General features: G+C 72.9%; 51 protein-coding genes and 1 riboswitch (1 of these 52 running past the window's edge). Of the genes, 21 read left to right on the top strand and 30 right to left on the bottom strand.

The features are described 5' to 3' along the window. Positions 1–160: 160 nt before the first annotated feature. Positions 161–1666: a hypothetical protein gene (locus tag AC07DU_RS30305; protein WP_479114902.1), complete on the bottom strand. Its 1506-nt coding sequence runs from the start codon at positions 1664–1666 to the stop codon at positions 161–163. A gap of 87 nt (positions 1667–1753) precedes the next feature. On the opposite strand from AC07DU_RS30305, the gene AC07DU_RS30310 reads away from it, so the two are divergent. Genes AC07DU_RS30310 through AC07DU_RS30320 form a run of 3 tightly spaced genes read left to right on the top strand, consistent with a single transcriptional unit; the run spans position 1754 to position 4025 of the window. Further along, on the top strand, positions 1754–2548 hold the full coding sequence (locus AC07DU_RS30310) for a LamB/YcsF family protein (RefSeq protein WP_479031266.1): 795 nt from the start codon (positions 1754–1756) through the stop codon (positions 2546–2548). After that, entirely contained in the window at positions 2545–3162 is a 618-nt protein-coding gene (locus AC07DU_RS30315; protein WP_360900970.1) for a 5-oxoprolinase subunit B family protein, read from the top strand. Before AC07DU_RS30310 ends, AC07DU_RS30315 begins: the two co-directional genes overlap by 4 nt. After that, entirely contained in the window at positions 3159–4025 is an 867-nt protein-coding gene (locus AC07DU_RS30320; RefSeq protein WP_479114905.1) for a 5-oxoprolinase subunit C family protein, read from the top strand. The genes AC07DU_RS30315 and AC07DU_RS30320 overlap by 4 nt, the downstream gene beginning before the upstream one ends. A gap of 200 nt (positions 4026–4225) precedes the next feature. Here the strand turns inward: AC07DU_RS30320 and AC07DU_RS30325 are convergent, their stop codons facing one another. Beyond that, complete coding sequence (locus AC07DU_RS30325; protein ID WP_360900976.1) at positions 4226–5623, bottom strand: HEAT repeat domain-containing protein; 1398 nt, start codon at positions 5621–5623, stop codon at positions 4226–4228. A gap of 332 nt (positions 5624–5955) precedes the next feature. Then, positions 5956–6372: an ankyrin repeat domain-containing protein gene (locus tag AC07DU_RS30330; protein WP_360900979.1), complete on the bottom strand. Its 417-nt coding sequence runs from the start codon at positions 6370–6372 to the stop codon at positions 5956–5958. A 303-nt stretch (positions 6373–6675) separates the two neighbouring features. On the opposite strand from AC07DU_RS30330, the gene AC07DU_RS30335 reads away from it, so the two are divergent. Then, entirely contained in the window at positions 6676–6870 is a 195-nt protein-coding gene (locus AC07DU_RS30335) for a hypothetical protein (protein WP_215020655.1), read from the top strand. Between the two features lie 71 nt (positions 6871–6941). Beyond that, positions 6942–8588 carry a P-loop NTPase family protein gene (locus AC07DU_RS30340; RefSeq protein WP_479114907.1) on the top strand — a complete coding sequence of 549 codons (1647 nt, stop codon included), beginning with the start codon at positions 6942–6944 and terminating at the stop codon, positions 8586–8588. Between the two features lie 81 nt (positions 8589–8669). Here AC07DU_RS30340 and AC07DU_RS30345 read toward each other — a convergent pair whose 3' ends face one another. Further along, entirely contained in the window at positions 8670–10172 is a 1503-nt protein-coding gene (locus tag AC07DU_RS30345; RefSeq protein ID WP_360900985.1) for an SCO1417 family PLP biosynthesis transcription factor, read from the bottom strand. Between the two features lie 246 nt (positions 10173–10418). Here AC07DU_RS30345 and AC07DU_RS30350 point away from each other — a divergent pair, with 246 nt between their 5' ends. From AC07DU_RS30350 to AC07DU_RS30360, 3 genes are all read left to right on the top strand, one after another. After that, complete coding sequence (locus tag AC07DU_RS30350; RefSeq protein ID WP_479114909.1) at positions 10419–11189, top strand: glycerophosphodiester phosphodiesterase family protein; 771 nt, start codon at positions 10419–10421, stop codon at positions 11187–11189. 69 nt (positions 11190–11258) lie between these two features. Further along, complete coding sequence (locus AC07DU_RS30355) at positions 11259–12674, top strand: MFS transporter (protein WP_479114911.1); 1416 nt, start codon at positions 11259–11261, stop codon at positions 12672–12674. A 313-nt stretch (positions 12675–12987) separates the two neighbouring features. Beyond that, positions 12988–13362: an RNA polymerase-binding protein RbpA gene (locus AC07DU_RS30360; RefSeq protein WP_007262928.1), complete on the top strand. Its 375-nt coding sequence runs from the start codon at positions 12988–12990 to the stop codon at positions 13360–13362. 99 nt (positions 13363–13461) lie between these two features. On the opposite strand, the gene fxsA is transcribed toward AC07DU_RS30360, so the two are convergent. The 4 genes from fxsA to AC07DU_RS30380 all read right to left on the bottom strand — a co-directional run bounded on the left by fxsA (position 13462) and on the right by AC07DU_RS30380 (position 17405). Beyond that, positions 13462–14040 (bottom strand): FxsA family membrane protein, encoded by a 579-nt coding sequence (gene fxsA, locus AC07DU_RS30365; RefSeq protein WP_479114944.1) that lies wholly within the window; start codon positions 14038–14040, stop codon positions 13462–13464. Positions 14041–14165: 125 nt separating this feature from the next. Continuing rightward, positions 14166–14939, bottom strand: a complete 774-nt coding sequence (locus AC07DU_RS30370) for a polyprenol monophosphomannose synthase (RefSeq protein ID WP_360900994.1) — start codon at positions 14937–14939, stop codon at positions 14166–14168. 328 nt (positions 14940–15267) lie between these two features. Next, positions 15268–16896, bottom strand: coding sequence for an amidohydrolase (locus AC07DU_RS30375; protein WP_453375136.1), 1629 nt, complete (start codon positions 16894–16896; stop codon positions 15268–15270). 68 nt (positions 16897–16964) lie between these two features. Next, complete coding sequence (locus AC07DU_RS30380) at positions 16965–17405, bottom strand: Lrp/AsnC family transcriptional regulator (RefSeq protein ID WP_030011705.1); 441 nt, start codon at positions 17403–17405, stop codon at positions 16965–16967. A gap of 218 nt (positions 17406–17623) precedes the next feature. Here AC07DU_RS30380 and AC07DU_RS30385 point away from each other — a divergent pair, with 218 nt between their 5' ends. Beyond that, complete coding sequence (locus AC07DU_RS30385; protein ID WP_479031284.1) at positions 17624–18085, top strand: hypothetical protein; 462 nt, start codon at positions 17624–17626, stop codon at positions 18083–18085. 76 nt (positions 18086–18161) lie between these two features. Here AC07DU_RS30385 and AC07DU_RS30390 read toward each other — a convergent pair whose 3' ends face one another. Next, positions 18162–19253, bottom strand: coding sequence for a phosphotransferase family protein (locus AC07DU_RS30390; RefSeq protein ID WP_479114914.1), 1092 nt, complete (start codon positions 19251–19253; stop codon positions 18162–18164). Between the two features lie 33 nt (positions 19254–19286). Further along, positions 19287–20420, bottom strand: coding sequence for an Rv3169 family protein (locus AC07DU_RS30395; protein WP_360901006.1), 1134 nt, complete (start codon positions 20418–20420; stop codon positions 19287–19289). A gap of 1738 nt (positions 20421–22158) precedes the next feature. Between AC07DU_RS30395 and AC07DU_RS30400 the strand changes: the two genes are divergently transcribed. Further along, complete coding sequence (locus tag AC07DU_RS30400; RefSeq protein ID WP_360902229.1) at positions 22159–22422, top strand: hypothetical protein; 264 nt, start codon at positions 22159–22161, stop codon at positions 22420–22422. Between the two features lie 19 nt (positions 22423–22441). On the opposite strand, the gene AC07DU_RS30405 is transcribed toward AC07DU_RS30400, so the two are convergent. The 4 genes from AC07DU_RS30405 to AC07DU_RS30420 all read right to left on the bottom strand — a co-directional run bounded on the left by AC07DU_RS30405 (position 22442) and on the right by AC07DU_RS30420 (position 26248). Further along, positions 22442–23614, bottom strand: a complete 1173-nt coding sequence (locus tag AC07DU_RS30405; RefSeq protein ID WP_479114916.1) for an acyl-CoA dehydrogenase family protein — start codon at positions 23612–23614, stop codon at positions 22442–22444. 298 nt (positions 23615–23912) lie between these two features. Then, entirely contained in the window at positions 23913–24080 is a 168-nt protein-coding gene (locus AC07DU_RS30410) for an SCO1431 family membrane protein (protein WP_360902235.1), read from the bottom strand. 186 nt (positions 24081–24266) lie between these two features. Further along, a complete protein-coding gene (locus AC07DU_RS30415) occupies positions 24267–24722 on the bottom strand; it encodes an SPW repeat protein (RefSeq protein ID WP_479031292.1) in 456 nt (151 codons plus the stop codon). A 101-nt stretch (positions 24723–24823) separates the two neighbouring features. Next, a complete protein-coding gene (locus tag AC07DU_RS30420; RefSeq protein ID WP_479114918.1) occupies positions 24824–26248 on the bottom strand; it encodes a peptidase C39 family protein in 1425 nt (474 codons plus the stop codon). 109 nt (positions 26249–26357) lie between these two features. Here AC07DU_RS30420 and AC07DU_RS30425 point away from each other — a divergent pair, with 109 nt between their 5' ends. Both AC07DU_RS30425 and AC07DU_RS30430 read left to right on the top strand, forming a co-directional pair. Beyond that, on the top strand, positions 26358–26990 hold the full coding sequence (locus tag AC07DU_RS30425) for a uridine kinase family protein (RefSeq protein WP_479114920.1): 633 nt from the start codon (positions 26358–26360) through the stop codon (positions 26988–26990). Positions 26991–27378: 388 nt separating this feature from the next. Next, positions 27379–29301, top strand: a complete 1923-nt coding sequence (locus tag AC07DU_RS30430) for an AAA family ATPase (RefSeq protein WP_479031299.1) — start codon at positions 27379–27381, stop codon at positions 29299–29301. A gap of 52 nt (positions 29302–29353) precedes the next feature. Here AC07DU_RS30430 and AC07DU_RS30435 read toward each other — a convergent pair whose 3' ends face one another. The 10 genes from AC07DU_RS30435 to ribD all read right to left on the bottom strand — a co-directional run bounded on the left by AC07DU_RS30435 (position 29354) and on the right by ribD (position 37994). Beyond that, positions 29354–30397 (bottom strand): hemolysin family protein, encoded by a 1044-nt coding sequence (locus AC07DU_RS30435; protein WP_479114922.1) that lies wholly within the window; start codon positions 30395–30397, stop codon positions 29354–29356. Further along, the gene (locus tag AC07DU_RS30440) at positions 30394–31824 is read right to left on the bottom strand and encodes a hemolysin family protein (protein WP_479114924.1); all 1431 of its coding nucleotides are present in this window, start codon (positions 31822–31824) and stop codon (positions 30394–30396) included. The genes AC07DU_RS30435 and AC07DU_RS30440 overlap by 4 nt, the downstream gene beginning before the upstream one ends. A 200-nt stretch (positions 31825–32024) precedes the next feature. After that, a complete protein-coding gene (locus AC07DU_RS30445; protein WP_360902256.1) occupies positions 32025–32489 on the bottom strand; it encodes a PH domain-containing protein in 465 nt (154 codons plus the stop codon). Between the two features lie 44 nt (positions 32490–32533). Beyond that, positions 32534–33382: an ATP phosphoribosyltransferase gene (gene hisG / locus AC07DU_RS30450; protein WP_479114927.1), complete on the bottom strand. Its 849-nt coding sequence runs from the start codon at positions 33380–33382 to the stop codon at positions 32534–32536. Positions 33383–33436: 54 nt separating this feature from the next. Next, positions 33437–33718, bottom strand: a complete 282-nt coding sequence (locus tag AC07DU_RS30455; RefSeq protein ID WP_243631636.1) for a phosphoribosyl-ATP diphosphatase — start codon at positions 33716–33718, stop codon at positions 33437–33439. A 35-nt stretch (positions 33719–33753) separates the two neighbouring features. Then, complete coding sequence (gene ribH, locus AC07DU_RS30460; RefSeq protein ID WP_215031692.1) at positions 33754–34239, bottom strand: 6,7-dimethyl-8-ribityllumazine synthase; 486 nt, start codon at positions 34237–34239, stop codon at positions 33754–33756. Between the two features lie 72 nt (positions 34240–34311). Then, on the bottom strand, positions 34312–35607 hold the full coding sequence (locus AC07DU_RS30465) for a bifunctional 3,4-dihydroxy-2-butanone-4-phosphate synthase/GTP cyclohydrolase II (RefSeq protein ID WP_453373500.1): 1296 nt from the start codon (positions 35605–35607) through the stop codon (positions 34312–34314). Next, the gene (locus tag AC07DU_RS30470) at positions 35604–36248 is read right to left on the bottom strand and encodes a nicotinamide mononucleotide transporter family protein (protein WP_479031876.1); all 645 of its coding nucleotides are present in this window, start codon (positions 36246–36248) and stop codon (positions 35604–35606) included. Before AC07DU_RS30470 ends, AC07DU_RS30465 begins: the two co-directional genes overlap by 4 nt. Positions 36249–36253: 5 nt before the next feature. Then, complete coding sequence (locus AC07DU_RS30475) at positions 36254–36856, bottom strand: riboflavin synthase (protein ID WP_360902269.1); 603 nt, start codon at positions 36854–36856, stop codon at positions 36254–36256. 1 nt (position 36857) lies between these two features. Beyond that, complete coding sequence (ribD, locus tag AC07DU_RS30480) at positions 36858–37994, bottom strand: bifunctional diaminohydroxyphosphoribosylaminopyrimidine deaminase/5-amino-6-(5-phosphoribosylamino)uracil reductase RibD (RefSeq protein ID WP_479114929.1); 1137 nt, start codon at positions 37992–37994, stop codon at positions 36858–36860. 151 nt (positions 37995–38145) lie between these two features. Continuing rightward, a riboswitch (FMN riboswitch) is annotated at positions 38146–38276 on the bottom strand. A gap of 288 nt (positions 38277–38564) precedes the next feature. On the opposite strand from ribD, the gene AC07DU_RS30485 reads away from it, so the two are divergent. The 3 genes from AC07DU_RS30485 (at position 38565) to AC07DU_RS30495 (ending at position 42663) form a co-directional block, all read left to right on the top strand. Continuing rightward, the gene (locus AC07DU_RS30485) at positions 38565–40883 is read left to right on the top strand and encodes a chitinase C-terminal domain-containing protein (RefSeq protein ID WP_479114931.1); all 2319 of its coding nucleotides are present in this window, start codon (positions 38565–38567) and stop codon (positions 40881–40883) included. Between the two features lie 83 nt (positions 40884–40966). Next, on the top strand, positions 40967–41866 hold the full coding sequence (locus AC07DU_RS30490; protein ID WP_479031318.1) for an RNA polymerase sigma-70 factor: 900 nt from the start codon (positions 40967–40969) through the stop codon (positions 41864–41866). A gap of 53 nt (positions 41867–41919) precedes the next feature. Further along, positions 41920–42663, top strand: a complete 744-nt coding sequence (locus tag AC07DU_RS30495) for an SDR family oxidoreductase (protein WP_479114933.1) — start codon at positions 41920–41922, stop codon at positions 42661–42663. Positions 42664–43230: 567 nt separating this feature from the next. On the opposite strand, the gene AC07DU_RS30500 is transcribed toward AC07DU_RS30495, so the two are convergent. Next, the gene (locus tag AC07DU_RS30500) at positions 43231–44394 is read right to left on the bottom strand and encodes an ROK family transcriptional regulator (protein WP_479031879.1); all 1164 of its coding nucleotides are present in this window, start codon (positions 44392–44394) and stop codon (positions 43231–43233) included. 134 nt (positions 44395–44528) lie between these two features. Between AC07DU_RS30500 and AC07DU_RS30505 the strand changes: the two genes are divergently transcribed. From AC07DU_RS30505 to AC07DU_RS30515, 3 genes are all read left to right on the top strand, one after another. Then, a complete protein-coding gene (locus AC07DU_RS30505) occupies positions 44529–45764 on the top strand; it encodes an MFS transporter (RefSeq protein ID WP_479114936.1) in 1236 nt (411 codons plus the stop codon). Positions 45765–45854: 90 nt separating this feature from the next. Further along, positions 45855–47249, top strand: coding sequence for a uracil-xanthine permease family protein (locus tag AC07DU_RS30510; protein ID WP_479031327.1), 1395 nt, complete (start codon positions 45855–45857; stop codon positions 47247–47249). Between the two features lie 75 nt (positions 47250–47324). Continuing rightward, the gene (locus AC07DU_RS30515) at positions 47325–47990 is read left to right on the top strand and encodes a DUF5995 family protein (protein WP_479114938.1); all 666 of its coding nucleotides are present in this window, start codon (positions 47325–47327) and stop codon (positions 47988–47990) included. 81 nt (positions 47991–48071) lie between these two features. Here the strand turns inward: AC07DU_RS30515 and AC07DU_RS30520 are convergent, their stop codons facing one another. From AC07DU_RS30520 to AC07DU_RS30530, 3 genes are all read right to left on the bottom strand, one after another. Beyond that, positions 48072–49769 carry a flavin monoamine oxidase family protein gene (locus AC07DU_RS30520; RefSeq protein ID WP_479114940.1) on the bottom strand — a complete coding sequence of 566 codons (1698 nt, stop codon included), beginning with the start codon at positions 49767–49769 and terminating at the stop codon, positions 48072–48074. Positions 49770–49820: 51 nt separating this feature from the next. After that, entirely contained in the window at positions 49821–50657 is an 837-nt protein-coding gene (locus AC07DU_RS30525) for a carbon-nitrogen hydrolase family protein (RefSeq protein WP_479114942.1), read from the bottom strand. A 144-nt stretch (positions 50658–50801) separates the two neighbouring features. Then, positions 50802–51218 (bottom strand): hypothetical protein, encoded by a 417-nt coding sequence (locus AC07DU_RS30530; protein ID WP_479114943.1) that lies wholly within the window; start codon positions 51216–51218, stop codon positions 50802–50804. Between the two features lie 487 nt (positions 51219–51705). On the opposite strand from AC07DU_RS30530, the gene AC07DU_RS30535 reads away from it, so the two are divergent. Then, on the top strand, positions 51706–52005 hold the full coding sequence (locus AC07DU_RS30535; protein WP_360902302.1) for a WhiB family transcriptional regulator: 300 nt from the start codon (positions 51706–51708) through the stop codon (positions 52003–52005). Positions 52006–52035: 30 nt separating this feature from the next. Here AC07DU_RS30535 and AC07DU_RS30540 read toward each other — a convergent pair whose 3' ends face one another. Together AC07DU_RS30540 and AC07DU_RS30545 are read right to left on the bottom strand one after the other, a co-directional pair. Beyond that, positions 52036–52491, bottom strand: a complete 456-nt coding sequence (locus AC07DU_RS30540; RefSeq protein WP_030027017.1) for an Lrp/AsnC family transcriptional regulator — start codon at positions 52489–52491, stop codon at positions 52036–52038. Between the two features lie 10 nt (positions 52492–52501). Next, positions 52502–53992: an amino acid permease gene (locus AC07DU_RS30545; RefSeq protein WP_479031340.1), complete on the bottom strand. Its 1491-nt coding sequence runs from the start codon at positions 53990–53992 to the stop codon at positions 52502–52504. A 529-nt stretch (positions 53993–54521) separates the two neighbouring features. Between AC07DU_RS30545 and AC07DU_RS30550 the strand changes: the two genes are divergently transcribed. Further along, positions 54522–55496, top strand: a complete 975-nt coding sequence (locus AC07DU_RS30550) for a GDSL-type esterase/lipase family protein (RefSeq protein WP_479031882.1) — start codon at positions 54522–54524, stop codon at positions 55494–55496. A 119-nt stretch (positions 55497–55615) separates the two neighbouring features. Then, on the top strand, positions 55616–56329 hold the 5' portion of the coding sequence (locus AC07DU_RS30555; RefSeq protein WP_479114945.1) for an SCO0930 family lipoprotein. It continues 261 nt past the right edge of the window; only the first 714 of its 975 coding nucleotides appear in the window; it begins with the start codon at positions 55616–55618; its stop codon lies beyond the right edge, outside the window.

Below are 56329 nucleotides of genomic sequence, written 5' to 3' on the forward strand. Positions count from 1 at the left end.
GGGGGTGGGTGGAGGGATGTAAGGCCTTCCGGTGCCCTCTCGTTACGGGCTCGCTCCCCCCCCCCCCCCCCCCCCCCCTGCCCGGCGGAGCCGGGTTTCCTGGGGCTCCGCCCCAGACCCCGCGCCTCCAACGCCGGCGGGGCTGAATCGGCGGCGCCGCTCACGACGCCTCCGCGCGGTCGGCGGCCATGCCCGCCGCGTCGAGGAGTGCGGTGCCGACGATGAGGTCCGCGCCGCCGAACTCGTGGTCGTCGAGCTGCGTGCCGTCGTCCACGGCGAAGAGCAGGCGCTCCTCCCCCTGGCGGTAGGCCGTTCCGACGGCCGGGCTCGCCGCGTGGACGGCCAGCAGGGCCACCAGGTACGGCAGGTCCGGGTCCCTGCGGCGGGCCTCGGCGAGGAGTCCGGACAGGCGGCGGGGCGCGTCGTGCGGGAGGTCCAGGAGCTCCATCGCGGCCGCGAGCTGCTCCTCGCTGAAGCGGCTGTCGTCCGGGGTGGCGATCAGGTCCGGCTCGGGCATCTGCGCGCCGAGGTGCTCCCGTTCCACGGGCGGGGTGAGCAGGATCTCGACCAGGTCGGCCACCCGCACCGACACCGGCGTGCGCAGTCCCGCGCCGGAGGCGAAGAATGCGTCGGTGACCCGGCTCGCCTGCTCCAGGGGAAGCGGCAGCAGCGGGGCCACGAGCTGGCCGTACAGGTCGATGCCGGCGCGCTGCGCCGGGGCGGCGAAGGCCTGGCGGTCCTGCTCGGCACGGAACAGCGGGCCCGCGTCCAGCAGCCGGGACTGGAGCTGGGTGTGCCGGCGGATGCAGTCCTTGACGATGTCGACGAGCTCGGCGGCCCGCCGCTTGTTCTCCGGCTCCTCCGCCTCGTCGCGCGCCTTGCGGATGTTCGTCAGGATCGCGTTCTCGTGCCGGTAGCGGTCGGCGACGTGGTCGAGGGCCTCGGCGATCATGTCCGGGACGGCCTGGAGCCAGTCCACCGCCCGGACGTTGCGCCGCGTCGCGTCCAGCGTGCGGCGCAGGGTCTCGGCGTACTGGACGGTGCGGTAGCGGGCCTGTTCGGCCGCGAGCTGGGCGTCGGCCAGCCGCCCGCGGCTGATCAGCACCTCCAGCTTGACCTCGGCGGCGATCTGGGCGCTGGTCACGTCGGTGTCGAGGGCGCCGACGAGGACGTTGACGGCCTCGTCGGTGGTGCGCAGGTAGACCGCGCCGCCGTAGCCGGGGACCTCTTCGATCAGCTTGAAGTCGTAGTCCCGGCGGACGTAGACCCCGTCCGGGCCGAACGTGCCGTAGATCGCGCGGAAGCCCCGGTCGACGCTGCCGACGTTGATCAGGTTCTCCAGCACCCAGCGGGCCACCCGCTCGTGCTCGGCCGCCGGCCGCGCGGGGGCCTGCGCGGCGACGCGCGGCAGCAGCCGGGCCACTATCTGCTCGTGATCGGCGCCCGTGTCGAAGTCCATGTTGAGGGTGACCAGGTCGATCGCGGCCAGCGCGACCTCCGCCATCGCGTAGACCCCGTACTCGCCGGCCAGATTGGCCTTGCGGACGTCGAGGTCGTGCAGCGGGGCGGTGCAGGCGAGGGCGCGCAGCCGCCGGGCCAGGCCCTCGTCGGCGGCCGGGCCCGGCGCCGGGGACGGAAGGGTCTTCGCCGGGGCGGGGAGAGTCACGGACAAAGACTAGGCGCTGACCCTGACAACATCCCAAACGCCGGGGTTCGGCCGGATCGTCCCGGGCCCCTGCTCTACGCTCGGCGCATGGATTCCATGATCGCATCCGCACCCGTGATCGACCTCAACGCCGACCTCGGCGAGGGCTTCGGGCGCTGGACGCTCACCGATGACGAGGCCCTGCTGTCCGTCGTGACGAGCGCCAATGTGGCCTGCGGCTTCCACGCCGGGGACCCGTCCATCATGCGCCGGGTCTGCGAGCTCGCCGTCGAGCGGGGCGTGCGGATCGGCGCCCAGGTGTCCTACCGCGACCTCGCCGGCTTCGGCCGGCGCTCCATGGACGTGCCGGCCGGTGAGCTGGCGGACGAGGTGGCCTACCAGATCGGGGCGCTGGAGGTGTTCGCGCGGGCCGCCGGCTCCCGGGTGTCGTACGTGAAACCGCACGGCGCGCTGTACAACCGCACCGTGCACGACGCCGACCAGGCGGCCGCCGTGGTCGCGGGGGTCCGGATGGCGGCGGGCGCCGGGGCCACGGGCGGGCTGCCGGTGCTGGGGCTGCCCGGCTCCGTCCTGCTCGCCGCCGCCGGGGCGGCCGGGCTGACCCCCGTACCGGAGGCCTTCGCCGACCGCGCCTACACCCCGGCCGGGACCCTGGTGCCGCGCGGCGAGCCGGGGGCGGTGCTGCACGAGCCCGACGCCGTGGTCGCGCGGGCGGTCGCGATGGCCGCTCAGGGCGTGGTGACGGCCTCCGACGGCTCGCGGGTGGACGTGGCCGCGCGCTCGCTGTGCCTGCACGGGGACACCCCGGGGGCCGCCGGCCTCGCGCTGCGGGTCCGCGAGGCCCTGGGCGCCGCCGGGGTGCGGGTGGAGGCCTTCGCGTGAGGACCCTGGTGGTCGGCGACGAGGCGCTGCTCGTCGAGCTGGACTCCGCCGAGCAGGTGGCCGCGCTCCACGCGGAGCTGCTGCGCCGCCGGGACGCGGGCGAGCTGGGGCCCGTACGGGACCTGGTGCCCGCGGCCCGGACCGTGTTGCTGGACGGCGTACGTGATCCGGCCGCGCTCGGCCACCGGATCGCGCGGTGGCACGTACCCCCGCTGTCGCCGACGCAGGGGCCGCTGGTCACCGTCCCGGTGCGCTACGACGGACCGGACCTGGCGGAGGTGGCCCGGCTGTGGGGGGTGGCCCCGCGGGAGGTGGCCGACATTGTCGGCGGCACGGACTTCCGGGTGGCCTTCTGCGGTTTCGCCCCCGGCTTCGGCTATCTGACGGGGCTCGCGGAGCGCTGGCACCTGCCCCGCCGGGCCACGCCCCGTACGTCGGTCCCGGCGGGCTCGCTGGCCCTCGCCGGGGAGTACGCGGGGGTGTATCCGCGCTCCTCCCCCGGTGGCTGGCAGCTGATCGGCTCCACGGACGCGGTGCTCTGGGACCCGCAGCGGGAACCGGCGGCGCTTTTCACCCCCGGAGGACGGGTGCGGTTCACGCAGGAGGGCCGGTGAGCGCCCTGCTGGTGGTGCGGCCGGGGACCCTGACCACCGTCCAGGACCCGGGGCGGCCCGGCCACGCGCACCTGGGCGTGCCGCGGTCGGGGGCGCTGGACACGGCGGCGTACGCGCTGGCCAACCGGCTGCTCGGCAACCCGCCGGACGCCGCGGCGCTGGAGACGACCCTCGACGGGGTCGGGCTGCGGGCCCTGGCGGCGACGGTCGTGGCGGTCACGGGCGCGCCCTGTCCCGTACGGGTCTCCGGCCGCCCGGCGGCCTGGGGAGCGCCGGTCTGGCTGCCGGCCGGGGCGGAGCTGGAGGTGGGCCGGGCGGAGTCGGGGCTGCGCAGCTACGTCGCCGTGCGGGGAGGCCTGAGCGTCCCGCCGGTCCTCGGCAGTCGCGCGACGGACCTGCTGTCGGGCCTCGGGCCGCCGGTCCTGTCGGCCGGGACGCTGCTGCCGGTGGGGCCCCCGGGCCCGGAGCCGGCGCGCGGGGCGGACGCCTGCGGCCTGCCCGGGCCGCCCACGGAGCTGCTCCTCCCGCTGCGGCTCGGGCCGCGGGCGGACTGGTTCACGCGGGCTTCGCTCGACGGGCTGTGGCGGGCGTCCTTCCGGGTGTCGGCCATGTCCAACCGCATCGGCCTGCGCACGGAGGCCGGTGCCCCGCTGGTCCGCAGCCGCCGGGAGGAGCTGCCGAGCGAGGGCATGGTGCTGGGCGCGGTCCAGGTCCCGCCGGACGGGCTGCCGGTGGTGTTCCTGGCCGACCACCCGGTGACGGGCGGCTACCCGGTGGTCGGCGTGGTCCCGCCGGGCCCGGCGCTGGACGCGGCGGCGCAGGCCCGGCCCGGCACGCCGGTCAGGTTCCTGCGGGCCCGGTGACACGTGCGGGGGCGCCGCAGCCGACGGGGTGCGGGGGCCGACGGGGACCGACCGGCCTCGCGCTTGCCGCGGGCCGGCGCGGGCGGCGGTCATGTCGAACGGCACCGCCCTCGGGCCCCGTGCGGTCCGGACGCCCGTCGGCCGGGGCCGGTCAAACGTCCGCGGAAACGTGGAACCGCGGCGGCGCCCGGGGTGTCCCCCTACACGGCGGACTCCGGCGCGATGCGGCTGCGCACCGCCGACTGGACGTCCTCTTCCTCCGCGGGGTCCGCCGCCAGGCGGCGCAGCCGGGGCGCGACCCGCGCGTCGGCGGTTTCGGCGTGGCGGGCCGCCACCTCACGGGTGGTCTCCTCGCAGTCCCACAGGCATTCCACCGCGAAGCCCGCCGCGAAGGAGGGGTCCGTGCTGGCCAGGGCGCGCGCGGCCCGGCCGCGCAGGTGGGAGGAGGCCGTCTCGCGGTAGATGTGGCGCAGGACGGGGGCGGCGCAGCTGATCGCGAGGCGGCCGGCTCCGTCGACCAGGGCGAACAGCCGCGGGGTGTCGGGGCCCGAGCCCCGGACGGTGGAGCGCAGGGCGCCCAGGACCAGGGCCGCGTCCTCGGCTCCGCCGCGGGCGGCCAGGGTGGCCGCGGCGGCGGCGCCCAGGGCGTCGGGGCGGTGGACCCAGCGCCGGGCCCGGTCGACGGCCTCGGGGCCGCACATGCGCTCGTAGGCGGCCACGGCGGGCTCGTCGGCGGCGGCTTCGATGAGGTCCAGCACGGCCGGGTTGTCCGGTTCGGCGAGGACCAGGTGGTGCAGGGCGGTGGCGCGGGCCGCCTCGCCGCAGGCCCCTGCGGCGGCGGCGAGGATGGCGGACCGGTCCTCGGGCGAGGCCACCGCGGCCAGGCAGCGCGCGGCGGGCACGTGCAGCGGCGTGCCGCGGCGCAGCCCGTCGGCGGCCCAGTCGAAGACGGCCTGGACGCCCCAGCCGGGCCGGGGCCCGCTCGGGGTGAGCTGGCGCTGCCAGCGGTCGAAGGAGCCCTGCTGGCGGGCGGCGCGCAGGCGTTCCCCGTACTGGGGCGACTCCTCCCACAGCCACCACGGCCGGGGCTCGTACGCGTCGCGGATTGCGGCGGCCAGCCGCGCCTCGCCCTCCGCCGTGGCGGGGAAGCGGGCCAGGACGGGCGCGGCCAGGGACCGCAGCCCCTCGTCGTCGTCGCGCAGGGCGAGTTCGTCGAGGGCCCAGGCCCAGTTCGCCCCGCCGGCGGCGTACCGGCGCAGCAGCATGAGGGCGTCGTCGCGGCCGTACGAGGCCAGGTGGCCCAGGACGGACAGGGCGAGGCCGGTGCGGTGGTCCTCCTCGTCCAGGAGGTCCTCGGCGCTGAAGAGGTGGGCCTCGATCTCGCCCAGGGGGCCGTCGAGGTCCAGGTACAGCCTGGCGTAGTACAGCGAGCGGTTCTCGACCTGCCAGTCCTGGCGCGGGTCGCGGAGCACGCACTGGTCGAGGGCCTCCAGGGCCTCCGCCCTGGGTGCCGCGAGCGCGTGCAGCGTGCCGTCTCCGCGGCCCCGCTGGAGGAGCCCGAGGAGGGTGCCGCTCGGCGCTATGACTGGTTCGAACATGGGAATGGCCTCAAATCAAGCTGGGGACGCAACCGGGAATCGGGATTCACAGGGCCGCGTAACAGCATGTGAGGACGTCCGCCGTCATGTTCCGCTCGATGTAGACCATTGCCTTCTCACTCTCGTCGGTGCTTCGTGACCACATGGCGGCCGGTTCCGCAGGGCCGGGCCCGGACACCCGTTGTGTCCTGCCCGCTCCTGCCCGTCCGCCGTGCTCGCGAATCGAATCCGACGCCATGATGACCCAGCCGGTTTGTGCACCGCGACCACATTTACGGCCGCCGTGATCAACCTGTGAGCTCGGCGGCGCCCCCGGCCCGGCAAAAAGCGGACTACTTGGCTCCGAAGAGTTCCAGCAGGTCGGCCTTTGCGAACATGCGCGCCGTGTCCACCGCGGAGGGGGTTCCGGCGGTCGGATCGGCCCCGCCGGCGAGCAGGGCGCGGATGACGGCCTCCTCGCCCTTGAACACGGCGCCGGCGAGCGGGGTCTGGCCGCGGTCGTTGGCGCGGTCGGCCTCGGCGCCGCGGGCGAGCAGGGCCGTGACGGTGGCGGCGTGGCCGTGGTAGGCGGCGAGCATGACGAGGGTGTCGCCGCGGTCGTTGGTGAGGTTCGCCGGGACCCCGGCGTCGAGGTAGGCGGTGAGCGTCTGCGTCTCCCCCTGGCGGGCGAGGTCGAAGATCTTCGTGGCCAGTTCGATGACGTCCTCGTCGGGGACTTCCGGGGAGGCGCCTTCGGTGTGCTCGCTCATCGTGCGTACCGCCTTTCACTCGCTACTGCCATGAAGCTTCCCCGGGCCGTTCGGGCAGGGGGGCGCACGGCACTGCGTCCGTACGGGTGAATCGCCAGAGTAGCGCCCTGGCCTGCACATGTACGGCCCGGACCGAGGCAATGATCACCTGCGACCCCCTGCGCGGCGGACGCGCCAGCCGAGGTGGGCCGGTCAAGTGAAAAACTCGCCGATTCACCCGTATGCACCTTTTGTCGCATTGATACTTCCTGTGAGCCTGGAAGAACTGATGGTGACTGTCCCCACCAACCAGGAGAAGCTCTCATGGTTCTGTCCATCTCAGGCGTGGTCCTGCTCGGCATCATCTGCTTCCTCTTCTTCAAGAAAGACGGGATGAAGCTGTCGCACGCGTTCGTCTCCTCGCTCTTCGGCTTCTTCCTCGCCGGCTCCGCCATCGCCCCGAGCATCACGGCGAGCACGGCGAGCCTCGCGAGCCTGCTCGGCGGGATCAAGCTCTAGCCGGGCCCCGCGCAGCGCATCACCAGCAACACCCGAAACACCCGTCACATCCACAACTCCAGGAGACGCCCGTGGCCCGGCGCCCACTTCCCCGCATTCTCAGCAGCGGCACCGTGTCGCTGTCCCGGGGCCGCGACCTCGCTCGCACGGCCGCCGACAGTGCCACGGACGTCCTCCATCCGCTCCTCACCATCGGACGCGGCCTGCGCATCCTGGCTTCGACCGGGCGGCGCAAATGGGCCGAGACCCCCAAGGACAAGCGTGGTCCCGCGCTGTTCCTGGGAGCAGCCTGCGTCCTGGTGGTCGCGCTCGTCCCCTACGGCCCGCTCCTCGCCCTGATCACCCTCATGGCGGCGGCGGCCTGGCAGGGACGCGACCGCAATCCGGTGAAGACCGGGCCCAGCGATGCCGAGACCGAACGGCTCGGCTCCCTCTACGAAGCCCTCGTGCCGTACTTCTCCATCCCGGAGGACCCCAGTCCGCTCTTCGCCCACGGCGGGGAGTGGGACAAGGCCTTCAGCGGCCACGAGTTCGACGAGGCGGGCCGCATCACCCGGCTCCACATCCGCTACCCGGCCTACTTCACCGATGGCGAGGCCGCCTCACGGGCCCGGATCGAGGCACTGCTGCACGCCAAGTCCGGGCGCGGACGGGAGTATCTCTTCGACTGGGACGAGGAGGGCAACCAGCTCGACCTGAGCGTGCTGGCGGCGCTGCCGACGGGCATCGCCGCCCAGCCGTTCGTCACCTCGCCCGGCGAGACCGTGCTCGGTTTCACCGACGCCGGCAGCGTCCAGCGCACCCTGCCCGTCCTGGAGGGCGACGAGCCCCGTGACGTGCCGCCGGTGATCTGGCGCACCGGGCCCCGCTCCACCGAGCCGCACCTGCTGACCGTCGGCCAGCCCGGCAGCGGCACCTCCACCCTGCTCCGCTCCCTCGCCCTACAGGCCCTGCGGCACGGGGGCGACGTGATGATCGTCGACGGCGGCGGCAGCGGCGACTACTCCTGCCTGACCGGCCGCAGCGGCGTCCTCGCCGTGGAATGCGGGCCGACCGGGGCGCAGGCCACCCTGGAATGGGCCGCGCAGGAGACCGAACGGCGCCTCATCGCCACCCACCGGGCCCGCGAGAGCGGCCGGCCGGCGCCCGAGGACACCCGGCGCCCGCTGTGGATCCTGCTGGACCAGCCCAGCGTGCTGGCCCACCTCGCCGTCGCCGAAGGGCGCCCCGATCCGCTGGCCGCGTTGCAGGTGCCGCTGCGGCACGGGCGGCCCGCGCACGTCACGGTGGTGGTGGCCGAGCAGTTCGACCACCTCGAGCTGCTGCACGACGCCATCTGGCAGCACACCCGCGCCCGGATCGTGCTCGGGCCCGCGACGATCCAGCAGATCGCCGACGTGCTGGGGCTGCCGCCGCACACCACCCCGCCGACCCACATGCCACCGGGCCGCGGGTACGCCCGGCTCGGTACGGGTCCCGTGTACCGCTTGCAGGTGCCCGCCACCCCGGACCCGTACGACGAGGCCGCGCACCCGCTGCACCGGCAGGCCGTACGGGAACTGCTGCCGGGGCGGCCGGCTACGGGCGCGGGCGGCGGCCAGGGCCACGCCACGCCGGGCAAGTCGCTCCAGGGGCAGCCGCCCGCCCAGGCGCAGGGCCCGGCCATCGACTCCCCGGACGTCCCGGACCTCCCGGAGGTAGCGGCGGAGACGCCGTAGCCCCGGCCGGCGGCCCGACGCTAGGGGCGGCCACGCCGGCCCGGTCAGCCTGCCGGCCACGCCCGTCGCACGCTCGACCGGCTACGCCACGAAGGTGCGCGGCGGCTCCGCACCGCCGCCGCCCGCGCCGGTGCCGACCAATCGGGCCGCCGCCGCCAGTCGCGACGCCGCCTCGTCGGCCACCGGCCCGCCCACGGTGAACGGCAGCCGGACGTAGCCCTCGAAGGCCCCGTCCACGCCGAACCGCGGCCCCGAGGGGACGCGTACGCCCACCCGCTCCCCCACCTCGGCCAGCCGGGACCCGGAGAGTCCGCCGGCCCGGGCCCACAGGGTCAGCCCGCCCCGGGGCACCTCGAACTCCCAGTCCGGCAGCTCCCGGCGCACCGCCGCGACCAGCGCGTCGCGGTTGTCCCGGGCCTGGTCACGGCGGATCTGGACGGCCTCCTGCCAGCCCCCGGTGCGCATCAGCCAGTTCACGGCGAGCTGTTCCAGCACGGGCGTGCCCAGGTCGGCGTAGGCGCGGGCGGCGACCAGGCTGCGGATGACGTCGGGCGCGGCGCGGACCCAGCCGATCCGCATGCCCGCCCAGAAGGCCTTACTGGCGGAGCCCACGGTGATGACCGTGCTGCCGGCGGGGTCGAAGGAGCAGACCGGGCGGGGCATCGGCGTCTCGGTGTCCAGCTGGAGCTCCAGCATGGTCTCGTCGGCGACCAGGACGGTGCCGGCCGACCGGGCGGCCTCCACCATGGCGCGGCGCTGCTCCTCGGAGGCCAGTGCCCCGGTCGGGTTGTGGAAGTCGGCGACGACGTAGGCGAGGCGGGGGGCCGAATCGCGCAGCACCTGCCGCCAGACGTCCATGTCCCAGCCGGCCAGCCCGTCGGCCATGGCGACGGGGACCAGGCGCACCCCGGCGGCGCGCATCAGCTGGAGGATGTTGGCGTAGGAAGGGGACTCGACGGCGATCCGCTCCCCCCGGCCCGCGAAGAGACTGCAGATCGCGTCGATCGCGCCCATCGCGCCGGTGGTGACCATGATCTGCTCGGGCATGGTGGGGATGCCCTGCTCGGTGTAGCGGTCCGCGAGCATGCGGCGCAGGGCGGGCAGGCCGGCCGGGTAGTCGCCGTGGGTGTGCGCGTACGGCGGCAGTTCCTCCAGCGCTCCCTGGACGGCCCTGGTCAGCCAGGGCTCGGGGGCGGGCAGGGCCGCGCAGCCGAGGTCGATCATCGAGCCGAGGGACTCGGGCGGCAGCGGCTCCAGACCGCGGGCGGGCAGCGGGTTCCCGGCCGGTACGGAGGTCCAGCTGCCGGCGCCGCGGCGGGATTCCAGGAACCCCTCCCCGCGCAGGGCCTCGTACGCGGCGGCGACGGTGGTGCGGCTGAGGGAGAGGGCGACGGCCAGCTCCCGCTCGGCGGGGAGCCGGGCGGCGACCGGAACGCGGCCTTCCAGGACGAGGAGGCGGATACCGTCTGCGAGGGTGCGGTAGGCGGGCAGCTTGCGCGCGCCGGAGACGGCGGGCCGCTCCTGTTGCGAGCTGATGAGACGAGCGAGCTGAGCGGCACCGACCGCTGAGGTCCATTCGGCCATGGTGTCCGGTCCACCTTCGTCGGATTGGCCTCGACGGCGCGCGCCGGAGGCCGGGATTGGATTGATACCTGCGGCACAGACTGCCACGTGCCAGTCCACTCGCACCAGGGGGCCTCGGACCGGAGGTCGGCGAAGAGGGCACGGCACATCGGTGAAGGGGGCCCGGCGCTCGGTTTCGTCCGCGCTCGCGTCCCCCGTCCACCTCGCCGGCCACCGGCCCCTCCCGCCACGGGGGATACTGCCGCCGTGACGCACGTACGCCTTCGCCATCCGTATCTGGACCACCCGGCTCCGATCGCCTTCGCGCACCGCGGAGGCGCCGCGGACGGGCTGGAGAACACCGCCGCCGCCTTCCGCCGGGCCGCCGAGGCGGGCTACCGGTACTTCGAGACCGATGTGCACGCCACGGCCGACGGGAAGCTCGTCGCCTTCCACGATTCCACCCTGGACCGGGTCACCGACGGCCGGGGCCGGATCGCCGAGCTGCCCTGGGCCAGGGTCCGCGAGGCGCGCGTGGAGGGCACCGAGCCCCTGCCGCTGTTCGAGGAACTCCTGGAGGAGTTCCCGGACGCCCGCTGGAACATCGACGTCAAGGCCGAATCGGCGCTGCACCCGCTGATGAAACTGATCGCGCGGACCGGGATCTGGGACCGGGTCTGCGTGGGCTCCTTCTCGGAGAGCCGGGTGGCCCGAGCCCAGAGGATCGCCGGTCCCCGGCTGGCGACCTCCTACGGGGTGCGCGGCGTGGTCGGCCTGCGGCTGCGCTCGTACGCGATCCCGGCGGCGCTGCGCGTGGGTGCGGTGGCGGCCCAGGTACCGGAGAGCCAGGGGGGCGTCCGCGTGGTCGACCGGCGCTTCGTACGGACCGCGCACGAGCGGGGACTGCAGGTGCACGTGTGGACCGTGAACGAACCGGAACGCATGGAGGCTCTCCTGGACCTGGGAGTCGATGGCATCATGACCGACCGGATCGACATCTTGCGCACGGTGCTGGACCAGCGCGGGGCCTGGGCCTGACACGCTCTTCGGCTGCCGCACGGGACCCGGCGGCCGCTGCCGTACGGGGACCAGCGAGGGGGACGCCGCATGACCGCGGAAGACAGCAGGAAGAGGGAAGAAGCGGAACCGGGGGCGGAGGACGGCAGATCGGCCGCCTCGGCTGCGACCGCCACGTCCGCGGCCGCGACGGCCGCGCGCAAGCGGGAGCAGCGGGGCTGGTACTTCTACGACTTCGCCGTCTCGGTGTACTCGGCGAGCGTGCTGACCCTGTTCCTCGGGCCGTACCTGACCGAAATCGCCAAGGAAGCCGCGAACCCCGAGGGCTTCGTGTACCCGCTGGGCATCCCGGTGCGGTACGGGGCGTTCTTCGCCTATTCGGTCTCCGCGTCGGTGATCCTGGCCGTCCTGCTGATGCCGCTGGCCGGGGCCGTCGCGGACCGCACCGGCCGCAAGAAGCCGCTGCTCGCGGTGGCCGCGTACACGGGCGCCGCGGCGACGGCGGGCATGTTCTTCCTGAGCGGTGAGCGCTATCTGCTCGGCGGGGCGCTGCTGGTGGTGGCGAACGCCTCGCTGTCCGTCTCGATGGTGCTGTACAACGCCTATCTGCCGCAGATCTCCACCCCGGACGAGAGGGACGCCGTCTCCTCGCGGGGCTGGGCCTTCGGCTACACCGCGGGCTCCGTGATGCTGGTGGTGAACCTGGCGCTGTTCCAGGCCCACGACACCCTGGGCCTTTCCAAGGGCGAGGCCGTGCGCATCTGCCTGGCCTCGGCGGGCCTGTGGTGGGGCGCCTTCGCCCTGATCCCGCTGCGCAGACTGCGGGACCGGGCCGTGGTGCGGGAGCCGGGGGCCGCACCGGCGCTCAGCGGCTGGAAGCAGCTCGTCGCCACGCTCAAGGACATGCGGCGCTATCCGCTGACCCTGTCGTTCCTGCTCGCGTACCTGATCTACAACGACGGCGTGCAGACGGTGATCTCCCAGGCCGCCATCTACGGCAAGCTGGAGCTGGAGCTGGAGGAGTCCACCCTGATCGGCGCGGTGCTCCTGGTGCAGGTGCTGGCGGTCGCCGGCGCGCTGGGGATGGGCCGCCTCGCCCGCGTCTACGGCGCGAAGCGGACGATCCTGGGTTCGCTGGCCGCGTGGGCGGTGACGCTGGCGGTCGGCTACTTCCTGCCCGCCCGGACGCCGGTGTGGTTCTTCGCGCTCGCCGCGATGATCGGGCTGGTGCTGGGCGGCAGCCAGGCGCTGTCGCGCTCTCTGTTCTCGCACCTGGTGCCGGCGGGCAAGGAGGCGGAGTACTTCTCGGCGTACGAGATGAGCGACCGCGGCCTGAGCTGGGTGGGACCGCTCGTCTTCGGCCTGACCTACCAGGTCACGGGCAGCTATCGGGACGCGATCATCTCGCTGGTGGTCTTCTTCGCACTGGGATTCGTGCTGCTGGCGAGAGTGCCGGTGCGGCGCGCGGTGGAAGCGGCAGGCAATCCTGTACCGGAGCGGATCTGAGAGCGGGTCCGCGCGTGGGTCCGGTCCGCATCCACGAACGAATTCCGAACGGATTTAGACGTTGAAGCAAAGGGCCGGTAGTGTACGCCTTTGGCCTGCCAGGCGGACCGTTACTGCGCGCTTGAGAAGTGTAGACGTTGGGTGACATCTGCTGCCAGATGTGACAAAACGGGCATTGGTGGGTACAACAAGGGGCGGCACGACGGGCGACGCATGACCCGGAGCGGGAATCTATACCGCAGTCCGGACGTTGACCGGATGACGACGACAGCGACACCTGTCCTGTGGGCGACAAGCCCGGGAGGCACGATTCATGAGTGAGCGAGCTCTCCGCGGTACGCGCCTCGTGGTTACCAGCTACGAGACGGACCGCGGCATCGATCTGGCCCCGCGCCAGGCGGTGGAGTACGCATGCCAGAACGGACATCGATTTGAGATGCCGTTCTCGGTTGAGGCAGAAATTCCGCCGGAGTGGGAGTGCAAGGCGTGCGGCGCCATGGCACTCCTGGTGGACGGGGATGGGCCCGAAGAGAAGAAGGGCAAGCCTGCGCGAACGCACTGGGACATGCTCATGGAGCGGCGCACCCGCGAGGAGCTGGAGGAAGTGCTTGCCGAAAGGCTCGCGGTCCTTCGTTCCGGCGCCATGAACATTGCCGTGCATCCGCGGGACAGCCGCAAGTCCGCCTGACAGCCGGACGAACAGATAAGCCGAGGGGCCCCGCCACACACCGTGTGGCGGGGCCCCTCGGCTTATCTCACGGGGTCAGAGCGAGCGGGTCAGCAGCTCCTACGGGGCCAGGGGCGGGCGGTACGCCGCGCCGTCCGGGCCGTCGTGCCGCTGCCCGGGCCGGTCCTCGCGGATGACCTCGCCCGGCACGATCTTGCCGTCGGGGTAGTGGATGCGGGCCTGCTGGAAGGCGTCGCCGAAGGTGCCGGCCTGCGCCGCGGCCACCTTGCGCTCCAGCGAGCGGGCCGTCCGGCGGCCGAGCCAGGCCCGGACGGGCGGGAGCAGCAGGAACAGGGCCACCACGTCGGAGAGCAGCCCCGGCAGCATCAGGAGCAGGCCCGCCAGCATGGTGAGGCCGTTGCCCTGGCCGGGCTGCTGCGGGGTGGGCTGCCGGCCCTGCTGCGCCTGCTGGAAGGTGTCCGCCAGGTTCTTGAAGGCGCGCCGCCCGGCCCGCTTGATGACCACCGCACCGAGGATCATCCCGCCCGCGAGCAGCGCGGCGACGCTCACCGCGCCGCCGGCACCGGCGACGAGGCTGAGCAGCCAGATCTCCAGGATCAGCCAGGCGGCGATCGCCAGGGGGAGGAAGGTGCGGGCGGCCGAGCGCCGCCGGGGGGCGGTCGAGGTGCCCGACCGCATGGATCCAATGCCGGTCGTCATACCGTCAAGTGTGCCCGGGACCGCGTAAGAGCGGCCTCAGCCGGAGGTACCGGACAGCCCCTAGGGGGTGTCCCGTCATCCCCGGTGGATGGGCGCGCGGCGGGTCAGACCGAGCGGTCCGGCTTGCCCAGCAGCTTGGCCGCCTGGGCCTTGAGACCCCACTGGGTGACCCTCCACAGGGCCTCCACCACGATGTCCTTGCTCATCTTGCTGTCGCCGAACTCACGCTCGACGAAGGTGATCGGCACCTCCACCACGCGGAATCCCTTCTGCACGGCCCTGCGGGCCAGGTCGACCTGGAAGCAGTAGCCCGCGGAGGCCACCTCGTCCAGGCCCAGGCCCTCCAGGGTCTCGCGGCGAAAGGCCCGGTAGCCGCCCGTCACGTCGCGGATCGGTACGTTCAGCATCAGCCGGGAGTACGTCGAACCGCCGCGCGAGAGGATCTCGCGGCTCTTGGGCCAGTTCACGACCCGGCCGCCCGGCACCCAGCGGGAGCCGAGGACCAGGTCCGCGCCGGTCAGCGCGGTGAGCAGCCGGGGCAGCTCCTCCGGCTGGTGGGAGCCGTCGGCGTCCATCTCGACGATCACCCCGTACCCGGCCTCCAGGGCCCAGACGAAGCCCGCAAGGTAGGCGGCGCCCAGTCCCTCCTTGCCCTTGCGGTGCAGGACGTGCACGTGGTCGTCGCCGACCGCCAGCTCGTCCGCGAGCTTGCCGGTGCCGTCGGGGCTGTTGTCGTCCGCGACCAGAATGTGGGCCTCGGGCACCGCCGCGCGGACGCGGCCGACGATCAGCCCGATGTTCTCCGCCTCGTTGTAGGTCGGAATGATCACCAAGGCTGTTCCGAGCGGCCCGTAGGCCCGCTGTCCGCCGTCGCTCACTGAGTCCCCTTTGTGCTCTCGCACGTCCTGTACGTCTGGTCGCAGAGGATGACTTTAGAACAGCGATCGGGGCCCGCGGTCCTTCGGGCCGGTCAGAAGGCCGCTGGATGCGGGCCGCCGTGACCGTTGTCTACTGGACCGCCGGGCCCCGACCGGGGGCCACCCTCTCCCGGCCACGGCCGGGGGTGCCCCCACCGGCGAAACCTTCCCTCGCCCCCGAGGCGCGGGCGCGCTGAGCAGACGGATCCGTCCGGTACGGACGTCCTGTGGTGGACCCGGCCGAACTTATCCGGGTCCGACCGCCCGTACCGAACCCAGGCCCCCCGGATCACCCCTGTGGGCGTACGAATACCTCCCGCCCGCCGACGACCGTCGCCAGGCACACCGGCAGGTCCGACCCGGGGCTCAGATCGGGCAGTCCGGGAGTGCCCGAACGGGGGTCGGTGGACCAGCGGGCCACCCGGTCGTCGGGGGCCTGGACGACCAGGTCGCCGGTCTGCCAGAGCGCGTAGTCGGCCGGGGCGCCGGGCACGAGGATCCCCGCGTCGTCGCGGCCCAGCGCCCGCCAGCCACCCCGGGTGTGGGCGGTGAACGCCGCCCGGACGGAGATGCGGTGCTCGGGGGTGCGGTGGAAGGCGGCCGCGCGGACGGTGCCCCAGGGGTCGAGCGGGGTGACGGGGGCGTCCGAGCCGAAGGCCAGCGGGACACCGGCCTTGAGCATGGCCGCGTACGGGTTGAGGGTGCGGGCGCGCTCGGCTCCGAGCCGGTCGGCGTACATGCCGTCCTCGCCGCCCCAGGCCGCGTCGAAGGCGGGCTGCACGGACGCGGTGAGCCCCAGCTCGGCGAAGGCGGCGATGGCGGCGGGAGTCATCATCTCGGCGTGCTCGACGCGGTGCCGCGCGGCGCGCACCCGGGCCAGGCCGACCCGCTCGGCGGCCGCGCGGACCCCCTGCACGACGGCGGTGATCGCGGCGTCGCCGATGGCGTGGAAACCGGCCTGCAGGCCCGCCTCGGTACAGGCGGCCACGTGCTCCGCGACGGCGTGCGCGTCGAGGTAGCCGGTGCCGGTGTGCGCGGCGTCGGCGTACGGGGCGTGCAGGCACGCCGTGTGCGAGCCGAGGGCGCCGTCCACGAAGAGGTCACCGGCGGCTCCGACGGCCCCCAGCGCCTTGGCCCGGTCGAGGTCCCGGTCGGCCCAGTACCCGAAGACGCGCGGCCCGGGCCGCTCGGCCGCCAGGTCGAGCAGCCCCGTGAAGTCCTCGGCCGAGGAGATGTCGGGTCCGCCGCACTCGTGCAGCGAGCCGATGCCGAGGGACGCGGCCCGGTCGAGGGCGGCCCGCTGGGCCTCGGCGCGCTGGGCGGGGGTGACCGCGGCCAGCGCGGCCCGCCGCACGGCGTGGTGGTCCTCCCGCGTCAGCGGCTCGTCCCCGTCGGGCCGCACCCCCGGAACCAGGTCGAGCAGGGCCGTGGTGACCACCGCCGAGTGCACGTCGATGCGGCTCAGGTAGAGCGGGCGGCCGCCCGCGGCCTCGTCGAGCTCCGCGCGCCTCGGCGCCCGCCGCTCGGGCCAGCGTGCGGCGTCCCAGCCGTGCCCGAGGAGCACCCGGTCGGCCGGACGGCCCGCGGCGTAGGCCCGTACGAGGTCCAGCGCGGCGGACAGGGAGCGCGCTCCGGACAGGTCCAGCCCCGTCAGGGCCAAGCCCGCGGAGGTGGCGTGGACGTGGGCGTCGGTGAAGGCGGGCGTGACGAGCGCGCCGCCCAGGTCGACGACCTCGTCCACGCCCTGAGCGAAGGCGTCGGCGGCGCCCTCGGAGCCGACCCAGGCGATGTGGCCGCGCTCGACGACCATCGCGGTGGCGAAGGGGTCGGCGGGGCTGTGGACCTCGCCCCCGCGGAGGAGAACGGTCCTGGTCGGTGCTCCGGCGGCGTCGGCGGAGTGGGCGGTGCGGTCAGTCATGCCGACCAGTCTCCCGCGTCACCCTCCCCCGTCCGACCGCCGGGTCCCCTCAGGGGCCCGGACACCCCCTAAACGCGGGGCGGGCGGGCCTCGTAGGGGGTGGAAAGGACCACGGTGGTGCGCGTGGAGACGTGTGCGAGGGCGCGCAGCCGGCCCAGCAGGTCCTCCAGCTCCAGGGGCGTGGCGACGCGCACCTTGAGGATGTAGTTCTCGTCGCCCGCGACGCTGTGGCACGCCTCGATCTCCGGAACACCGGCCAGCCGGTCGGCGATGTCGTCCGGGGCGCTCGGGTCGAAGGGCTTCACCGAGATGAACGCCGTCAACGGCAGCCCGACGGCCTCCGGGTCGACCACGGCCGCGTAGCCGCGGATCACCCCGCGCTGCTCCAGGCGGCGTACCCGCTGATGGACCGCCGACGTGGACAGTCCCGTGGCCTTGCCCAGATCCGTGTAGCTCATCCGCCCGTCCCGCACGAGCAGATCCACGATCTGGCGGTCCAGCTCCTCCATTGCGCTCATAGCCGCACAACTTAAGGCCCAAGGGCCCTCCAGGCACAGCGGTGTCCGCCCACTGGAGGCATCTGCGGCAGGCATGTGACCAAGGCCACAGGGGTAGGCAAATGGCAGGCCGGTCTGTTGTGGTTACTCGTGACGCTCGGCGGGAAGTGCTTGCTGTGGCCGAGGCCGCAGAACCTGCCCGCCCGGCCCACCCAAGGGGGAGTACATCCATGCTGAACACCAAGCGCACCGGTCGCACCGAACCGGATCCTCTCGAACCGTTCGATTCCGGGGACGCCGAGGACTCCGAATACCTCGACGACGCCGAGGGGTTCGAGATCCACCACGCGATCTGCCCCGACTGCGACCAGGCCATCGCCCTCGTCGCGGGCGAGGAGTTCCTGCCGCAGCACGCGCTCTGCCTGACCCCGTGGAACCCCTTCGGGCTCACGGTGTGCGCGGGCACCGGTCGGCCCGCCACGGACGCGCTGCCCACGGTCGGCAGGATCCAGCCGGTGGAGGCGCAGGCGCTCGAATCCGTCGCCCTGTCCGCCCTTCCCCAGGGCCTGGACTGGCGCACGCAGCCCTTCTCGCACGTCGGCGGCCCGGGCTCGCGTCCGGTCCGCGTGGTGAGCCCCGTACTGCCGCAGGCCCAGGCGCAGACGCGGCAGCAGCACGCGCAGGCGGCCTGACGGTCGCCCGGGCGCTCCGCTCACCTCTTCCGCTTCCCTAGCAGCTTCCGGCTCGCTGCTCGCTGCTCGCTGCTCGCTACCAGTACGTGCCCTGCACCATGGCGGCCAGGCTGGCGTGGTGCAGGATCAGGCCGTCCGGATCCGCCGGGATCTCGACCTCGCCGAAGTGCGCCTGGCGGTAGGCGATGCGCAGCATCACGATCGCGTGGCGCAGGGCCGCGTACAGGGTGTGGAACTCCATGTCCCGCGGGGTGTGGCCGGTGAGTTCGGCGTACCGGCGCTCCAGGTCCTCGCGGCGCAGGAAGTCCGGCAGGCCGGGCTGGCCGAAGCTGACCGTGAGGTCCTGGAAGAAGCGGTGCAGGTAGACGGTCCAGCCGAGGTCCACCTCGCGCGGGGCGTACGCCGCCATCTCCCAGTCCAGTACCGCCGCCGGCGTGAAGCCGTCGTAGACGACGTTGCCGATGCGGGCGTCGCCCCAGTTGAGGACGGCCGGGCCCTCGTCGGCGGGCCACAGCTCCTCCAGTCGGGCGAACGCCCGCTCGATGAGCGGGGACGGGGCCAGCCCGCCCACCACCCCGGAGTAATAGGCCCGTTGGGCCTCCACGTGCCGGCGCAGCGGGCTGCCCTCGCCGGCCGGGAGGAGGAACTCGGCCTCCTTGGCCGGGAACTGGTCGTGCAGACGCGCCAGCAGCGCGATGCTGGCCTCCTGGAGACCGGCACGCTCGGCGTCGGTCGCGGCGTACAGCCAGTTGCCCTCGTAGGTGTAGGGCATGACATCGGGCGGGACCCGGCCCTCGGCGCGGGCCATCACGAAGAACGGCGCGCCCAGCGGCCCCGGGTCCTCCTCCAGCCACTGCACACGGGGGACGGGCACGTCCGTGTGTTCGGCGACCAGTCTCATCACGCGGTGCTGGCGGGGCATGTCGTACGTCGGGAAGACCGTGTAGGCGGCCGGATCGGCGGCGAGCCGCAGCGCGCAGGCGCGCAGCGGGGCGTCGGGGTGCTCTATGTCGAAGAGCAGGGTTTCGCTGGACATGCCGTTGGAGCCGGGGACGGAGACGTTGGTGACCTTCGCGCCGGGGAGCTTCGTGTCGAGCCAGACGGCGAGGCGGCGGCCGAGCTCTTCGGGCTCTCGGGTGGAGGTGCGCGGACGTGGAGCGGTGGCCATGGAGGAGCTCCCTTCCTAGGAGTTGCCATGGGGCTACTGGGCGACGGAGGAGTAGTCGGTGAAGCCGCTCGGGTCATGGCGCCCGAAGCTGCCGTGCTCGAAGATGCCGTGGCCCACCTGGCCGTCAAGGGTGAAGCGCGCCGCGTGGTCGGTGACTCCGAAGGCAGCCATCGGGTGGGCCGCCGGGTCGGACAGGTCGAAGACGCGACGGTCGGTCCAGCCTCGTCCCTGCCAGGTGCCGTGCTGCCAGTCGGCGGCGGGCGGGTAACCGGCGCCTACGGCGAGCGGGGAGGAGCTGAGGATCTCCACGCCGAGTTCGAGGGACTTGCGGGCCGGGTCGGTGAGGTGGACGACGGCGCTCTCGGGGTGCCGGCTGCCGGGCCGGTAACGGATCTCGGTGTGCGGCCAGCCGAGCTGGACGTCGTTGCGCCCGCTGCCTTCCGGGAAGACCTGCACGGCTTCGTTCAGGGTGCGGTGCCCGTCGGCGTCCTCCTGGGCGATGACCATCACGAAGCGGTCCTCGAAGCGGACCGGGATCCAGAGCCAGTGGAAGCCCTCCGGGCGGTACTCCTCCGCCGCCCGCCCGCCGTCCTCGCCGGGTATGGGCCGCACACCCCAACTCCGGTCGCGCGTACCGGTCCACTCCCCCGGGGTGAGGGTCAGCTCCTCGCCCTTCGCGCGGATGGTGCCGGTGACGTTGCCGGCCTGGACGAAGCGACGCCCTTCGAGCATGAGGCGGTCGCCGCGCCGCTGGATGTGGTGGGGCTCCCAGACGGCGGGGAACTCCGCGGTCCAGGTGACGTCGTACGAGAGCCCGTGCGGGTCGGCCGGGTCTGCGGCGCAGCGCAGCGTGAGCTGCTGGAGCGGGGCGTCGACGGTGATGGACAGGGGTCCCACCGAGAGGTTCATCCGCTCGTCGGTGAGGGCGTCGGAGGCGCGGACGGCGAGGAGCTCGTCGCCGACGCGGAGGGTGGCGTAGGCGTCGATGACCCCGGCGTTGGGGTAGACGCCGAGGCCGAGGATGAGGAGGGCGCGGCCGGCGTGGTCGAAGACGTGGAAGATGCACCGGTCGTAGGCGTTCCGGTCACCGCTGACGAGGTGCTTCATCGACAAGGGAGCCTGGTGGATGGGGTATTCGTCGAGGGCGACGGGCCGGTCGGCGGGCATGGCGAACCTCCAGGACGGACGACGTCGGGGCGTGGGCAGGAGGGGGACGGGGGACGCGCAAAGGAAGAGAGGGCCAGCTCAAGCGGATATGACGGTACGTCAGAAACCCTGCGGGAGGCCACCCTTCCGGCACGTTCTGACAGACGGGCACGGCACGCCGGGGCGGGTGGGGGCGGGGAGCCGCTCCGACGGGCGGGGGCCGACGGGGGCGGGGCGAGGTGGCGGCGGCCGACGGGGGCGGGGCGAGGTGGCGGCGGCCGAGCGAGGTGGCGACGGGCCGGGGCAAGGTGGCGGCGCCCCGCGAAGCGGGACCAGACCCGCGGGGACGACACCGGCCGGGAGAACCGGCGGCGGGAGAACCGGCGGCCGGGATCAGGAGCGTGCGGGGAGGCTACGCGGGCGGGAGCGCGCAGGCGGGCGGGGCGGTGCGGGGGTGGCTTCGGGGGCGGGATCCCCTGGGGCGGCATCAGGGAGGTCTTGGGGGTTTCCCGTCAGTCTCATCGTCTCTCCGTGTCGGGCCGGTCCCTCAAGGGCGCTCCCTGCGGTCGCGTCGCTGCGCGATGGCCTTCGGCCACCCTTGACCGACCGTCCCGCCCCGGACATACGAAGACTGCCGGGAAACCCCCAAAGGAACGGGCCGGGCCTTCTATTTCAGGGACGGGGAGAGCAGGGATGCGCGGCCTGGGCCCCGGCCGGCCAGCCCAAGAGGCGGGCGATCCGCATCGACCCCGGGACGGGGGCGGCCAAAGCTCCCCGCACGGCGGCCAGATGGAGCTGGCGACGGATCAGACGGGGTGGACGCGTCAGATCGCTACGCGCTTCTCATCTCTCAGCGTCTGCCGGCCGTCCGGGGCTGGACATAGGCCGCCCACGACCGTCAGAAATCGCCGAAGAGGGCGTCTGACGGCTGTCTTGGGAAGTTCAGGCGCCAGAACGCGCCTATACCGAGCTGTATCCGGGTCAGCGTGGGTGGGCGACCGGAAAGGCCGTCGGTTTGCCCCAATTGGGGCGGTCTGTCCGTGGGTTCGTGGGAGTGGGGTCGCTCTGATGGGAGTACAGCTCGGCTGAGGCGAGGAATCGACGCCCACGACCCTCCACCAGCCCCCTGCCGGCCCTCTCCACCACAAACGACCGGCTGCCGCCGTCGTCGGGGAGCGTGTAGCGATCTGTGGCGGCCTATTCCCAGCCCCGGACGGCCGACGGACGCTGAGAGATGAGAAGCGCGTAGCGATCTGACGCGTCCGCCCCCACCCCGGGATCCGATGGCGATCGGCCCGCCTCTCGGGCTGGCCGGCCAGCGCCCAGGCCGTGCATCGCGACTCTCCCCGCCCCTGAAATAGAAGGCCCGGCCCGTTCCTTTGGGGGTTTCCCGGCAGTCTTCGTATGTCCGGGGCGGGACGGTCGGTCAAGGGTGGCCGAAGGCCATCGCGCAGCGACGCGACCGAAGGGAGCGCCCTTGAGGGACCGGCCCGACACGGAGAGACGATGAGACTGACGGGAAACCCCCATACGCGTCTCTGATCCCGCCCGCGTGGCCCCCGCCCAACCCGAAGCCACCCCCGCACCGCCCCTCCCCGCCCGCGTGGCCCCCGCCCAACCCGAAGCCACGCCGCACGGCCCCACCCCCGCCCGCCTGGCTCCGCCCCCGAAGCCCCCCGCCCGCGCCGTGGGACGGCTCGAACGGATAGCCGGGCGGCCGGGGCGATTACCCGGGCCTTCGGTCCGGCGTTGGCCTGGTATGACCATGCTTCAGTCGGCAACGGGCCGGCGGCGTCGTCCGACGCCGCCGGGTTGCGAAGAATCGGTTCAGCAGCCTCATCAACATCAGCATCAGTCCCAGCAGCCGCGTGAGCAGCAGCAGGTTCCCGATCCGCCGATCTACCGCGACCTGGTGGCCCGGTGGGCCGACGACGGCCGCACGCTGCCCGGGCGGCGTGATCCGGAGTGGTCCCGGCTCACGTCCTCCCCGATCTGGCCCACCGGCAGCAGCGGGCTGTACTAGGCCCTGGCCGCCAAGGACGTCAGCGCGTCTCCGGGCCCGCCAGGTGGCGGGCGATGACCATGCGCTGGATCTGGTTGGTGCCCTCCACGATCTGGAGCACCTTCGCCTCGCGCATGAGCCGCTCGACGGGGAAGTCCGCCGTGTAGCCGTAGCCGCCGAGGATCTGGACGGCGTCCGTCGTCACGGCCATCGCCGCGTCGGTGCAGAACAGCTTGGCCATCGCCGCCTGACGGGAGAACGGCTTGCCCGCGTCCCGCAGCCGTGCCGCCGCGAGGTACAGCGCCCGGCCCGCCTCGAGCTTGGTGGCCATGTCGGCCATCATGAAGCGCAGCCCCTGGAAGTCGGCGATCGGGTGCCCGAACTGCTTGCGGTCCAGGGCGTACACCAGGGCCTCGTCCAGGGCCGCCTGGGCGACGCCGATGGCGCAGGCGGCGATGCCCAGGCGTCCCGCGTCCAGTGCGGCGAGGGCGATGGAGAAGCCCTGGCCCTCCTCGCCGATGCGGCGGGAGTCGGGCACCCGTACGCCGTCGAAGTGCAGCTGGGCGGTGGGCGAGCCCTTCATGCCCATCTTCTTCTCGGGCACGGCCGCGCTCAGGCCCTCCGCGTCACCGGGGACCAGGAAGGCGGTGATGCCCTTGGGTCCCTCGACGCCGGTGCGGGCCAGGACGGTGTAGAAGTCGGCGACACCGCCGTGAGTGATCCAGGCCTTGGTGCCCGTGATGATCCAGTCGTCGCCGTCGCGCACCGCCTTGGTGGCGAGCGAGGCGGCGTCGGAGCCGGCGGCCGGCTCGGAGAGGCAGTAGGCGCCCAGCAGGCCGCCGCCGAGCATCGCGGGCAGGTGGGTGGCCTGCTGCTCCTTGGTGCCGTAACCGGCGAGGCCGTGGCAGGCCAGGGAGTGGACGCTGACGCCGAGGCCGACGGTGAGGCGGGCCGCGGCCAGCTCCTCCAGGACCTGGAGGTAGACCTCGTACGGCTGCTCGCCGCCGCCGTACTCGCCGGCGTACGGGAGGCCGAGGAGGCCGGCCTCGGAGAGGAGGGTGAAGATCTCGCGCGGGAAGCGTCCGGCGTCCTCTTCATCGGCGGCCCGGGGGCGGATCTCCCGCTGGGCGATCTCGCGTACGAGTGCGAGGAGGTCCCGGGACTCCTCGGTGGGCAGCTGACGGTCCACCGGCTGCGGGGCGCGGTCGGTCATGGCGGCGCTCTCCTCCCTGGTCGGGCACGGCGGCGACGCGTCAGTGGTGGGACGCGGCGCCGGGTCTGGGTGCTCCTGCAGCCGATCCTGCCCGTCCCGGATCACGGGAGGGGCTGTTCAGCGGCTGCGGCGGCTTGAGTATGCCCGATCAGGGGCCTTCCGTCACCGGGGCAAGATCACCGGGCTGAGCGCACGGCTCTTCGGGCGCGGGAGGTGCCGGACACTCCGGGACGAACTCCTCGATCACGGTGCGGGTCGCGCGCCAGCCGGCGCACCAGCGGGTCCACGAGCCCGCGCGTTACAGCCAGCCGACCTGGGTCACGAACATGGCGACGACGACCACGAGGGTCCAGCCGAGGACGTGTTCCAGCCAGGAGGAGCCGTCCTGGGGGCCGCCGGTGCGGACGAGGCCGCGGGCGCGGAGGCTGGGGGTCGCCGGGGTGGGGGTGGCGGTGTGAGCGGTCATGCCGTCCAATGTGCCATCGTTCGCGGCTTTCGCGGGAGAGACGATGGTCACGCCCCGCGTCAGCGGAGGCGTATGGAGGCGTGCCGAGCTGTACGGCGCAACCCGGCACGACGGGGCCCCGGACGCTCTGGTCACCCAGAGCGTCCGGGGCCCGGTGGCCGGTACCGGCCCCTTCCGGCGCCCGCGTCAGATGCGGGTCTCGCGGGTGCGGCCGGCCCTGCTCTCGCGGGTGCGGCCCGCCATGGCCGCCATCGCGAGGCCGAGACACAGGGCGACGACTCCGGCGATCACGTTGCTGACCACGGTGCGCGTCGTGTCCATTTCACCGGCGATGACCCACGGGGCGACGATCGTCCACGCACCGAGGCCCACCGCCGTCCACGCCATCGCGTGTGTGCGCTCGTAGGCGGAACCCAGACCGCCCATGCACAGGCAGTACGCCAGGCCGGCGATCAGGTTGTTGATGGCCAGCGGGGTGAGGGTGCTGAATCCCGCGATCCACGGGGAGGCTGCCAGGTAGAGGCCCGTGAGGAGGGCCAGTGCTTCTACGGCCTGCGCTGCGGGAGTGCTGGTCACCCGCTCGAACCGAGTGCGCATCTCGGCGAGGTCGGGGTGGTGCTCGATGCTCGTATGGGTGGTCATGGCGGACTGCCTCCTCTTACGACGAAGCGCTTATGTGCCATTTACCCCATTATGTTCCACATATCCGCGCCGGCCGGTCAAAGGGAGACTCCGCGGCCGCTTCACAGCACTCCGACCAGCCGCAGCGCCGCGATCTGCGCCGGAGCCGGGAGCGCCGGGACGTAGAGGTAGCAGACGCCCCCCGTGCCGCTTCTGACCTTGCCGTTCGCGTCGTACCGCTTCGTCCGGAGCCAGATGTTCTCCCACTCGGCGCGCCGGTAGACGCGGCGGACCGACGGGTTGTCGGGCGCGTTGGGATCGTTGGCGATCACGTCCCCGGCGGCGGTGAAGCCGATGACGGTCATCAGGTGGCCGCTGGTCCCGTAGCCCGCGCCGGTGAGCTCCTCGGTGCGGAAGGACTGCGAGGTGATGACCGGGATCCCGGCCCCGATCAGGGTCTCCAGGTCGGTCAGGGAGGCGAGGCGGGTGATGACGCCGGCGAGCCCGCGATAGGTGGCGGCGTAGGCGGCGTTGAAGGGCCAGTTCCCGCAGCCCCGGTAGGCGGCGTCGTAGGTGGAGCGGGCGGCGTGGCAGATCTGCGGGTCGGCGTACTGGGGGTTCACCCAGCTCAGGGCGGTGGCGCTGGCCCTGCCTCCCCAGAACTCGATGACCATCTGGGAGGAGGTGGGGCTGCACCAGGCTTCGCCGCCGTTGTCGTATTCGGGGTACTGGCCGGCGTGGGTCTCCTGCGAGTAGCGCGGGACCTTCAGCTCGTGGGCCCTGCCCGAGGGGGTGGAGGCGGGGACGGTGAAGCGGTCGGGGACGTCGCAGACCATGGCGCCGGCCAGCCATACGGTGGGGCCGCGGTCGGCGCCCGGCTTGCGGTGGAGGGTCAGGCGGAGCTGCCAGTGCGTGATCCGCAGCCCGGCGGCCGCGGCGGGGGCGTCGACGGCGAGGGTGTCGGTCCAGACGGTGGACTTGCCGTCGCTCTGGCCGTCCAGCGAGGTGCGGCGGATGTCGCGGTCGCCGGAGGCCCACCGGCCCATGACGTACCAGGGGGTGGCCGCGCCGTCGGTGTAGGTGCCGCGCAGTTCGATCTGGATCCAGGTGCCGGCGGGGGTGCGGGCGTTCCAGGAGGCGATGGCCTCGGTGGCGGGCACGGTCGAGCGGTGCAGCGGGGAGGTCCAGGTGGCGTACTCCCAGGTGCTCTTCTTTCCGGTGTGCGGGTCGGCGTACTCGGTGCGCCCCGCCGCCACGGAGATCTCCAGGCCGGGGCGGGTTCCGGCGACGGCGGTGGTGCCCTGGTGGGTGCCGGCCAGCCAGTGGGCGTAGGAGAACCAGAACCGGTTGTCGACGGTGCGGCCCGGCGCCTCCGGGGCGGGCGGGACGGCGGCCGAGGCACCGGCACCGTCGCCCGGGACGGCGCCCGGCGCACCGTCGCCGGGGACGGTGGCGGCCGCGGCCCCCGGGACGGTGGCCGCGGTGGCGGTGGCGGCGACCGCCAGTGCCGCGGCGAGCAGGGCCCTGCGGGGCGTGGGTGTGGTCATCGCGAGGTTCCCCCGGGGTGGTCGGCGCTGGGTGGCTCTTCACCCTTCCAGTTCCCGGCGGCGGTACGCCGAAGCCCAGGGCCGTGTCGGGCTTGTCTACGCTGGTCGGGTGGAGCCACACCCGTCACTTGAGTCACTCGCCCGCGAGCTCGCCGCGTCGCCTCCCTCCCTCGGCCCGGTACGGCTGATCGGCGTCGACGGGCACGCGGGATCCGGGAAGAGCACCTTCGCGGGGCGGCTCGCGGAGCTGATGGGCGCTCCGGTGCTGCACCTGGACGACGTGGCCAGCCACGAGGAGCTCTTCGGCTGGCAGGAGCGGCTGCGCGCGCAGGTGCTGGAGCCGCTGGGCCAGGGCCGGCCCGCGCACTGGGCCCCGTACGACTGGGTGGAACGCCGCTTCGGGCCCCTGCGGGTGCTGGAGCCGGCGCCGGTGGTGCTCGTGGAGGGGGTCGGGGCGGGGCGGCGGGCGCTGCGCCCGCATCTGGCGCGCCTGCTGTGGATGGAGACGCCGCGCGCACAGTCCTGGGGGCGGGGGCGAAACCGGGACGGAGTCGAACTCTCCGACTTCTGGGACGGATGGGAGCGCGCGGAGCGCGCGCACTTCTCCAGCGACCCTTCACGCCCCTTCGCCGACATCCTGGTACGCCAGAGCGGTACGGGATACGAGTGGTCTTCCGGGACGGGTGCGACTGCTGGATCCCGGGCTTCCGTCACCGAACGTGACGGACTCCCCCGGGCCTGAGCGGCCCCGGAGATCCGCTCCGCCGGGCCTGCCCGGACCCGCTTGACCTCGGCCCCGCGGCGGCCTTACGTTCTCAATGCGCGGCTTTTACGGCCGCCGCGGACACGAAGCCCCCGATTGTTCCCCCGTGATCGGGGGCTTCGTTCTGCCCGCGCCGCCACCCGCGCCCCCTCCGCGCCGCTGTCACGCGGCCCGCATGGGCGCCCGCTCTTCACCCTGAGTCACGATGCGCCTGGGGGGCGCAGGCCCGAACCGGCCCCGTCGCGCCCTACGTAAGGTGCCGTACCGCAGGTACGATGCACCCCTGATTTCATCGGCGCAGTGGGCAACTCGCGCGCTCGAAGCGGGGGTTACCGCGCACCACGGGGGCAGGCTTGTGGGGGACGTGATGGATTTCGGCACGCCGGGCAGCATGCACTCCCCGGCCGAACTCGCCTGGCTGCGCGGGGTCGACGCCTGCACGATGGGCGCCTACCCGCAGGCCGAGGAGGAGTTCCGGGCGGCCGTACGGCTCGATCCCTCGATGGCCGACGGCTGGCTGGGCCTGCACGCGTTACGGGTCGACACCGGCAACGCCCTGCTGCACATGTACGCGCACCGCGACCGCTTCGGCGAGCAGCGGGCCCGACACCGGCGGACGCTGAACTCCTGGTACTGGCTGGGCTGGTGGGTACAGCCGGTACTGGAGAGCCGGCGGGACCTGCTGCTCGCCCACGCCTCGCACTGGCTGGACGGCCGCCACGTGCCCGAGCTGGACCAGGCCCTCGCCGCGCTGCCGCCCGTGGACGCCGATCCGCAGGTCCGCTTCCTGCACGCCTGCCGGGCCTATCTGGTCAAGGACTGGGACCAGTTGGTGCGGCACACCGAACCGCTGGTCAACGATCCGCTGCTCGGGATCGAGGCCGGGCTGTTCGGCGGCATGGCCCGGGTCCGGCTGGAGATGTACGGGCAGGCGGAGCCCATGCTGTCGGCGGCCCTGATGCGGTGCCGCAGCGAGCAGCCGCAGCGCAAGGAGCTGCGGTACTGGCTGGCGCGGGCGCACGAGGGCACCGGGCGCAGTGCGGCGGCGCTGCCGCTGTACCGGGCGGTGCACCGGGTGGATCCCTCGTTCATGGACACGGCGGCGCGGCTGACGGCCATCGAGGACGGCGACGACACCGACGGCATGGCCGATCTGGCGGGCCTGGCGGGGTACGCCGGGTACGGGGCCCACGCGGGGCACGGCCCCTTCCCGGCCGGCGGGGACTTCGCGGCGGTCGCGCTGGGCGGGGGGCCCGTCCAGGACGTCGCTGCGGACGGCCAGGCCGAGCCGGATCCGCTGGCCCCGCCCCCGCCTCCCGGCGGCCGGGTGGAGGGCGTACGGCGCAAGGTGTCCGTCCCGCCCCAGGGCGCGCCCGAGGACCTGCCGGCCGCGCCCGCCGACCCGGCGGCGCTCGCCGAGGCGCTGGCGGAGCTGGAGCGCATGGTGGGCCTGGAGCCGGTCAAGCGGCAGGTGAAAGCGCTCTCCGCGCAGCTGCACATGGCGCGGCTGCGGGCCGGCCAGGGGCTGCCGGTGCAGCCTCCGAAGCGCCACTTCGTCTTCTCCGGGCCCTCGGGCACCGGCAAGACGACGGTGGCCCGGATCCTGGGGCGGGTCTTCTACGCGCTGGGCCTGCTCGGCGGCGACCATCTGGTGGAGGCGCAACGGGCGGACCTCGTCGGGGAGTTCCTGGGCCAGACGGCGGTGAAGGCGAACGAGCTGATCGACTCCGCGATCGGCGGTGTGCTGTTCGTGGACGAGGCGTACTCGCTGTCGAACTCGGGGTACAGCAAGGGCGACGCGTACGGCGACGAGGCGCTGCAGGTGCTGCTCAAGCGGGCCGAGGACAACCGCGACCACCTGGTGGTGATCCTGGCCGGCTATCCGGCCGGGATGGACCGGCTGCTGGCGGCCAACCCGGGGCTGTCCTCGCGGTTCACCACCCGGGTGGACTTCCCCAGCTACCGGCCGCTGGAACTGACCGCGATCGGCGGGGTGCTGGCGGACTCCAACGGGGACCACTGGGACGAGGAGGCGCTGGAGGAGCTGCGCAGCATCAGCGCGCACGTGGTCGAGCAGGGGTGGATCGACGAGCTCGGCAACGGCCGCTTCCTGCGGACCCTGTACGAGAAGAGCTGCGCGTACCGGGACCTGCGGCTGGCGGGCTTCGCGGGTGAGCCGTCGCGGGACGACCTGGCCACGCTGCGGCTGCCGGACCTGATGCAGGCGTACGGGGAGGTCCTGTCGGGTCGGGGGCCCCGGGAGCGGCCGGAGCCGCCACCGCCGCTGTGACCCGGGCGGGCCGCAGTGACGGCGACGGCGGTGACGGCGACAGCGGCGGCTGCTAGATCCGGCCTGCCGGAACGCGGTGCGCGGGGTCACGGACCTCGCCCACCAGCATTTCCAGGACGTCCTCCAGGGCCACCAGGCCCAGCACCCCGCCCGCCGGGTCGGCGACCTGGGCCAGGTGCGTGGCCTCCCTGCGCATGACGCTGAGCGCGTCGTCCAGCGGGAGCGTCGCGGACAGCGTGGTCATCCGGCGCCAGACCCGCTGGGGTACGGCCCGCTCCCGGTCCTCCAGGTCCAGTACGTCCTTGACGTGCAGGTAGCCCATGAAGGCGCCGCTGTCGGCTCGGACGGGGAAGCGGGAGTAGCCGGTCCGCACGGTCAGCTGCTCGATCTGGCGCGGGGTGACGGCGGGGCCGACCGTGACCAGGCGGTCCCGGTCCAGGAGGACGTCGGTGACGGGGCGGCTGCCCAGTTCCAGCGCGTCCTCCAGCCGTTCCTGTTCGACCGGCTCCAGGAGCCCGGCCTGCCGGGAGTCCTTGAGGAGCCGGCCCAGCTGGGCGGAGGTGTAGACGGCCTCGACCTCGTCCTTGGGCTCGACCTTGAAGAGCCTGAGGACGAGCTTGGCGCAGGCCCCGAGCCCGGTGGTGACGGGCCCGCACACGCGCGCGAAGGCCACCAGGCCGGGGCTGAACCACAGGGCGGTCTTCTCGGGGGCGGCCATGGCGAGGTTCTTGGGGACCATCTCGCCGATGACCAGGTGCAGGAAGACCACGGCGGCGAGCGCGACGGCGTAGCCGAGGGGGTGGACCAGACCCTGCGGTACGTGGACGGCGTGGAAGAGGGGTTCCAGGAGGCGGGCCACCGTGGGTTCGGCGACCGCTCCGAGGGTGAGCGAGCACACGGTGATGCCGAACTGCGCGGCGGCCATCATGCGGGGCAGGTTCTCCAGGCCGTGCAGGACCTGGCGCGCCCGCTTGGACCCGGCCGCGAGGGGCTCGATCTGGCTGCGGCGTACGGAGACGAGGGCGAACTCGGCTCCGACGAAGAAGCCGTTGGCGAGGACCAGGAGCAGGGCGAAGAGCAGCTGGAGCGCGTTCATCGGGCGGCACCTTCCAGCTCGGCCCGCTGCGGGACCGGGTCGCCGTGGCGGCCGGAGCCGGGGACGGCGGCGTTGCCGCTCTGGTGGGGCTGCTGGTACGGGCCTGCGGCGGGCACCGTCGTCAGCCGGACGAGGCGCACCCGCTCGGCGCGGTTGCGGCCGACGCGGCGCACGGACAGCCTCCAGCCGGGGAGCTCCGCCCGGTCCCCGGGGGCGGGGATCCGGCCGAGCAGATCGGCTACGAGGCCGGCGACGGTCTCGTACGGGCCTTCGGGGACCTCCAGGCCTATCCGGCGCAGGGTCTGGACCCGGCAGCTGCCGTCGGCCTCCCAGGAGGGGCGGCCGTCCTCGGCCGCGACGGCGGCCAGTTCGGGGATGTCGTCCTCGGCGAGGTCGTGCTCGTCGCGGACCTCGCCGACGAGCTCCTCCACGATGTCCTCCAGCGTGACCACGCCGGCGGTGCCGCCGTACTCGTCGACGACGACGGCCATGGGCTGTTCGCTGCGCAGCCGCTCCAGCAGCGGCTGTACCGGCAGGGAGCCGGGCACCAGCAGCGGGGCGACGCAGATCCGGCTGACGCTGGTGCGGTCGCGTTCCGCCTCGGGCACGGCGAGGGCGTCCTTGAGGTGGACGACGCCGGTGATCTCGTCGATGCGCTCGCGGTAGACCGGGAAGCGGGACAGGCCCGTGGCGCGCGTCAGGTTGAGCACGTCGGCCGCGGTGGCCGTGTGCATCAGTGCGCTGACCTTCACCCGGGGGGTCATGACGTGCTGGGCCGTGAGGTCGCCCAGCGACAGGGTCCGTACGAAGAGGTCGGCGGTGTCCTGTTCGAGGGCGCCGGCCTGGGCCGAGTGGCGGACCAGGGAGACCAGTTCGCCGGGGGTGCGGGCCGAGGCCATCTCCTCGGTGGGTTCCACGCCGAGCGCCCGGACGAGCCGGTTGGCCACGGCGTTGAGACCGGCGATGACCGGCCGGAAGACGCGGGAGAAGGCGTTTTGCGGTCCGGCGACGAAGCGGGCCACCTGGAGCGGCCGGGAGACCGCCCAGTTCTTCGGGACGAGCTCGCCGACGACCATCTGGACGGCGGACGCGAGCAGCATGCCGATGACGACGGCGACGCCGGCGACGGCTCCCCGGGGCAGGCCCGTCGCGGCCAGCGGGCCGGCCAGCAAGGCGGCCAGGGCGGGCTGGGCGAGCATGCCGACGACCAGGGAGGTGATGGTGATGCCGAGCTGGGTGCCGGAGAGCTGGAAGGACAGCTCCCCCAGGGCCCTGACCACCGTACGGGCACGGCGGTCACCGTCGGCTGCGGCGCGCTCGGCCTCGGGTCGCTCCACGGTGACGAGGCCGAATTCGGCCGCCACGAAGAAACCGTTGGCGAGGATCAGGGCGAAGGCCGCCAGGAGAAGAAGGAACGGGGTGCTCATGCCGCCGCCTCCGGGGGGAGGGCGGCGCGGGTATTACCGGACGATCCGTCCATTGCTGGAGGGAGTCACTCCTCAAGTCGCAGGTGCCCGCGGGCCACGGGGTCCCGGGGCCGGTGGGGGGGCGCACAGCTGCGCCCCGCCACCAGGGTAGTCACTGAGATCGTGGCCGCAACGGTACGCAGCGGCGGGGATCGGGGCGATCAGTGGGCGTTCGTGCCGGTTCCCCTGGATTCGGCGAGGGCGCGCAGGGCGCGGGCGTCGCCGATCGCCTGCTGCTTGGCGACACCCGGCTGGATACCGAGGGCGGGCAGGCTGGTGCCGTCGCTGAGGTCGAGGAACACCCACGGGTCGCCGGGGCGGAGGTTGACGCGCAGGATCTGCGCCCACTCCAGACGGCGGGTGGTGGTCAGGTTGACGACGGTGACCCCGCCCTCGTCCGCGACCACCTTGGGGCGGCTGAGCAGGACGAGTACGGAGGTCAGCAGGACGGCGGTGAAGACGAAGCTGATCCGCTCCCCCGGGCCGAGGTTCTCCAGCAGCAGGGCGATCGCCGTAATGGTGGAGAACATGGCGAGCCCGACGCCCAGCAGGACGACCCGGGTGCGGGTCGGCCGGAAGGTGACCGGCAGGGTGGGGGGTACGGGCTGGGCGGCGGACTCGGCCATGGTGCTTCGGGTGCCTTCTGCAGTGGTGTCGCGGGCCGGACGGGTCAGAGACGGCAGGCGTGGATGGAGGTGGTGAGGATCGCGCGCGCGCCGAGCTCGTACAGGTCGTCCATGATCCGCTGGGCTTCCTTGGCCGGGACCATGGCGCGGACGGCCACCCAGCCCTCGTTGTGCAGCGGGGAGATGGTCGGCGACTCCAGGCCCGGGGTGAGGGCGACCGCGCGCTCCAGGTGCTCGGCGCGGCAGTCGTAGTCCATCATCACGTAGCTGCGGGCGACCAGGACGCCCTGGAGGCGGCGCAGGAACTGCTGGGCCTGCGGGTCCTCGGGGTCGGCGCCGTTGCGCCGGATGACGACGGCCTCGGAGCGCAGGATCGGCTCGCCGATGACCTCCAGGCCCGCGTTGCGCAGGCTGGTGCCGGTCTCGACGACGTCCGCGATGATCTGGGCGACGCCGAGCTGGATGGCGGTCTCGACCGCGCCGTCCAGGTGCACGACGGAGGCGTCGATGCCCTGGTCGGCGAGGTGCTTGGCGACGATTCCCTCGTACGAGGTCGCGATCGTCATCCCGTGGAAGTCCTCGGGGCCCTTCGCCGTGCCGGGCTTGGTGGCGTAGCGGAAGGTGGAGCGCCCGAAGTTCAGCGGCAGGATCTCCTCGGCGCTGGCGCCGGAGTCGAGCAGCAGGTCGCGGCCGGTGATGCCGATGTCGAGCTTGCCCGTGGAGACGTAGATCGCGATGTCCTTGGGGCGGAGGTAGAAGAACTCCACCTCGTTCTCGGGGTCGACGACCACGAGCTCCTTGGACTCCTTGCGCTGGCGGTAGCCGGCCTCATGGAGCATCGCCGACGCCGGTCCGGAGAGTGAACCCTTGTTGGGGACGGCGATGCGCAGCATGGGGCTTCCTTTGGTGCGTGGTGGCGTGATCGGGCGGGTGTGTGCGTGCCTGGCTCAGAGGTGCGCGTAGACGTCGTCGAGGGAGATCCCGCGCGCGACCATCATCACCTGGACGTGGTACAGCAGCTGGGAGATCTCCTCGGCGGCGGCGTCCTTGCTCTCGTATTCGGCGGCCATCCAGACCTCGGCGGCCTCCTCGACGACCTTCTTGCCGATGGCATGGACGCCCTTGTGGACGAGCTCGGCGGTGCGGGAGGTGCTGGGGTCGCCGTCGGCGGCCTTGAGCTGGAGCTCGGTGAAGAGCTCTTCGAAGCTCTTGGAGGGTTTGTTCGCCATGATGGTCCTCAGAATACGGGGTTTCCCCACGCCACTCAGCGCCAGGGTTCGCTGACGGTCCGCAGGGTCATGGCGGTGGAGACGGCGGCGGTGACCGCTTCGTGCCCCTTGTCCTCGTTCGACCCCTCAAGCCCGGCGCGGTCCAGCGCCTGCTCGTCGTTGTCGCAGGTCAGCACACCGAAGCCGACGGGGACTCCGGTGTCGATCGACACCTGTACCAGGCCCTGGGTGACGCCCTGGCAGACGTAGTCGAAGTGCGGGGTGCCGCCGCGGATGACCACTCCGAGGGCGACGATGGCATCGTAACCGCGACCGGCCAGTACCTTCGCCACGACCGGGAGCTCGAAGCTGCCGGGGACGCGGAGCACGGTGGGCTCGTCGATGCCGAGCTCGTGCAGGGCCCGCAGGGCGCCGTCGACCAGTCCGTCCATGACCTTCTCGTGCCACTGGGCCGCGATCACGGCGACTCGGAGGTCTCCGCAGTTCTTCACGCTCAGTTCGGGTGCGCCCTTGCCGCTCACAGCTCTGCTCCTCGGTGGTTCGTAGGGGATGCGGGATGTACGGGTGTGGAATGTACGGGTGGTGCGTTCGGTCTACTGGTTGCCGCAGGCGGACGTGGTCACGGCCGCGTCGAGCCAGGGCAGGTCGTGCCCCATCCGGTCCCGCTTGGTGCGCAGGTACCGCAGATTGTGCTCGCCCGCCTCCAGCGGCATGGACTCCCGGCTGGTGACCGTGATCCCGTGCCGGACGAGGGCGTCGGACTTCTCCGGGTTGTTGGTCAGCAGCCGGACGCTGCGCACGCCGAGGTCGCCGAGGATCTGCGCGCCGGCCGCGTAGTCGCGGGCGTCGGCGGGCAGGCCCAGCTCCAGGTTGGCGTCGAGGGTGTCGCGGCCGCGCTCCTGGAGCTCGTACGCGCGCAGCTTGGACAGCAGTCCGATGCCGCGGCCCTCGTGGCCGCGCAGGTAGACGACGACCCCGCGGCCCTCGGCCTTGATGCGCTCCATGGAGGCGTGCAGCTGGGGGCCGCAGTCGCAGCGCTGCGAGGCGAAGATGTCGCCGGTCAGGCATTCGGAGTGCATGCGGACCAGCACGTCCTCGCCGCCGCCCGCGCGGACGTCGCCGTGGACGAGGGCGACGTGCTCGACACCGTCGACGGTGGAGCGGTAGCCGTACGCCGTGAAGGCGCCGAAGGCGGTGGGCAGGCTGACCTCGGCCTCGCGGCGCACGGTGGGCTCGGCGGAGCGGCGGTAGGCGATCAGGTCCTCGATGGAGATGATCGTCAGGCCGTGCTTGCGGGCGAAGGGGATCAGCTCGGGCAGGCGCAGCATGACGCCGTCCTCACCGGCGATCTCCACGATGGCGCCGACCGGGCGCAGGCCCGCGAGGCGGGCGAGGTCGACGGCCGCCTCGGTGTGGCCGTTGCGGACCAGCACGCCGCCGGGCTTGGCGCGCAGCGGGAAGACGTGGCCGGGGCGGACGAAGTCGGTGGGCTGGGCGATCCCGCCGGCGAGCAGGCGCAGGGTGGTGGCCCGGTCGGAGGCGGAGATGCCGGTGGTGACGCCGTGGACGGCGCTCGCGTCGACGGAGACCGTGAAGGCGGTCTGCATCGACTCGGTGTTGTGCTGGACCATCTGCGGGAGTTCGAGCCGGTCCAGCTCGGGGCCCTCCATGGGGGCGCAGATCAGGCCGCGGCACTCGCTCATCATGAAGGCGATGATCTCGGGGGTGGCCTTCTCGGCGGCGATGACGAGGTCGCCCTCGTTCTCGCGGTCCTCGTCGTCGACGACGACGATCGGACGGCCCGCCGCGATGTCGCGGATGGCCTGCTCGACGGGGTCGAGGCGGAAGGTCTCTTCGGGGACGTCGGGCACGGGCTTGAGGCTGGTCATGCCGTTGCTCCTTCCAGGGCCGGGGCGGGGGTGGTGCGCGAGCGGAGCCACCAGTCGCGCAGGCCCCACAGGACGAGCGCGCCGTAGATGACGTAGACGAAGCCGGAGAAGGCGTAGCCGTTGGCGAAGTTCAGGGGCACGCCGACGAGGTCGACGAGGAGCCAGGCGAACCAGAACTCGACCATGCCGCGCGACTGGGCGTACATGGCGACGATCGTGCCGACGAAGATGTAGGCGTCGGGCCAGGGGTCCCAGGACAGCGCCGGGTAGGCGGTGAAGAGCAGGGCGACGGCGACGGTACCGAGGGCGGCGGCGCCGACGAGGGCGCCGCGCTCGCGCCAGCTGGCGAAGCGGACGGCGATCGTGCCGTCCTGGGCCTTCCGGCGGCCGCGGCTCCACTGCGCCCAGCCCCAGGCCGCGACGAGCATGACCACGACCTGCTTGCCGGCGCTGCCGGACAGGTGACCGGCGGCGAAGGCCACGAAGAGGATGACGCCCGAGAGGAACTGGGCGGGCCAGGTCCATATGGAGCGCCGCCAGCCGAGGGCGAGGGCGAGCAGACCGATCGTGTTGCCGATCATGTCGGACCACTTGATGTGCTGGTCGAAGGCGGTGAACGCCTCGGAGTTCAGCCAGTTCAGGGCGCTCACTGGCCGGCCTCCCGGCCCGCGAGCAGACGCTCGACGTACTTGGCGAGGACGTCGACCTCCAGGTTGACCGGGTCGCCGCTCTGCTTGATGCCGAGCGTGGTCAGCGCGAGGGTGGTGGGGATGAGGCTGACGGTGAACCAGTCGGCGGCGGCCTCGACCACGGTGAGGCTGACGCCGTCGACCGTGATGGAGCCCTTCTCGACGACGTAGCGCGAGAGGTTCGCGGGGAGGGCGATCTTGACGATCTCCCAGTGTTCGGAGGGGGTCCGGGAGAGGATCTCGCCGGTTCCGTCCACGTGCCCCTGGACCAGGTGGCCGCCGAGCCGTCCGCCGAGGGCCATCGGGCGCTCCAGGTTGACCCGGGAGCCCTTGGTCAGGGCGCCGAGGCTGGAGCGGCTGAGGGTCTCCTGCATGACGTCGGCGGTGAACTCGCCGTCGGCGCTCTCCACGACGGTCAGGCAGACGCCGTTGACGGCGATGGAGTCGCCGTGCTTGGCGCCCTCGGTGACGAGGGGGCCGCGCAGTCGGAAGCGGGAGGCTTCCTCAAGCTGCTCGACGGCGGTGACCTCGCCCAGTTCTTCGACGATTCCGGTGAACACTTCAGTGCTCCTTGGGGGGCGTGTGGACGGTGGGAACGGCGGTGATGCGCAGGTCGGGGCCGATGCGGACGGCCTCGGTGATGTCGAGGCGCACCGCGCGGGAGATGGTGGTGACGCCGGCGTCGGCGAGGGCGGCGGGGCCCGCGCCGAGGAGGGCCGGGGCGAGGTAGCCGACGACCCGGTCCACGGCTCCGCCTTCGAGGAAGGCGCCCGCCAGCGTGGGTCCGCCTTCCAGGAACAGGGAGCGCACGCCGCGGGCGTACAGGTGGGTGAGCAGGTCGTGCACGCCGATGCGGCCGCCGTGCAGGGGCAGCCGGAGGACCTCGACGCCGGGCAGGTGCCGGGTGTCGGCGTCCTCGCCGACGACGATCAGGGTCGGCGCCGCGTCGTCGAGGATGCGGGCGGTCGGCAGGATCGTGGCGTACGTGTCGAGCGCGATCCGCAGCGGCTGGGTCGCGCCCGCGATGTCCCGGACGGCGAGGTGCGGGTCGTCCTGGCGCAGCGTCCCGCCGCCGACGAGGACGGCGTCGGCCTCGGCGCGCAGCCGGTGGACGTCGGCCCGGGACTCGGCGGAGGTGATCCAGCGGCTGCTGCCGTCCGCGGCGGCGCTGCGGCCGTCGAGGGTGGCGGCGTACTTCCAGGTGACGTGGGGCCGGCCCAGGCGTACGGAGGTCAGCCACGCGGTGTTGCCCGCCTCGGCCTCGTCCGCGAGCAGCCCGGACTCCGTGGCGATCCCGGCGGCTCGCAGGGTGGCGGCGCCGCCGCCGGCCTGCGGGTCCGGGTCGCTGACGGCATAGACCACGCGGGTGACGCCGGCCGCGATCAGGGCCTGAGCGCAGGGTCCCGTACGGCCGGTGTGGTTGCAGGGTTCGAGGGTGACGTACGCGGTGCCGCCGCGGGCGGCCCCGCCGGCTGCGTGCAGGGCGTGGACCTCGGCGTGCGGGCCGCCGGCCCGCTCGTGCCAGCCCTCGCCGACGACCGTGCCCGTGGCGTCGGTGATGACGCAGCCGACGACCGGGTTGGGGCTGGTGGAGCCGAGTCCGCGGGCGGCGAGCTCGACGGCTCGGCCCATGGCGCGGGTGTCCGCGTCGGGTGCTGCGTGCGCGGCGTGGGTCGCCACCGGGTCCTCCTGCCTCATCGGGCACGGACTCCGGGGCCTGTCGGGATACGACAGATGAAGCGGTACAGCTCACACGGGGACGCCGAAGCCGGAAAAAGCGGTCCGCTCGGAGACATCCACAGGGATGTGCCGATGAACCGCCGACGGCGGCGTACCGGTGACTGGCCCGCCGCGCACTGCCTCCCATCCGGACTTTAACCGTCGGTCCAGGAATCTCACCTGGTCAACCGGCCGCTGGCTGCGGACGGGTCGCGGACTATAACCGCCGGTTCGGAATTACACCGACCCCGGAGTGCGCTGCTACTGGTACTGAAGCCAGTCTGCCACGGACGATCGGCGGCCACGCGAGTGATGTGGTGTGGCCTGGCTCACAGGGGGAGCGTGCCGGAGCGGGTTTTGTCAAGTGGACCGAGGTTGGTCCAGACCTATTGACGGGGTGGTCTAGTCCTCTTAACGTTCCCTTCAACTTCCCGGGAACAGCCCGTCAGATGTGCGCACGTAACGGGCCGACCAGGGCTGCCTACCTCCCCGTTGCTCCACATTGCGCCCTGTCATGCTCCTGCCATCCTCCCCTCCCCAGGAGGCATCATGCCGTCCCCCACACGTTCGAGAGCGATGCTCCTGGCATCCGGCGCCGCAATCGCCGGACTGCTGCTGGGCGGGCTCTCGGCGGGCGTCTCGCACGCGGCCGACCACGAGAGCTGTCGCCCCGACGGGCTCTACAAGACGGCCGGCGTCGACGTCCCGTACTGCTCGGTCTACGACGCCGAGGGCCGCGAGAAGATGGGCGCCGACCACCAGCGTCGCGTCATCGGATACTTCACCGGCTGGCGCACCGGCAAGGACGGCGCCCCCGCCTACCTCGCCCACGACATCCCGTGGTCCAAGGTCACCCACCTGAACTACGCCTTCGCCCACGTGGGCGCCGACAACAAGATCTCGGTCGGCTCGGACAGCGCGAACAACGCCGCCACCGGGATGACCTGGCCGGGCGTCGCGGGCGCCGAGATGGACCCGGCCCTCCCGTACAAGGGCCACTTCAACCAGCTGACGAAGTTCAAGAAGCAGCACCCGGACGTCAAGACCCTCATCTCGGTCGGCGGCTGGGCGGAGACCGGCGGCTACTTCGGCGACGACGGCAAGCGGGTCGCCTCCGGCGGCTTCTACTCCATGGCCACCAACGCCGACGGCTCCGTCAACCAGGCCGGCATCGACACCTTCGCCGACTCCTCGGTCGCGTTCATCCGCACGTACGGGTTCAACGGCGTCGACATCGACTACGAGTACCCGACCACCATGAAGGACGCGGGCAACCCCCTGGACTGGCAGCTGTCCAACGCCCGCCGCGCCGGCGTGGTCCAGGGCTACGCGGCCCTGATGAAGTCCCTGCGCGAGAAGCTCGACCGCGCGGGCGCCGCCGACGGAAAGCACTACCTGCTCTCCGTCGCCGCCCCCTCCTCCGGCTACCTGCTGCGGGGCATGGAGACCTTCCAGGTGCAGAAGTACCTGGACTACGTCAACATCATGTCCTACGACCTGCACGGCGCCTGGAACGAACACGTCGGCCCCAACGCCTCGCTGTTCGACGACGGCAAGGACGGTGAACTGGCCGCCGCGGGCGTCTACTCCACCTCCCAGTACGGCGGCATCGGCTACCTGAACACCGACTGGGCGTACCACTACTTCCGCGGCTCGATGCCGGGCGGCCGCATCAACATCGGCCTGCCCTACTACACCCGCGGCTTCAAGAACGTGCAGGGCGGCACGGACGGCCTGTGGGGCAAGGCCCCCGCGACCACCTGTCCGGCCGGGGCGGGCCTGACCAAGTGCGGTGACGGTGCGGTCGGCATCGACAACCTGTGGCACGACAAGGACACCAACGGGGCCGAGTCCCCGGCCGGCTCCAACCCGATGTGGCACGCCAAGAACCTGGAGAAGGGGGTCGTCGGCGACTACGTCACCAAGTACGGCTTCCCGGCGAACACCACGCTGACCGGCACCTACGTCCGCAAGTACGACTCCACCCTGGTGGCGCCGTGGCTGTGGAACGCCGAGAAGAAGGTCTTCCTCTCGACGGAGGACGAGCAGTCGGTGGCCGCCAAGGCCGACTACGTGGTCAACAAGGGCATCGGCGGCACGATGGTCTGGGAACTGGCGGGCGACTACGCGTACAACGCGGCCAAGGGCCAGTACGAGATGGGCGACACGCTCACCTCGCTGATGTACGACAAGTTCAAGACGGCCACCCCGTACGGCGCGAAGAAGGCCGGCGCGGCCCTGCCCGCCCAGGCCGTGGACGTCAAGACGGAGTTCACCGAGTTCAAGCTGGGCGACTCCAACTACCCGCTCACCCCGAAGCTCAGGATCACCAACAACACGCGCACCACGCTGCCCGGCGGCACCGAGTTCCAGTTCGACTACGGCACCTCCGCGCCGAACAACGCCTCGGACCAGTCCGGCTTCGGCACGAAGGTGATCAGCAGCGGCCACACCGGCACCAACGTCGGCGGCCTCAAGGGCGACTTCCAGCGCGTCTCCCTGAAGCTCCCGGCCTGGCAGACGCTGGCCCCGGGCGCCTCGGTCGACCTGTCGTTCAACTACTACCTGCCGGTGTCCACGCCCTCCAACTGGACGGTGACCATCTCGGGCACCACGTACGCCCTGGCCGGCGACCTGGCACGGGGCACCACCCTGGTGGAACCGAGCGGCCAGACCACCCCGCCGACCACCACTCCCCCCACAGGCGGAACCTGCACCACCCCGGCCTACGTGGCGGGCACCGTCTACAACACCGGCAGCCTCGTCTCCCACAAGGGTCACACCTGGAAGGCCCAGTGGTGGACGCAGAACGAGGAGCCCGGCACCACGGGCGAGTGGGGCGTCTGGAAGGACCAGGGCACCTGCTGACCCGGACGACGAGAACGCACTGACCGGAACGTGAGGACCCGGTGGCCCGGCGGCCACCGGGTCCTCACTCGTAGGCTGGGCCGGTGAGCACACATGTCACCGCACCCGTCGCGGACTTCGAGGAACACCGGCCGCGGATGTTCGCCATCGCCTACCGCATGCTCGGCTCCGCCGCGGAGGCCGAGGACACCGTGCAGGAGGCGTACCTGCGCTGGGCTTCGGCGGACCGCTCCGACATCGCGCACCCGGGGGCCTGGCTCGCCAAGGTCGTCACGAACCTGTGCCTGAACACCCTCACCTCGGCGCGGGCCCGGCGCGAGGAGTACGTGGGTCCCTGGCTCCCGGAGCCCGTCCTCACCGGGGACGGGACCCTCGGCCCGCTGGAGTCGGCGGAGCAGCGGGACAGCGTGTCGATGGCCCTGCTGGTCCTGCTGGAGCAGCTCACGCCGACGGAGCGGGCGGTGTACGTGCTGCGCGAGGCCTTCGGGTACGGCCACCGCGAGATCGCCCAGGTCCTGGACGTCTCCGAGGCCAACTGCCGCCAGCTCTACCGGCGGGCGGCCGCGCGGGTGGCGGCCGAACGGGCGGGCACTCCGGAGCCGCGCTTCGCGCCTGATCCCGAGCGGTGGCAGAGCCTGGTGGAGACCTTCCTGACGGCGGCGCGCGGCGGGGACCTGGCCCTGCTGGAGGGCCTGCTGACGGCCGACGTGCGGTACGTCGGCGACGGCGGCGGAGTCGTCAGCTCGGCGCTGCGGCCGATCGTGGGCCGCGACAAGGTCGCCCGCTTCGCGCTCGGTATCTTCGCGAAGTACGCGGCGGGCCTGCCGATCACCGTCGCGGAGGTCAACGGGGCGCCCGCGCTGCTCTTCGGCGAGGTCGCGGTCCTCTGCGTGGAATGGGAGGACGGGCTGGTCAGCGCCCTGCACACGGTGGTCAATCCGGAGAAGCTGGAATTCCTCTCGCGGCAGCTGTCACATACCTGAGGGCTGCCCGGTCTGCGCTGTGAAGGAACGTTTCCAGCGAAGGGCAGGAACCCATGAGCACCATCCTCGTCACCGGAGGCACCGGAACCCTCGGCACGCTCGTCGTCGCCCGGCTCCGGGACCAGGGCCACGAGGTCCGCGTGCTGAGCCGGCACGCGCCGGACCACCCGGTCGACCTGCGGGACGGCCGCGGGCTGGACGCGGCGATGGCGGGGGCCGAGATCGTCGTGCACTGCGCGAGCAGCCCGCGCGGCGCGGGGAAGGGCGACGACGTGGCCGCCGGTCACCTGATCGCGGCGGCCCGGCGGGCGGGGACCGTGCGCAACACCGTCTACATCTCGATCGTCGGGGTGGACGCGGTCCCGCTCGGCTACTACCGGACGAAGCTCAAGGTGGAGCGGATGCTGGAGGATTCCGGGCTGGGCGTGACGATCCTGCGCACGACGCAGTTCCACGACCTGGTGGCGCAGGTGGTGGAGACGGCGGCGAAGCTGCCGGTGGTGCCGCTGCCGGCCGGCGTACGGGTACAGCCGATCGCCGTCGGCGAGGTCGCGCAGCGGCTCGCGGAGCTGGCGGTCCCGGCCCCCTCGGGCCGGGTCGCGGACATGGGCGGCCCGGAGATCCGCACGCTGCAGGAGCTGGGCCGCGCCTACCTCGCCGCCTCAGGCCGTCGCCGCCGGGTGGTCCCCCTGCCACTGGCCGGCAAGGCGTACGCGGGCTTCCGGCGCGGCGGCCACCTGACGCCCTCGCACGCGGTGGGACGGCTGACGTTCGCGGAGTTCCTGGCCCAGCACTGATCCCCCACCGGTTGCGACGGGGCCGGGTGTGTGCCGGGGCGTCCCCGCAGGGCGCCGAACGCACCACCGCCGCACCCCCCGACCCCAGAACCGTTCGGCGCCCGAGGAGACACCCCGGCGCGCGCCCGGCCCCGTCGCAACCGACCCCGGCGCGGGGCCGGCGCACCGACGAGGGCCGCACATTCCCCCCGGTTGCGACGGGGCCGGGTGTGTGCCGGGGTGTCCCCGCAGGGCGCCGAACGCACCACCGCCGCACCCCCCGACCCCCCGAACCGTTCGGCGCCCGAGGAGACACCCCGGCGCGCGCCCGGCCCCGCCGCGACCGGCCCCGGCGCTGGGCCGGCGCACCGACGAGGGCCGCACATTCCCCCCGGTTGTGACGGGGCCGGGTGTGTGGCGGGGTGTCCCCGCAGGGCGTCGAACGCACCACCGCCGCATTCCCCGACCCCCCGAACCGTTCGGCGCCCGAGGAGACACCCCGGCGCGCGCCCGGCCCCGGCGCAACCGGCCCCGCAGCCCGGCCCCGGCGCCCCGGCACCCGGCCCGAGCCAGCACCGCTAGGCCCCCTCACACGCCGGCGGAACCCGAGGTGTCGAACAGCACCGCCTGCGCCGCCTCCCGCGCGGCCAGCCGCCCGCCCGCCAGAACCGCCGGGTCGCCCAGGGCCGTGGCCCGGACCTCCGTCGGGACGGGGGTCAGCCCGGCCAGCCGGTGCGCGACCCGGGCCGCCAGCGCCGGCCCGCCCGCCCGGCCGAGCTCGCCCGCCAGGACCACGCAGCCCGGGTCCAGGATCGCCGCGGCCGCCGCGGCCCCCAGCGCGAGCCGCTCGGCCAGGGCTTCGAGGAACGCCTCCCCCGCGCCCCCGGCCGCGGCCTCCTCCGCCGAGCCCGCGAAGCCGTGCTCCCGCGCCAGGGCCGTCACCGCCTCCCGGCCCACCAGCGCGTGGAACCCGCCCCCGCAGTCGGCCGCCGAGGGCAGGCCGCCGGTGCCCGGCACGGGAAGGAAGCCGATCTCGCCCGCCCCGCCGGAGGCGCCCCGGCGCAGCCGGCCGTCCAGGACCACCGCCGCGCCCACACCCGCGCCGAGCCACAGCAGGACGAAGGAGTCCAGGTCATGGGCCACGCCCAGGCGCTGCTCGGCGAGGGCCGCCAGGTTGGTCTCGTTCTCGACGACCACCGCGGCGGACAGGCCGCGCTGGAGGGCGCCCACCAGGTCCCGGTGCCAGGCGGGCAGACCGGTGGTGTCGCGCAGTTCGCCGGTGGCGGGCGAGACCAGGCCCGGCGCTCCGACGACCACCGTGTGCAGGGCGCCCGCCCCGGCCCGGCGGGCGGTGTCCAGCAGGGCCGCCACCGCGTCCTGCGGAGCGCCGGCGGGCAGGGCGGCTTCGGCCAGGGGGTGGCCGAGCAGGTCGGTGACGACGGCGGTGACCCGGTCGGTCCGTACGTCCAGGGCGGCCAGGTGGGCGCGCCCGGCGACGATCCCGTACAGCTTGGCGTTGGGGCCGCGCCTCTGTGCGCCGGACTCCCCGGCGACCTCGATCAGCCCGGCCCCGGTGAGCCGGTCGACGAGGTCGGCCACGGAGGGCCGCGAGAGGCCGGTCATGGCCTTGAGCTGGGTGGCCGTCAGGGGGCCGTGCTCCTGGAGGAGTTCCAGGGCGAGCCGGTCGTTGAGGGCCCGGGCCGTGCTCGGTGACGCGGGCGACGGCGGCTGCGGCTGCGGCGGGGCGGGCAACGACGGCGGGAACAACGGATGCCTCACCGGAGTGGAGGCTGGGCTGGAGGCCGGGGTGGAGGCTGGGGTCACGGCGCCCATCCTAGGGAGTCGGGACATCATCTATCAGGCAGGCTCCCTGATAGTTTATCGGCATGACCGGGGAACCCGACCTCAGCCCGGCGCGCCTGCGCCATGCCCGCTTCGCCATCGCCGCCGTCTTCTGCGCCCACGGCGCCGTCACCGGCTCCTTCGCCACCCGCATCCCCTGGATCCAGGACCACGCCCAGCTCGGCGCGGGCACCCTGGGCCTCGCCCTCGCCTTCCCCGCCCTGGGCGCGGCGCTCGCGATGCCGCTGGCCGGGCGGATCAACCACCGGTTCGGCGCGCGCCCGGCGTTGCGGGTGCTGCTGTCGATGTGGACCCTCTCCCTCATCCTCCCGAGCCTGGCCCCGAACCTGCCCACCCTCTGTCTCGCCCTGTTCGTCTACGGGGCCACCTCCGGGATGTCGGACGTGGCGATGAACGCGCTCGGCGTGGAGACCGAGAACCGTCTGGGCCGCTCGGTCATGTCCTCGCTGCACGGCATGTGGAGCGTGGGCGCCCTGCTCGGCTCGGCCGCCGGCACGGTCGCCGCGCACATGGGCGCCGATGCCCGGCTGCACCACCTGATCGCCGCGCTGTCCCTCACCGCGGCCGGGCTGGTCGCCGTACAGGGGGTGCTGGACCTCAGGAGCGACCAGGAGGCGCCAGCTCCGCCGCACTTCGCGCTGCCCCCCACATCCGCCCTGTTCATCGGCGCCATCGGGTTCTGCGCGGTCTTCGCGGAGGGCGCGAGCCTGGACTGGTCGGCGGTCTACCTGCGGGACGTCCTGGACACGGACGCCGGCCTGGCGGCCGCCTCCACCACCGCCTTCGCGCTCACCATGGCCGTCGCACGGCTGGCCGGTGACCGGCTGGTGGACCGGTTCGGGGCGGTGCGCACCGTCCGCGCGGGCGGCGTACTGGCCACCGCGGGCGGGGTGCTCGTGGTGACGGCCTCTCATCCGGCGGCCGCGCTGGCCGGTTTCGGGATGATCGGGCTGGGCATCGCGGTGGTGGTCCCGCTGGCCTTCGCGGCCGCGGCGCGCAGCGGGCCGTCCCCGGCGCAGGCCATCGCCGGTGTCGCGACGATCACGTACACCTCGGGTCTGATCGCGCCGTCGGCGATCGGCGCGGTGGCCGATGCGACCTCGCTGGTGGTGTCGTTCGGCCTGGTCACCCTGCTGGCCTTCGCGCTGACCGCGGGCGCGGCCGTGCTGCGGCCACGGCCGCCGGTGGGGCAGGCTACGGGGACGGCAGGTCCGCCCCACCGGGACGAACCTGCCGATACTGCCGATACTCGGCCGTAACATATCGACTGGCCGCAGCGGCACCCTGGCGCTGCGGCTTCGACGTGTGATCCGCCGGAGCTGTGGTCCTCCGGAGAAGAGGAGTGGAAGATGCGCCTCGGCGTGGGCTGGACCCTGCACGGAGACGGGCGGACCCCCGCCCCCGGAGCGGTGGTGCGGCCGGACGAGCGGCTGTCGTGGCCGCGGACCGCGGGGCTGGGGGCCCAGCACGTCGTGGCGATGTTCGGCGCCAGCTTCGTCGCGCCGGTCCTGATGGGCCTGGACCCGAACCTGGCCATCATGATGTCCGGTGTCGCGACGGTGATCTTCCTCCTCGCGACGCGCGGCCGGGTCCCGTCCTACCTCGGCTGTTCGCTGTCCTTCGTCGGCGTCGCGGCGGCCATCCGGGCCTCGGGCGGGGACAGCGCGGTCGTCACCGGCGCCGTCTTCGTCGTCGGCGCGGCGCTGTTCCTGTCGGGGCTGGCCGTCCGGCGCTTCGGCGCCCGCATCATCCACGCGGCCATGCCGCCGGTGGTGACGGGCGCGGTGGTGATGCTGATCGGCTTCAACCTGGCGCCGGTGACGGCGAGCACGTACTTTCCGCAGGACCAGTGGACTGCGCTGCTGGTCATGCTGTTCACGGGGCTGGCCGTGGTCTGCCTGCGCGGCTTCTGGTCGCGCATCGCGATCTTCCTCGGGCTGCTCTTCGGGTACGGGCTGTCCTGGGTGCTCGACCGGGTCTTCGGCCGGATCCACTCCCGGATGGGCGGGGCCGAGGCCGTGGACCACTGGCGCCTCGACCTGTCCGCGGTCTCCAGGGTCGACTGGATCGGGCTGCCGTCCTTCCACGCGCCGGAATTCGAGTGGTCGGCGATCCTGATCGCGCTGCCCGTGGTGATCGCGCTGATCGCCGAGAACGCCGGGCACATCAAGGCCGTCGGCGAGATGACCGGCGACCCCCTCGACGACCAGCTGGGGACGGCCATCGCGGCCGACGGCGCCGCGTCCATGCTGTCCACGGCGGTCGGCGGCCCGCCCAACACCACGTACTCCGAGAACATCGGCGTCATGGCGGCCACCCGGGTCTACTCCACGGCGGCCTACTGGGCGGCGGCCGGCTTCGCCCTGCTCTTCGGGCTCTGTCCCAAGTTCGGCGCAGTCGTCGCCGCGATCCCGGGCGGGGTCCTCGGCGGCATCACCGTCATCCTCTACGGGATGATCGGCCTGCTCGGCGCCCAGATCTGGATCAACGGCCGGGTGGACCTGCGCAACCCGCTCAACCTGGTGCCGGCCGCGGCGGGCATCATCATCGGCGTCGGCGGCGTCACGCTGCGGATCACGGACAGCTTCGAGCTCGGCGGCATCGCCCTGGGCACGATCGTGGTGATCACCGGCTACCACGCGCTGCGGTTCTTCGCCCCCGCCCACCTCAAGCAGCAGGAGCCCCTGCTCGACGCGGGGGCCAGCTCCTACGACGACACGGCCACCGGGGACAAGCGCGGTTGACGCCGCTTCGCCCGAACCGGGGAAGCGTACGGCCAAGTTCCCCGGATCGGCGGCGGCGCCTGCGACCCTGCCCCCATGGAAGCGGTGCTGGCGCGGATGCGCGCCCTGGACGAGCGGCTCCCCGCGCAGGACGGTGTCGCCGTCTTCAACCGGGTCTATCTGACGGTGACGCAGGCGCTGTACGAGCGCATCTCCCACGGGGGTTTCCCCGCCCCCCGCAGGGCGTCCGTGCTGAGCGCGCGCTTCGCGGAGCGCTACCTGGCGGCGGTGGAGGCGGACCGGCCGCCGGCCTGCTGGCGCCCGCTGCTGCAGTACCGCCGCCACCCGGGTGTGCGTCCGCTCCAGCACGCGCTGGCCGGGATCAACGCACACATCGGCCACGACCTGGCGCTGGCGGTGGTGTCCACCTGCCACGCCCTGGACTGTGAACCGCGGGCCCTGGAGGCGGACTTCGAGCGGGTCGGCGACACCCTGGTCGCTCTGGAGGAGCACATCCGCGAGGACCTGATGCCGGGCCCGGACCTGCTGGAGATCGCCGACCCGCTGACCCACCTGCTCGGCTCGTGGAGCCTGGACCGCGCCCGTTCGGGCGCCTGGGCCGCGGCCCGCCTGCTGTGGAGCCTGCGCCGCTCCCCCGACCTGGCGCAGGAGTTCACGCAGTCCCTCGACTCGGGCGTCGGCCTGGTGGGGCGCTGCCTGCTGACCCCCGTCCGGGCGGCGTCCGTGGCCCGCCTGCTGTGATCCGGCGGCGCCGGGCATGAGAACGGGCCGCCTCCGCGCTGCTCGCGCGGGGGCGGCCCGTGATCTTGGGCCCGGGGAGGGTCAGTCCTCGGGGAGTTCGACCGGGGCGATGTCGTCGTAGACGTCGCCCGGGCCCGGGTTGGTGGCGTCGGTGGAGCCGCCGAGGTGGTGCATGACGCCCCAGACGGCGTTCAGGGCGGTCTGGACCGCGCCCTCGGCCCAGCCGGCCGTCCAGGAGATGTCGTCACCGGCGAGGAAGATGCCGCGCTTGTCCTCGGGGAGGCGGTCCTGCATGAAGTGGGTGAACAGGCGGCGCTGGTAGCGGTAGTGACCCGGGAGGTTGGCCTTGAACGCGCCCATGAAGTAGGGCTCGTTCTCCCAGGACACGGTCACCGGGTTGCCGATGATGTGGCGGCGGATGTCGACCTTCGGGTAGATCTCGCCGAGGGACTTCAGCATGACCTCCATCCGCTCGTTCGCGGACAGCGGCAGCCACTTCAGGCTGTCGTCGCACCACGTGTAGGAGAGGCAGATGACGGCGGGCTTGTCCGGGCCGTTGTCCAGCAGGTACGTGCCGCGGGTCATGCGGTCCGTGAGGGTCATCGACATGACGTCGCGGCCCGTCTCCTCGTCCTTGTCGAGCCAGAACGGCCGGTCGACGGGGATGAAGAGCTTGCTGGACTCCATGTAGTGGGTGCGCTCGATCGCCGTCCAGTGGTCGATCGGGAACAGCGTGTCGTCGCACTCGATCTTGGACAGGAGCATCCAGGACTGGGCGGTGAAGATCGCGGCACGGTAGGTACGGATGTCGCCGGAGGCGTCCGTGACCGTGATGCGGTTGCCGGCCGTGCGGTGCAGACGGGTGACCGCGGGGCGCGGGGTGCCGTCGTGGAGCGCGGAGAGGGACGTGCCCTGGGCCCAGTGGACGATCTTCTCGGGCTCGCGCTCCCACAGGCGCAGCGGGAGCTGCTGGGAGCCGCCCACGATGCCGCGGTGGTGGTCGTCGGCCTCGGTGTAGACGACGCGCAGGATCTCCAGGATGGAGTTCGGGAAGTCGGTGTCCCAGCCGCCCGTGCCGAAGCCGACCTGGCCGAAGATCTCGCGCTTGCGGAAGGACTGGAAGGCCTCGGACTTGCAGAGGAAGCCGTAGAAGGTCTCGTCGTCGAGCTTCTCGACGAGCTTCGCCCAGATCTCGCGGATGCGCGGGACGTCCCGCTCGCGCATCGCGGTGTTCATGTCGGAGAAGTCGGCGCCCTCGTCCAGGCAGGCGTTCCACGCGGCGGCCACGTCGCGGTAGACCTGCGGGAGGTCGGCGATGGTCTCGGCGTAGTGCGTCTCGCCCTTGAGGTCCACGACGGTCGAGGGGGTGGCCTCGGCCAGCGGGTTCGGGAAGGGCTCCGTGACCAGTCCGACGAGGTCGATGTAGTGCTGCAGGGCCGTGGAGGACGGCGGGAAGCGCATCGCGCCCATCTCCGCGGTGAGCTCCTCGGTGCCGGCGCCCTCGAAGCCGACGGTGCGCAGCCGGCCGCCGATCTGGTCGGCCTCGTAGACGACGGGCCTCAGGCCCATCTTCATCAGCTCGTACGCCGAGATGATGCCCGACAGACCGCCGCCGATGACGGCGACCTCGGTGCCGAGCTCGGTCGCGGGTATCTGGCCCAGGCCCGCCGGGTGGGCGAGGAAGTCGTCGTAGGCGTACGGGAAGTCCGGGCCGAACATGGTGATCGGCGGCTGTCCGTCACTGTGCGGAACGGCGGTGGTGGGCACCGTGGACGTCATGGGGGTACGTCTCCTTGCGGCCTTGCGGCTGAGCTGGGGAAAGATGAGGGCTTAGACGAGGGAGGCGTAGAGCCCGGGGCGGCGATCGCGCAGGTAGGGATTGGTCTCGCGGGATGCCGACAGCAGCTCGGGGTCGGCCTCGCCGAACACCAGCTCCTCGCCGCGGCCGGCCCGGGTCCGGGTGACCCCGTCGGGGCTCGCCAGGCAGCTGAGTCCGATGAACTCGAACTCGCCTTCCGGGCCGGTGCGGTTGACGTACGCGATGTACATCTGGTTCTCGAAGGCCCGTACGGGGACGAGCTGTTCGGCCACGAACTGGAACGGGTGCATCTGCGCGGTCGGCACCAGGAGGAGGTCGGTGCCGGCGAGCGCGTGCGCCCGGACGTTCTCGGGGAACTCCACGTCGTAGCAGATCATGATGCCGATGCGGAGGCCGTCGAGGTCCGCCTGGACGACGGGGGTGTCGCCGGGGGTGAAGGCGTCCTGTTCGAAGCAGCCGAAGAGGTGGGTCTTGCGGTAGTTCGCGAGCCGGACCCCGTCGGGGCCGATCAGCTGCGCCGCGTTGAACACCGCGTCGCCCGTCTCGCCGGCCGTGCCCGCCTCGTCCGCCGTGCCCGCCCGCTCGGGGTAGCCGTACAGGACGGCGACGCCGTGGCGGCGGGCGATCTCGCCGATGGCGACGGCGGACGGGCCGTCGGCCGGTTCGGCGAGCCCGGGGATGTCCTGGAGGTCCAGCGCGTAGCCGGTCAGGAACATCTCCGAGGTCACGAGGAGCTTGGCCCCGCTCTGTGCGGCGCGCGCTGCGGCCTCGTCGAGCGCCTTGAGGTTCTCGGCGGTGTCGCCGAGCACTCCCGAGCTCTGGAGGAGGGCGGTGCGCAGCGGGGGCATGGGCGGTCCTCTGTGACGGATGGGGTGGGGTCGTAAAACGGTACGTTTACGTGTTCGACCCGGACAAGCCGTGACCGTTGCGCTGCGCGCATCGATTCGTTGCGTGTTCGGCGGCGTCGACGGAGATTCGTTGCGCGGGGGCCGTTACGGGCCCTCCGGGACCCCCCGGGGCCCCTCCTGGGAAGCCGTGCGGAAGGCCGGGTGGGCCCCCAGGAACCGCAGGTCGTCCAGGATGTCGGGGGTGTGGTCGGAGACCACACGGCCGCTCCAGGTGTCGACGAGCGCCGGAACGGTCGGCGTGCCGTCGAAGTGGTGGCCGGCGGCCTCGTAGGCCAGGCGCAGCGCGCCCTGCCCGTCCGCTGCGGCGTCCGCGCCGAGGAAGGTGGCGCGGACGGAGTCCTCCAGGCCCAGCAGCGCGAGGGCGGCGCGCACGCGCAGGGAGCGCGGACAGCCGGCGCGGAGGTAGAGGTGGTAGCGGTGCGGGACCGGGGAGAACCCGGCCCCGATGCGGCCGCGCGGGGCGGGGGCCGGGCCGGTGCGGGGCAGGACGGTGTGCGACATGACTCTCCTGGGGCGGCGCGGGTGGGCCTGGGCAGGGCGGTGCCCCGGGCGACGGCGCGGTGCGCGCCCGGTACGGGGCACTCGTCGGTGCGAGGAGTCAGCCGCGGCGGCCGAATGCGCTGCACACGCGCAGGAGGTCGATGTGCAGGCGCCGGGTGAGCCACCAGCGCCGTGGGGCGGGGGTGGGCCGGGGGCTCCGTAGGGGCCGGGGGGTCACGGCCGCTGCGTCCGCCGTCCAAGCCGGATTCACCGGTGCCCCACCCCCGTCCTGTCCCGCCCGCCGTCCACCGCAGTCTCGTGGCGGGGCCGGGGGCCGTCAAGAAGGCGGTCGCGTCCGCCCTCGGGGGAAGTCCCGCGCCCCTGGGGCTCCCCGGGGCCCGCGCACGCGGGCCGCGGGGTGGTCCGCATCACGAGACCGTCGGCCGTGATGGGGTTTCACGGGACTTTCAGCGGTCAGACGCGGTGCAACCCACGGAAAGGAACTGCCATGACCGACGTCTCACATCTGCCCGGCGCCGCGCACCACTTCTGGCAGTGGCAGTCCCGGGCGGCTTGCCGGAACCTGGGATCCGGCCGGTTCTTCCATCCCGCCGGTGAGCGCAGCGAGGACCGCAAGGAGCGGGACGCCGCCGCCAAGCGGGTGTGCGCGGGCTGCCCGGTCCGGACGGCCTGCCTGGAGCACGCACTGCGCACCCGCGAGCGGTTCGGCGTCTGGGGCGGTCTGACGGAGGAGGAGCGCCAGGAGCTCCTCGCCCCGGCGCGCGTCGCGGCCCGGGCCGGCGGCTGAGCCGACCGGACCCTGAGAGGGCCAGACCCCCTAGGCCGGGGCTCCCGAGGTGAAGCGGCGGAGCAGCGGGGAGAGCACGAGGACCGACTTGGTGCGTTCCACGAAGGGCTCGCCCGCGATGCGCTCCAGGACCCGCTCGAAGTGCCGCATGTCCGAGGCGAAGATCTGGACGAGGGCGTCCGCGTCGCCGGTGACGGTCGACGCGGACACCACCTCGGGGTAGCGCTCCAGTCCTCGCCGGATGTCGTCCGGCGAGGTGTTGTGCCGACAGTAGATCTCGATGAAGCCCTCGGTCTCCCAGCCCATGGCCGCGGGATCCACGCGCACGGTGAAGCCGGTGATGGCGCCTTCGGCGCGCAGCCGGTCCACGCGCCGCTTCACGGCGGGGGCGGAGAGCCCGACCTCGGAGCCGATGTCCGCGTAGGAGCGGCGGGCGTCCTCGGCGAGGGCGTGCACGATGCGTTCGTCGAGATCGTTCAGTCGCACGGGGGGTGGATCACTTCTGTTCAGCGGCCTCCGCGACCAGGGCGGTCACGGCGGCCACAGTGGCCAGGCTGGAGCGGCGCATGCCGTAGAAGAAGTAGATCACGAGCCCGACCGCCATCCAGCCACCGAAGACCAGCCAGGTGATTCCCGGCAGCGTCAGCATCAGGTACGCGCAGAGGATGAAGCCCACGATCGGGGTGGCCGGGAAGAGGGCGACCTTGAAGGTGCGGTTCATGTCGGGGCGGGTGTAGCGCAGGATGACGACGGCCACGTTGACCAGGCCGAAGGCGAAGAGCGTGCCGATGCTGGTGGCGTTGGCCAGTTCACCCAGCGGGATGAACGCGGCGAGCAGACCGCAGAAGAGGCAGACGATGATCGTGTTGGCCTTCGGCGTGCCGGTCTTCTCGTCGACCTTGGCGAAGGCCTTGGGCATCAGACCGTCACGGGCCATCGCGAACAGGATGCGGGTCTGGCCGTAGAGCACGGCGAAGACGACGCTGGCGATGGCGACGACCGCGCCGGCGGCGAGGACGACGCTCCAGAAGGCGTTCCCGGTGACGTTCTCCATGATCTGGGCCAGGGCGGCCTCGCTGCCCTCGAAGTCCTGCCACGGCATGGCGCCGACGGCGACGACGGCGACCAGGCAGTACAGCGCGGTGACGATCAGCAGCGAGAGCATGATCGCGCGGGGCAGGTCCCTCTTCGGGTTCTTGGCTTCCTCACCGGCGGTGGAGGCGGCGTCGAAACCGATGTACGAGAAGAACAGCATCGAGGCGGCCGTTCCGATGGCGGTGACGCCGAGCGGGGCCAGCGGGGTGTAGTTGCCGGCCTTGATGCCCATGAAGCCGATGACGATGAAGATCACCAGCGTGACGATCTTGACCCCGACCATGATCGAGTTGATCCGGGCGCTCTCCTTCGTCCCGCGCAGCAGGAAGACCATGCAGAGCAGCACGACGACCAGGGCGGGCATGTTGATGTAGCCGCCCTCGCCCAGCGGGGCGGAGAAGCCCTGGGGGATGGTGATGCCGAGCGTGCCGTCGAGCAGCTCGTTGAGGTACTGGCCCCAGCCGACGGCGACGGCCGCGACCGAGACGCCGTACTCCAGGACCAGGCACCAGCCGCAGACCCAGGCTATGAGCTCGCCCATGGTGGCGTAGGCGTACGAGTACGAGGAGCCCGAGACGGGGATGGAGCCCGCCAGCTCGGCGTAGGAGAGCGCCGAGAACAGTGCGGTCAGGCCCGCGACGATGAAGGCGATCCAGACGGCCGGGCCGGCGATCGGGGTGGCCTCGCCGAGGACGACGAAGATGCCGGTGCCCAGGGTCGCGCCGATGCTGATCATGGTCAGCTGCCACATGGTGAGCGAGCGCTTGAGCGCCCCGCCCTCACCCTGGCCGCCCTCGGACACCAGCTGCTCCACCGGCTTGCGGCGCAGCAGCGGGTTGAGGGGCCGGGGGGACTCGGAGGCGAGCGGCGGCGCCTGGCCTTGGTCGAGCACGAGGGGACTCCTTGTCACTGCGGATCGGGGAGGTCGGGGATGAGGCGTCGACCGCGACGGTCCGGAGCAGGACAGGGCCCGACGGGGGAAGGGCCTGAGCATGGCGGACCGCCGAGCAGGCGATCCGCGCCACTCCACGTACAGCGAGTGAGCCTACGAGCTGAGTGATACCGCCCGTAATGCACCATCCTTGCACATTGGCGCACGATCGTTGCGCGGATCTGTCCTGGATGGTCCTTCGTTGCGTACGGATGATCGATCGCTGCGTAAGCCGCCGAAAACGTCGTTCTTGACAGTGCGTCAGATCTGCCGCAGCGTGCCGTCGAGGATCTGGACAGCTGAAACGCTGCCCGCGTGCGTGACGGGGCAGACGCTGGTGATCGACGACGGGCGTCGGCGTGACGTTCCCGTATCCGACGAGCGGAGGCGAAGAGTGAGGGCCGACAGCACGGACAGCGCCGACGGCGCCTATGGCACGGACAGCACCGAGTGCACCGAGGGCGGCGCCGACGCGCGGTGGCAGGATCCGCTGCCCTTCCTGCGCGGGGTCGCCTGGCTGCACGAGGGGCGTCCGGTGCGGGCCGACCCGGCGGACACCATGCGGCTGCCCTGGGACACCGGCGAGCGCTCCACGCTGCCCATCGGGGTCCGGCTGGAGTTCACCACCGAGACCGCGCGGGCCGTGGAGATCCGCTACCGGGCGGCCGTGCCCGGCGCCACCGACGCCCTGCGCGACCTCGCCCACGCCTTCGCGCTGTGGGACCGGCACGGGCTGGTCACCGAGGTGCTCACCGACCCGGCCGCGCAGGCCGTGGTGCGGATCGGCCTGGGCGGCGGCCACGGCCCGTTCACCCTCCACCTGCCCGAGACGCAGTCCCCGCTGGTCCTCGCGGTGCGCGGGATCGGCGGCCCCCTCACCCCGGCGCCGCCCGCCCCGCGGTGGGTCGTGCACGGCGACTCCATCACCGAGGGCTGGTGGTCCACCCGCCCCGCGCACGGCTGGCCCGCGGTCACCGGCCGCGCGCTCGGATGGGACACCGTCAACCTCGGCTACGCGGGCGCCGCACGCGGCGAACTCGCCACGGCCGAACAGCTCGCGGGGCTGCCCGCCGACGTCCTCACGCTCGCCTTCGGCACCAACTGCTGGTCCCGGGTGCCCTTTTCGGCGCCCCTGCTGTACGAGACCACGCGCGCGTTCCTCGAACTGGTCCGGCAGGGGCACCCGCGGACCCCCCTCCTGCTTCTCTCCCCCGTCCTGCGGCCCGACGCCGAGCGCACGCCGAACAAGCTCGGTGCCACCCTGGGCGCCCTGCGCGACGCGATGGAGCGGGCCGTCCGGGAGCGGATCGCCGCCGGGGACGACCGGCTGGCCCTCCTCCCGGGCAGGGACCTGCTCGCTCCCGAGCACCTCGCGGACGGGCTGCACCCCAACGACGAGGGACACCAGGTCCTCGGCCTCGCTGTGGCCACGGCCCTGCGGCGCGCCGGGTTCGGTGCGGACTGAGTGAAACAGCCCACACCGTCCCCAGTGAACAGCTCTCTCCCCGCACGGCGTGTCCTGGGCAGAGTCGGCTCCGCCAGGACGGTGGGTGCGACGGAACACCACACGTGGGAGAGATCAAGATGGGCATCAAGCGCGGGACCACCCTCGCCGCGGCCGCGATCACCGTCGTCCTCGCTGCGACGGCCTGCGGCTCGTCGGACGACAAGACCGGCTACGCGACCACACCGGCCGCAGCCGCCTCCCAGGCCCCGGCGGCCTCCGACGGCGGGCCGGCGGCGGGCGAGCCCGCAGGGCAGCTGGCGATCGCCGCCAGTGAGCAGCTCGGCCAGGTCCTCACCGACAGCGCCGGTCTGACCCTCTACCGCTTCGACAAGGACACGGCCCAGCCGTCGAAGTCGAACTGCGAAGGGGACTGCGCGCGGACCTGGCCGGTGGTCGCCGCGGGCGACGCCACCGCGACGGCGGGCATGGACCCGGCGCTGCTGGGCGAGGTGGTGCGCGGTGACGGCACGAAGCAGCTGACGGTGGCCGGCTGGCCCGCGTACCGCTTCGCCAAAGACGCCAAGGCGGGCGACTTCAACGGCCAGGGCGTCGGCGGGGTGTGGTTCGCGTTCGCGCCGGACGGCAAGAAGGCGGCGAAGGCGGCCACGGCCCCCGGCGGTACGGCCCCGGGCGGTACTGCCCCGGGTGGTACGGCCCCGGGTGGTGCGGCCCCGGGTGGTGCGGCCGGGGCGGGTGCGGCCCTGTCCGTGGCGAAGGACCCCAAGCTGGGTGAGCACGTCGTCGACGGCGCGGGCATGACCGTCTACCGGTTCAAGCCGGACACCGCGTGG

Source organism: Streptomyces sp. NPDC045695, assembly GCF_056432025.1.

Excerpts from the sequence above, each read along its gene's own strand:
- AC07DU_RS30335 (WP_215020655.1), top strand. The coding sequence starts at position 6,676 with ATGGTTCTGTCCATCTCAGGCGTGGTCCTGCTCGGCATCATCTGCTTC.
- AC07DU_RS30420 (WP_479114918.1), bottom strand. The coding sequence starts at position 26,248 with ATGACCACACCCACGCCCCGCAGGGCCCTGCTCGCCGCGGCACTGGCG.
- AC07DU_RS30410 (WP_360902235.1), bottom strand. The coding sequence starts at position 24,080 with ATGACCGCTCACACCGCCACCCCCACCCCGGCGACCCCCAGCCTCCGC.
- ribD (WP_479114929.1), bottom strand. The coding sequence starts at position 37,994 with ATGAGGCAGGAGGACCCGGTGGCGACCCACGCCGCGCACGCAGCACCC.
- AC07DU_RS30360 (WP_007262928.1), top strand. The coding sequence starts at position 12,988 with ATGAGTGAGCGAGCTCTCCGCGGTACGCGCCTCGTGGTTACCAGCTAC.
- AC07DU_RS30485 (WP_479114931.1), top strand. The coding sequence starts at position 38,565 with ATGCCGTCCCCCACACGTTCGAGAGCGATGCTCCTGGCATCCGGCGCC.
- AC07DU_RS30430 (WP_479031299.1), top strand. The coding sequence starts at position 27,379 with ATGGATTTCGGCACGCCGGGCAGCATGCACTCCCCGGCCGAACTCGCC.
- AC07DU_RS30525 (WP_479114942.1), bottom strand. The coding sequence starts at position 50,657 with ATGCCCCCGCTGCGCACCGCCCTCCTCCAGAGCTCGGGAGTGCTCGGC.
- hisG (WP_479114927.1), bottom strand. The coding sequence starts at position 33,382 with ATGCTGCGCATCGCCGTCCCCAACAAGGGTTCACTCTCCGGACCGGCG.
- AC07DU_RS30440 (WP_479114924.1), bottom strand. The coding sequence starts at position 31,824 with ATGAGCACCCCGTTCCTTCTTCTCCTGGCGGCCTTCGCCCTGATCCTC.
- AC07DU_RS30535 (WP_360902302.1), top strand. The coding sequence starts at position 51,706 with ATGACCGACGTCTCACATCTGCCCGGCGCCGCGCACCACTTCTGGCAG.
- AC07DU_RS30520 (WP_479114940.1), bottom strand. The coding sequence starts at position 49,769 with ATGACGTCCACGGTGCCCACCACCGCCGTTCCGCACAGTGACGGACAG.
- AC07DU_RS30380 (WP_030011705.1), bottom strand. The coding sequence starts at position 17,405 with ATGGAGGAGCTGGACCGCCAGATCGTGGATCTGCTCGTGCGGGACGGG.
- AC07DU_RS30465 (WP_453373500.1), bottom strand. The coding sequence starts at position 35,607 with ATGACCAGCCTCAAGCCCGTGCCCGACGTCCCCGAAGAGACCTTCCGC.
- AC07DU_RS30515 (WP_479114938.1), top strand. The coding sequence starts at position 47,325 with ATGGAAGCGGTGCTGGCGCGGATGCGCGCCCTGGACGAGCGGCTCCCC.
- AC07DU_RS30390 (WP_479114914.1), bottom strand. The coding sequence starts at position 19,253 with ATGGCCACCGCTCCACGTCCGCGCACCTCCACCCGAGAGCCCGAAGAG.
- AC07DU_RS30400 (WP_360902229.1), top strand. The coding sequence starts at position 22,159 with ATGACCATGCTTCAGTCGGCAACGGGCCGGCGGCGTCGTCCGACGCCG.
- fxsA (WP_479114944.1), bottom strand. The coding sequence starts at position 14,040 with ATGCGGTCGGGCACCTCGACCGCCCCCCGGCGGCGCTCGGCCGCCCGC.
- AC07DU_RS30375 (WP_453375136.1), bottom strand. The coding sequence starts at position 16,896 with ATGACTGACCGCACCGCCCACTCCGCCGACGCCGCCGGAGCACCGACC.
- AC07DU_RS30495 (WP_479114933.1), top strand. The coding sequence starts at position 41,920 with ATGAGCACCATCCTCGTCACCGGAGGCACCGGAACCCTCGGCACGCTC.
- AC07DU_RS30455 (WP_243631636.1), bottom strand. The coding sequence starts at position 33,718 with ATGGCGAACAAACCCTCCAAGAGCTTCGAAGAGCTCTTCACCGAGCTC.
- AC07DU_RS30345 (WP_360900985.1), bottom strand. The coding sequence starts at position 10,172 with ATGGCCGAATGGACCTCAGCGGTCGGTGCCGCTCAGCTCGCTCGTCTC.
- AC07DU_RS30325 (WP_360900976.1), bottom strand. The coding sequence starts at position 5,623 with ATGTTCGAACCAGTCATAGCGCCGAGCGGCACCCTCCTCGGGCTCCTC.
- AC07DU_RS30505 (WP_479114936.1), top strand. The coding sequence starts at position 44,529 with ATGACCGGGGAACCCGACCTCAGCCCGGCGCGCCTGCGCCATGCCCGC.
- AC07DU_RS30435 (WP_479114922.1), bottom strand. The coding sequence starts at position 30,397 with ATGAACGCGCTCCAGCTGCTCTTCGCCCTGCTCCTGGTCCTCGCCAAC.
- AC07DU_RS30310 (WP_479031266.1), top strand. The coding sequence starts at position 1,754 with ATGGATTCCATGATCGCATCCGCACCCGTGATCGACCTCAACGCCGAC.
- AC07DU_RS30510 (WP_479031327.1), top strand. The coding sequence starts at position 45,855 with ATGCGCCTCGGCGTGGGCTGGACCCTGCACGGAGACGGGCGGACCCCC.
- AC07DU_RS30395 (WP_360901006.1), bottom strand. The coding sequence starts at position 20,420 with ATGCCCGCCGACCGGCCCGTCGCCCTCGACGAATACCCCATCCACCAG.
- AC07DU_RS30330 (WP_360900979.1), bottom strand. The coding sequence starts at position 6,372 with ATGAGCGAGCACACCGAAGGCGCCTCCCCGGAAGTCCCCGACGAGGAC.
- AC07DU_RS30385 (WP_479031284.1), top strand. The coding sequence starts at position 17,624 with ATGCTGAACACCAAGCGCACCGGTCGCACCGAACCGGATCCTCTCGAA.
- AC07DU_RS30530 (WP_479114943.1), bottom strand. The coding sequence starts at position 51,218 with ATGTCGCACACCGTCCTGCCCCGCACCGGCCCGGCCCCCGCCCCGCGC.
- AC07DU_RS30445 (WP_360902256.1), bottom strand. The coding sequence starts at position 32,489 with ATGGCCGAGTCCGCCGCCCAGCCCGTACCCCCCACCCTGCCGGTCACC.
- AC07DU_RS30415 (WP_479031292.1), bottom strand. The coding sequence starts at position 24,722 with ATGACCACCCATACGAGCATCGAGCACCACCCCGACCTCGCCGAGATG.
- AC07DU_RS30405 (WP_479114916.1), bottom strand. The coding sequence starts at position 23,614 with ATGACCGACCGCGCCCCGCAGCCGGTGGACCGTCAGCTGCCCACCGAG.
- AC07DU_RS30355 (WP_479114911.1), top strand. The coding sequence starts at position 11,259 with ATGACCGCGGAAGACAGCAGGAAGAGGGAAGAAGCGGAACCGGGGGCG.